This window comes from Enterococcus pseudoavium NBRC 100491 (genome assembly GCF_001544295.1).
Lineage (GTDB): Bacteria > Bacillota > Bacilli > Lactobacillales > Enterococcaceae > Enterococcus_A > Enterococcus_A pseudoavium.
This window is the reverse complement of sequence record NZ_BCQF01000012.1, coordinates 1-57671: the sequence shown is the minus strand read 5'-3', so window position 1 is coordinate 57671 and position 57671 is coordinate 1. Positions and strand designations below refer to the sequence as shown.

Here is a 57671-nt window from a genome sequence, read left to right as displayed (position 1 = left end):
TTATTTTGATGAAACACCATGGCAAAATTTTGAGTCGGGATAAATTACTACGGGCACTTTGGGACGATGAACGCTTTGTTGATGACAATACCTTGACTGTTAACATCAATCGGGTCCGACGCAAGATTGAGCAGGCGGGAATCGAGGATTACATTCAAACAAAAGTTGGACAGGGTTATATTGTCCCGTAAGGAGCGGCTATGACATTTATCAAATATCTAAAAGATCGGTTGCTAGTTTTACTAGGCTGGGGCGTATTAAGTTCTTTATTAGTCTTTATGGTGTGGCTAACCCCTGATTTGCACGGTTTTTGGGACAATCTTAGCTACCTATTGATTTTACAATTATTTTTAATTTTGCTATTTTTTACGATTGATTATTATCGACGCAAGCGCTGGTATCGTTCGTTTGCTCAAGGAGAAGATTCTCAGTTGCAGCATTTTATTGAAACTGCCAGCAACAATGAAGAACATTTACTTCAAGACTATGTAAATCAACAAGTTCGAGAGCATCACTTGATGATGGAACAGCTGTTGGATAGTCAAAAGGATCAGAAGGATTACATGGATTCGTGGATTCATGAAATCAAGGTTCCGTTAGCCGCAGTAGACTTGATTTTAAATTCAATCGAATTCGACATCCCTGATGAAAAATTTGTCTTACTACAAAATGAAATCCAAAAAATTGATGAATACGTTGAGCAAATTCTCTACTATTCTCGTTCTGATGAATTCGTGAATGATTATTTGATTCAAGAATATTCGTTAAAGAAGCTCATCCAACCGATCATTCGTAGTCAAGCCAATTATTTTATTCAAAAAAATCTGCAATTGACGTTAGTGGATGAGGATGCCAAAGTCCTAACCGATGCCAAGTGGATCGAATTTATTTTTCGCCAATTACTAAGCAACGCGATCAAATATACTCCTGATCAAGGTCGGATTGATATTCGGATCGAAGCTAAAAATGGGGGCGTAGCCTTGATTTTGCAAGACAATGGTATCGGTATTCCGCCGGAAGATCTCGGACGGATTTTTGATAAGGGCTTTACCGGTGAAAATGGGCGCAAAGCTCAACAGCATTCGACCGGACTGGGTTTATATCTAGCTAAAGTTTTAGCAGGAAAACTGGGTGTCGATTTAACCGCAGAATCAACGTTGAATGAAGGAACAACAATGACGTTGTTTTTCCCGCGCTTAGATTATTACCATGAAGAACGTTAAGTTTTTAAGTTTTTAATTGCTAAATCCCCTTTTTTTCGCTAAACTATTTCAGTTGCAAATTGAAGGGAGTAAGGTTATGAATATTTTGATTGCCCTAATACCGATGGTAGCATGGGGAAGTATTGCTTTGGTGAGCGGGAAACTTGGCGGCGATGCCAATCAGCAAACTTTAGGGATGACGATGGGGGCTTTTGTTTTTGCATTAGCGACCTACTTTATTGTTCAACCAACTATCAATAGTTGGATTTTATTGATCGGTTTCTTGTCGGGTCTTTTTTGGACTGTTGGTCAGAATGGTCAATTTCATGGAATGAAATTCATGGGAGTTTCGGTCGGGTTACCGATCTCAACCGGCTTTCAATTAATTTTGAATACCGTCGCTGGGGCTATTTTCTTTCATGAGTGGACGAAAACAAAAGACTTTGTATTAGGCTTTATTGCGTTGGCATTGCTAGTCTTAGGAGCCTATCTAACCGCGCGCAAAGATGACGAGAGCGGTGTGGCAACGGATAATGGTCTGTTTGATTTTGGCAAGGGATTTCGTGCGTTGCTTTTTTCAACAGTTGGTTATGGTGTTTATACTATTATTATTACTTGGGCTGGACTCGATCCGTTGGCGATTATTTTACCACAAAGCGTTGGGATGCTAGTTGGTGCTAGTTTCTTCGCGTTTCGTAAAGCGAAAGTCAATCGTTATGTGTGGCGTAACATGCTTTCCGGATTGTTATGGGGGATCGGAAATGTCTGCATGTTATTGTCCGTTCAAAATATTGGCCTAGCAATTGGTTTTTCACTATCCCAGATGGGAATTATTATTTCGACATTGGGGGGAATCTTCCTATTAGGTGAGCGCAAGACTAAAAAAGAGATGTACTATGTAATTATCGGTTGTTTGCTGATTATTGCTGGCGGAGCAGTCTTGGGTTATATGAAAGCATAAAAAATCAGTGGACCATTTTTGGTCCACTGATTTTTTACTTATGAAGGGAGTATTCTGGATTTATTGCCCAGAATTTAATTCCATCAGTTTTTGTTTTAAGTCGTTTTCCATATGTCCAATCTCGATTTCGGCCACTTGGCGGCGTTCCCGCCCTTCTTTTTGGATCCGCAAGGTTTCTTCCAAGGTTTCGACTAAATCGTTTTGGGTTTGTTGCAAGGTTTCAAGATCGACGATGCCACGTTCATTTTCTTTAGCCGTTTCAATCGTTGAGATCTTCAACATCTCTGAATTTTTCTTCAATAAATCATTAGTCGTTTCAGAGACTTGGCGTTGAGCCGTTGAAGCATCCTTTTGCCGTAATAAGGTTAAAGCAATCGCAACTTGGTTTTTCCATAAAGGAATAGCCGTATTGATCGATGCTTGGATTTTTTCAGCCAAAGCTTGGTTCGTATTTTGAATCAAACGAATTTGTGGTGCTTGCTGAATCGTAATTTGGCGGGCCAATTTTAGGTCGTAGGTCCGTTTATCTAAACGATCGAGAAATTGGGTATAGTCATTGACTACTTGCACGTCCATTTGATCACCAGATGCTTGGGCCTTTTGGGTTGCTTCGGGAATCGTGGTCAATTTCAATTCTTCCATCTTTAATTCCGCTGCTGCAATATAGATATTCAAGGCATCAAAGTAGTCCTTATTTTTATTATAAAGAGTTTCAAGCATTTGATTGTCTTTTAATAAGCCATCTTTTTCGATATTTAACTTAGTCGCGATTTTATCGATTTGAGCACCGATTTTTTGGTATTTAGTGGTGATTTCATAAATCGATTGCTTGACTTTGCCAAACATTTTTTGGAAAATATTGCCTTCACCGACCCGTAATTCGTCAGGGTTGGCTTCGTTTAAGCGATACATCAGTTGATTCAATGAATCGCCGATCGGACCGATATCTTGCGAAGAAACGGTGTTTAGCATCGATTGCGAGAATTCGCTTAGTTTGGTTTGTGCCGTTGCACCGTAGCTGATCACTGCTTGTGAGTCATTGACATCGATTTTTTTAGCTAATTCACGGGCTTGGGCTTGCCGTTCTTCCGGTAATTTATCCACTAAACGGTCCGCTTGTTCTTGGGACTGTAAGTGAGAGATTTCTTGTTGTTGAACGGGGGTTAAAGCATCACTACCGAAAGGATTGCTCAGTAGATCGTCTAAAGTACTCTCGACCGCGGGGGTCTGCGTTTGATTTTCTGGTTCCACAGTGGTTCCTCCTGTTCGAAAAAAATCTAGCTTTAGCCAGATTTTTTTGTTTAACTATTTTTTATTTTGTCGTTGGCTTGGGATGTCGCTCTAAATTCTTTTTCGCAATCGAGATTTCAACATCCATATCCTCTAAATCCTCGGCCACGAATTGTTGATAGTCTTTTACGATTAAAGCAGCCATTTGATCAATGATCTGTGCGCTTTCTTCTAGTTTACCATAAACTTCTTTTGACTTAATCTCATGTTCGTTGATTTCAACATAATTATCGGTCAAATCAACGATATTAGGCAAATGAGTATAAAGAAATTGACTACATTCAGGTAGCCGTTTCGGCTCTTTGACTAATTCTTTAAATAGAGCCTTTGCCGCTTTCAAAGTATCATGGCGTAAATCGATGGCTTTCAGTTTGGCGCTTTTTTGCATATTTTGCTGCAAACGTAAAATTTGCTGTTTCGAAAGATTCATCGTTTCGCGGAATATCTCGATCTCACGTTCACTCATGCCTGAATTCCGATAATACGCTTCTTTTTCTTTAGATAAAAACGGTAGATTTTCTTTTTGGGGACGAACTTTTCGGCCCTTAAAGCCACGATAAATTAGCCAAAATCCAACAATCAACATTAAAAAGATGAGAAAATTGCCGAAGTCTCCTTCAAAAAAGCAGAGAATGCCGATTGCTGCGATGATGATTGGAAATATTTTCCTTCGCATAATAATCCTCCTAATCTAGTAAAAAACCTTCACTTTATTTATTCAAAATCCTTGCTTTCTTTACACGCTCATCATAGCATGAAATTCTATAGAAATAGTATGGGACTAAAGATGGATTTTTCAGATTTAGAAAAAACATAAGAATTTTCTATGATACAATAAGGCAGAACCGTCAAGTGTGAGTTATTTGCTAGTCCAACTTTTCAAAGTTACTAGGGCCTGCGGAAAAACTGTTAGAAACGAAAATCTGATTGAATGACTATTTTTTTATGATAGACAGCAACAAGTGCTTCGTTTTTCTCGGTTTTAGACAAATTATTTTCAGTATTTGTCTGATTTAGTGAATGAAGTTTCCAAGGAGAATAGGAGAGGAAGGCTGTAATGTTAGAGTATAAAGATTTTGAAGAGAAGACAATTACTCGTAAAGAATTGTTTAAAGGAAAAATCATCGACGTTTATTTAGACGATGTTGCCTTACCAATGGGGGGCACGGCCAAACGGGAATTAGTTTTTCATCATGGTGGGGTTGGGATTATTCCCATCACAAAAGAAAATAAACTACTCCTGGTCAAACAATTTCGGAAACCTTTAGAAAAAGTTGTACTAGAAATTCCAGCCGGAAAAATCGATCCGGGTGAAGGACAGCACCCAGAAAAAACTGCTTTACGAGAATTAGAAGAAGAGACAGGCTATCATACCGAAGCGTTGACTTACATAAATGAAATGTATTTGTCCCCAGGTTTCTCGAATGAAAAATTGTATATCTATGCTGCAACTGAGCTGGTCAAAGTGGAAAATCCCTTGCCACAAGACGAGGATGAGGTTTTGGAACTATATGAATTAACTCTGGAAGAGGCCAAAGAAGCGATCAAATCTGGGTTGATTTGTGATGCCAAAACGATTTTTGCAGTGAATTATTGGGAACTGCAGCAATGCAAGCAGGCTCAGTAATGGCTTGTTTTGCCAAACACATTTTTCAGATTAGTGAATAGAAGTTAAAAGGAGGGGATCGTGGATGGGCCAATCACCCTTGGTGACCCGCAGTGAATTGCGAAAACGAAAAGAAGAGCAAGCGCGTTTAGCGGAAGAACAAAGCAAAGCCGCTGAGCGAGCCTATGAAAAAAGAGAAAAAGAAATCAGCAACGTGTATCGTAAAGAGCTGAAAAAGCATAAACCCGTGACAAAATCCCGCAGTAGTGAACGAGTGAAGCAAAAAGAACGCAGCAGTTTTTTGAATAAGGCGATTATTGTAGTCTTATTACTGTTAATTATAGTGATGTTGGCGGTATTCTTTATTTAAACAACGATGGAGGAATAACAGATGAAAATTGGTATTATTGGAGCAATGGAACCAGAAGTTAAAGCATTACGTGAAAAATTAGAGCATCCTTTATCTTGGGAGCAATCCGGAGCTTTATTTATTTCCGGTAGTTTAGGCAATCATGAAGTGATCGTCGTCCAATCAGGGATTGGGAAAGTCTTAGCCTCGATTACGACTTCTGTTCTGATTCAGCAATATAAAGTCAACATGGTGATTAATACGGGAACTGCTGGCGGGATTGGGGCCGGTCTAGGAATTGGCGATTTAGTGATTGCGGATAAGGTGGCCTATTTTGATGTGGATGCTACGACTTTTGGCTATCAAATTGGTCAAGTGCCTGGGATGCCGCTTTATTTTGAAAGTTCGACTTATCTAAAAAGCGAAATGCTGGAAGCTAGCAAAAAAATGGAGCAGACGGCGCATGTCGGGTTGGTAGTTTCAGGGGATACTTTTGTCAGCAGCCCTTCAAAAATTTATGAAATCAAAGCAGCCTTTCCCGATGCTTTAGCAGTCGAGATGGAAGGGGCAGCAATTGGGCACACGGCTGCACAATTTGGGATTCCTTTCCTAATTGTCCGGGCGATCAGTGATACCGCAGATAGCGAAGCCACTGAAACCCATGAAGAATTCGTTAACCGGACAGGGACTTTGTCTGCACAGCTAGTAATAGAATTTGTTAACCATTTGAAATAAAAACGGTTTTCTGAACAAGAGCTACTTTGTTGATATAAATTAGGAGGAATTTACGTGCGAGCATTACTTTCGATTGATTATACCAGTGATTTTGTTGCAACGGATGGAAAATTGACCACTGGTGAGGCGGGGCAAGCAATTGAGCAGGAGCTAGTAGCGGTGACAAAGGAATATTTTCAAAAGGGTGATTTTGTCGTCTTTGCGATTGATGGTCATGATCCAAGTGATCACTACCATCCGGAAAATGAACTTTTTCCGCCCCACAATGTCATTGGGACAAGCGGTCGGGATTTATATGGTTCGCTGGCTGATTTTTATCAAGCAAACAAGGCGGAGAAAAATATGTATTGGATGGATAAACGGCATTATTCCGCTTTTAGCGGTACGGATTTGGATATTAGGCTGCGGGAACGCGGAATCAAAGAGCTTTGTTTGACGGGTGTCTGCACGGATATCTGTGTGCTACATACCGCAGTGGATGCTTATAACTTAGGCTATCAGCTGGTGATTCCTGAAAAAGCGGTAGCTAGTTTTGATGCAACGGGACATACTTGGGCATTGAATCATTTCAAACATACTTTAGGAGCGAAACTTATCTAAAAAGGTCGCAACGAAAACTTTCGTTGCGATCTTTTTAGCTTAAATAAGTTGGAATAAACGTAGTGAAGTCTTCAATTACATTTTTTTTGGCAAGCCCTTCTGCTGCAAAGAGAGCCCGATTTTTACCGGCGGGATCAATCGCGACGATCGTGCCAATCTTGGCGTTATGAGCGGCTTGTAGACCAGAGTAAGAATCTTCGATGACTAGACAATTTTCAGGGGCTAGGCCGATTTTTTCGGCTGCAATCAGAAAAATATCCGGTGCTGGTTTACCAGGAAAGGTCCCATCATGATAAACGATTTTATCGTAATCAAACCATTTTCCTAAGTTTAAGTAGCCGAAATAAAAATCCATATTTACTTTAGGTGAAGCAGAAGCAATCGTCATGGGAAAATGATTGGCTTTTAAGTAATCCAATACGTCGACTAATCCTTTAGTAAATTCTTTATGAGCGGGACTGTCTAGAACCAATTTGCGATAATAGGCTTCTTTTTCATCTGATAATTTTTCCACTTCATCAGCGGTTAAGTTTGTCGAAATAAAATAGCGTAAAATCACGTCATTGGTCTTGCCGTGAATATTTTTCAAAATATCCTCATCAGTCAATTCTTTCGTAGAATATTTTTGGAGTAAAGATAGCCATGCTTTTTCATGGAGATCTGAATCCATAAACATTGTTCCGTTAAAATCAAAAATAATACCTTTCATAAATAACCCTCACTTATCCAAGAATATTCTCAGTTTAACATGCTTTGAAAATAATTGATGAAAAAGATGGTATTATTTGCAACTTAAAATCAATCGTTTTATAGTGAAAAAAGAATAAAACAATGGAGATGAAAAGCATGTTGGACTATTTAGTCATTGCCTTTTTCGCATTTATCGGGGGAACTGCTCGCTATTGGTTAGGTCTCTGGATTCCTACCATAGGTGGATTTCCGTTAGGAACACTATTAGTTAATTTATTAGGCTGTTTTATCTTTAGTTGGGTGGTAAAACATATTTTAAGTGATATTGATGTTTCTGCGCGGTTGGTTTTGGGAGTTGGCGTAGGTTTTTGTGGTGCGTTGACCACCTTTTCTTCCTTTGCCCTCGACACGCTGAAATTGGTTCAAACAGGTCAAATTGGGTTGGCCATCATTTATTTAGTGTTATCTTTTGTGGGTGGTTTAGGGATGACTATCCTAGGGGAGATTATTTATCATAGAAAGGCGGCAGCTCAATGATTGAGACCTTGTTAGTCGGAAGTGGAGCGGCGCTGGGTGCGATGTTGCGCTTTGCTTTGAATAATTATTTCGAACCTAAAACTACTCGTTTGCCGAAATCAACTTTCTTTATTAATTTAACCGGCAGTTTGCTGTTAGGTATTTTTTTTGGTATGCATCTTTCTAACCCACTGTATCTATTTTTAGGAACAGGAATTATGGGCGGGTATACGACCTTTTCGACTTATAATTTTGAATTATTTGTTTTATGGAAAAATGATCGCCCGATGTTTTATCGTTACGTTTTCGGGTCCTACGGTCTAGGCCTACTGTTAAGTTTTATCGGGATCGTTATTGGATCAAACTAGAAAAGGAGTTGTGACAAAAATTTTGTCACAACTCCTTTTCTAGTTTTTTAACGAATAAAAATTAATCTTTGTCTTCAGGAAGGTGATTGTCTAAGTCTGTCCGAACGATTAATACATCACAATCGGCATTGCGAATAACATATTCAGAGACTGAACCGATGAATAAACGTTCGACGGCATTCAAGCCAGTTGCTCCAAGCATGATTAAATCGATTTGATTACTCTCAGGGATCTGATTAGCAATCATGACCTTTGGCGCGCCATACTCAATCACTTTACTGATATTTTCGACACCCGCTCGTTTAGCGTCTGCTTCATAATCGGCTAGTGTTTGTTTGGCCATATCGGTCGCTTGTTCGGCCAAGACATTATCAAAAGAAGAAACTGTTTGAAATGCACGAGTATCAATGACATGAGCGAGTAATAATTCAGCTTGATTTCGTTTTGCGACGTTTACCGCTTTTTTGAAAGCCAATTCTGCTTCATCAGAGCCATCGACTGCTACCATAATCTTATTATACTGTTGTTCCATCGTTCTCAACTCCTTTTCCTAATTTTAAATCAATTCGAAAAAAAATGGTACTATTAGCCGTTTTTAGTTTTTGATCCCATCAACAAGGCGAAGATCGCAGCAACGACTAAAAGTAGGATTAAATACATCATTGAATAGGAGCGATGATTAATCACACCAACTAAAATCGCCATGATCCCTAAGACGGTATAAATAATTCCGAATTGACGTAAAAAGCTGCGGGCTTCGTTTTGTGTTTCTTTACTGAAAAGCACAAGCAGTCCTTGTGGCTTTTTGATCAAATAATAGCTGCAGAATAACAAAATAAGTGCTAGTAAAAATAATAGAATGCGGATCATTTTCTTCCTCCTATACAATAAAAAGCAATTTGCAGTACGCAAATTGCTTTTATTCCATAAAAAATGGAAAATTCCGTCGATGCCGTTATTCACCCGATAGTATTGATCCCGCAAAATCTAGCAGGTGGGTTCCATGGTCTAAGCGTCGAACTACCAAATGAAAAGGCATGTTACCAACTTTGACACAAGACGGATCCCAAGATATCAATAAAAATGTTCGGTCAACACTGAAGTAGGCAACGCGCACATCACAGAATTTCCATCTCAATCATAGCACAGTCATTATCGAGAAGCAACGAAGGGGCTTAGATTGACAAACTTGAAATAATCCCAAACATTAATCTCTTCTATACGTATATTGTATAAAAAAGGAGACGCTTATGTCAAAAAAAATTGCTTATTTTTTGATTCATATAGTTATCATTTTATTAAACCCATTCGAAACGCAGGTAGAAGCGGATTCTTTGACCGTAACTCCGGCAATTAATCAGCAAGCAGAATACTCGTTGAACGTGGAAGGCTGGAAAACATTATTGCTGGATCTTAGTCGAGCGGGAACGGCTGATAGTTACACGATCCAACTTGATGGTGCACTCGATTTGAGTCGGACTGCTATTGGAGAGAATGTCATTTACTCCGAGCCTACGCCTGCTACCATTAACTTCGTTAGTGTCTCGCCAGCGTTGACTATAAAAGGAAGCTCTTCGAAAGCGGAGTTAGTTTTACCAGATACGTGTTTCTTTGGTCAAGATCTTCATTTTGAAGACCTCGCTCTCCAAGCCCCGCGAATTTATGGCAACGGTCATCGTTTACTTTTTGAAAAAATTCAGCATAACCAAAGGACACAACTATTTGGTGGGAGCAATCAAAATTTATTTGGGGATCCGCTACTGATTTTTCAGCAGGTAATCGGGGGAAGTTGGGAAATCTACGGGGGCAATGAAACGGGGGTATTAACCGGAAATCCAACGATTCAAATCAAAAATTTGGTTGGAAATATTTCACAATTGTGTGGTGGGTCTCTGGAAGGCCAAGTTGTCGGTGAGATTCGCACTGAAATCAACCATTTGAGTGGAAGCCTCGCCAGCTATTACGGCGGTGGGATCGGTACAGAAGCCGAACCTTGCGAAGTCACAGGTGGAATTACGAATCAATTAGCTTCGACTGCAGCGGATTTTACGCTAGGCAATTTTGTAGGCGGAGTCGCTTACGGTAGGTGTGGACCAATTCAGACAACTATTAACGGAGCGGGTAGTTTTTCTTCAGCAGGAATTTTAATTGGGGGCTCTCAAGTAGGCGAGATCGTAGGAGCGGACCGCGCCATTACGACGCATCTTGATACACGCCAATTTCAGCAAGGTGAGCGTAGCTTTGTCGGCGGAAATCAATATAGCGGCAGAATTATCGGGAGCATCGAAAATTCTATCTATGCTGGAGAAGTAGGAAAGGGTTCTTTTACGCGAATGGATGGCGCCGGGGGCATGGAGATTCAGAAAAAAGCTTTATCGAATTCAAATAATTTAGTACCAGAGGTCAATCTAACCGATCCGCAAAATAAGTCGCCAGAAGAAGCTTTTTACGATCAGCTAACGGCAGCGGAGCGTCTAGGCTTAGCTGAAAGCAAGACTCTTTTTTCCGTTGAGGGTAATGTAACGACCCATTTACTTGGTGGCTGTGTTAGCGGGGGCTTAGGGAATACTCAAAGTGTTCGCGGAGCGGGCTTTGCCGGAGTGATTAAGGGCAACGTTTATCTGATTTTAGGAGAAGAGGATCTGGTTTACAGTAAACGTTGGGGAACCCACGCCCAACAAATGGAAATAGATCCCAATAGCTTGCCAGAGATATCGAATTTAGGTTCAAGTTATGGTTTTAGTGCCTCAGGAGGGGGCGGTGATAGTCAATCAGCTTATGAAAACACACTTTTTATCAATGGCACAACCAACCTAATCATTCGTAAAGCTTTGCTAGGTTTTGCCTATGGAGGCAGCTTCTCTGGCACGATTATTGGGAACAGTAACACCCAGCTACATGGCGGTCAAGTGAATCGAATTTACGGTGCGGGTGGCGGATGTTATCGAATTTATGGAGATAGCCGTCTTGAAGTGACCGGTGGTAAAGTGGAAAGTATCGCAGCCGCCGGGAGCACGCAAGATCGACAAATAGCCAATGTCAGTGCTGTTATTTCTGGTGGCGAATTTTTAGGGGTTTTGGCTGGCTCAGAAGGAACGCGCTCCAATCATCTAGTGGATGGGAATGTGGAATTAGTCGTTCACGGTGGTAGTTTCAAGAAAAAAGGCACGGGTACTCAGATCATGGGCGGAATCCAAAATGAAGGAATGATCCGTGGCGAGGTCATTTTAAAACTGCTTGATTCAGTGAAACTCGCACCGGGAAGCCAAATTTCAGCTGGACGTCCGAAAAATGCGAGTTCAGCCAATAAATTAGGTGCGGTCGGTAAGCAAGTGAAGTTTGAATTGGATACAGAAAATCATTTATCCGATCTCGCGGTCATCGGTGATGGTGGAATAGAGACAAGAGACCTCTTCAGCTCAGAAATCAATTTGCGAATTAATGCCCCAAACAGTACTTTTTCTTTACTTCAAGGGATGATTAAAAATACTTATGCCGGTAAACTAAGGCATGATTTGACGTTAGATATTCAAGCCGCTGCATTGATTGAAACAATTATTGGCAGCGATGCGACAACTTTTTCTAATCGCTTAGTCGAAAATAGTACGGCAGAAGTGGACATCCGTTTAGGTGCTGCAAAGAAAGAACTTTTTATTGAGGAAATCAATAATTTTACCAAAATGATGATTGAAAACAAAGTATCGGTCGCTTCAATCCGTAATGGGAATGAAGCAACGAAAGACAACTTTGACCAAGCGTATCACCAATTTGGGAAGCTTTACTTAGGAGAAAGTGCCAGATTAGCTGTAAAAGAGTTGAAAACGGGTGAGTTAGTAACAGCTGCGAAGGCTGAACTACATTCGCCAGCGGGAGCTGAAAAGATTTTTTTACGAAAACTAACGCCCGATAAAAAATTGACTTGGCGATTGCTGAAGCCTGAAGAGCAAGTGAAAATTGCGGGAACGTATTTTGCTCAGCAGACGGGCTATCCGATTATGACTTTCGCTGGCAGTGAGAGTCATTTAGCTCCAGAAAATTTTATTGGTTTTGACGAGATGGGTCGGACATATACGGGCGATTTTAATGGAAATACAGGTTTGGCAGTAGCCGCAGCGATCATTGAGTATCAGGTGATCAGCCCAATCGGTAGCGTCAAGCATGATTTTTCTTTAAAACCTAATAATCAGCCGTTGCCGTTGGATCTTTGGGGGAAGACAGGCGGGCGCGAAGGGGAAATAATTGTCCCAGCCGAAAAGATAAATACGGCTAGTTTAAGCTTTCCGGAAACAGATGCTTTTTCTTTCCAGCAAGCAGAAATAGTGACTAGTCGTGGAGAGCAAAGCATTTTTACTGAAAATAGCTGGCGGCCAACAGCAAATTATCATTACCAAGTTCGTGTACAATTCCAAGTGCCAAGGGGAGTACTTAAACTGTTGTCCGTTCCCGTATTGCTTGATTTTGGGCAACATCCGGTAGCTAAAGAAACCAATTTTTATCCGAAGATTTCTGGTAGGCTGGAGGTCCAAGATAGCCGGGTAAAACCAGAACAGTGGAGTTTGAGTTTGCAAGCTCAGATGTCGACAGCCGGGGAATTGTATTTTCAAGAGGCGGGCCAAATGCAATCGTTGAAAGAACCACAAATACTCTTTACCCAAAAAGGTTCATGGCTGACTAGCTTCGAAGATTGGGACAAGACCAAGGGAGTTTGTTTAACAATACCCAAAGAACAGCAACAAGCCGGTGTCCATGAATTAACTTTTCATTGGACATTAACAACGAAGGTCGAATGATTTTGTTGAAAAAGAAACAAAAAAAACTTAGAATGAAGGGTGGTATGAAAGATTTTTGGCATGATTCTCGATGAGCTAGAATCAGCTGAAGCAATCATTTGAACTAGGAGGAAAAGCATGGATAAAAAAGAAGCAGCTTTAGCAGGTTTTGCTGAAGTATTCAATAAGCGCGCTTGGCTAAACAAAGTCAAGATGGAACAGGCTCTAGCCGGTTATGCAGCCTCTGAGGTTCACTGCCTTGAGTTTATTGGTAAGAACCAAGATCCGAATGTAACAAAAATGGCAGAGGCTCTCTATATGACGCGTGGTGCTATCAGTAAATTAACTAAAAAAATGTTAAAAAAAAATTATATTGAAAGTTATCAAAAGGCAGATAACAAAAAGGAAATTTATTTTAAACTGACGGCAGAAGGACAAAAAGTCTTTGCTATTCACGAAAAATTGCATAAAGAATTTGAAGAACGTGATCAGGAGGTTTTTGCTCCCATTACGGCGGAACAATACGATGCCTTTCTAACATTTCTGACACGCTACAATCAGCATTTAGACCAGGAAATCAAAAAGCAAGGCTTAACGATCAAATAGTAAGAACAGCAGTCTCCTAGCGAGGCTGCTGTTTTTTCATTTTTTAGTCAGCAATCTAGGAGTTGGGGATGTGATTCTAAAGACGAGCAAAAATTATTTGGGTTTTTGTTGACAAGGAAACAATTTAGTTTTATAGTTTCCTGGGAAACAAAAAGTTTTCTCGGCTGCAGCGAGAAAAAGGACATGAGAAGCAGCCATTATTAATACAATAAGGCGTCGTGCTGTTTCTGAGAAACTAATCCCAATAAACTTATGTAAGGAGTTTTCATTATGACTCAATCAAATAAATTATCTAAAGCAGTTTTATCTGCCGCTTGGGCGATCGCATTGGGTGCAATCGCTCCGATGCTAGATTCGACGATGGTCAATATTGCCATCGATCAATTAACTAAAGACTTTCAGACGACCCTATCAACGATTCAATGGGCGGTCACAGGCTATGTATTAGCCTTGGCAATTGCGGTGCCAATCGCTGGCTGGTTAATGAATCATTTCAACGGCAAGAAAATCTTTATTGGCGCTGTACTACTTTTCGGAGTGACTTCGGTTCTTGCCGGTATTAGTTGGAATGTTACTAGCTTCATCGCTTTTCGTTTGCTGCAAGGTTTTACTGCTGGAATTATTACTCCGTTGATGTCCACACTGTTAGTAAAGACCGCTGGCCCAGAAAATATCGGCCGTGTCATGGCAATTGTCAGTACCCCAATGATCTTTGGTCCGATTTTAGGTCCGGTTCTTGGTGGCTTCATTATTCAAGCGCTATGTTGGCGGTGGATTTTTTTCATCAATGTCTTCATTGTTTTGTTAGCAGTCCCATTAATGCAACGAACTTTACCGAATTTTGAGCCCTTTAATCCTGATAGTAAACTAGATATTTTCGGGATTCTCGATCTATCCGTTATGAGTGCCGCATTGATTTACGGGATTACTAAGGCAGCTGATCATGCTACTTTCAATAATCGTGAATCATTGATTTGGACCGGCCTGGGCTTTTTGTTACTGATTAGTTACATCCTTTATGACCATCAGAAACAACATGCGACTGTTTTGCCATTAACGATTTTTTCCCATAAAAGTTTTCGAGCAGCAAGTATTGGATTATTCTTTGCCAATATTGCAATCATGGGACCGATGCTGATATTACCGTTGTTCTTTCAAAATTTCCGGCATTTTTCGGCGATGGAAGCGGCGATTGCCCTAATTCCTCAAGGTTTAGGTATGCTGATTACTCGACCATTGATTGGAAAATTGATCGATCAGTTGGGCGCAAAGTATGTAGTACTCATTAGTTTAATTATTTCGTTAATCGGTACGATTCCTTTAGTCTTTGTGACTGATCATACGAGTATGTTTTGGATCGCCTTGATTTTATTTGTACGGGGCACCAGCTTTGGTGGAATCAATCTGCCGTTGACGAGTGATGCTTATACAGGCTTGACCGATGAAGAATTACCAGATGCCGGTGTGGGGATCAACATTATTGAAAATCTAGGTTCTAGTTTTGGTTCGGCGATGATTGCTACAGTGGTTGCGAGTGTTTTACAAGCAGGGACCAGCATTGCGAATGAATTGGCTGCGTATCAGGCTGGTTTTCTCGTTTCCGTCATAATGTTAGCTTTGGTTTTCATTCCTGGACTCTTTTTAACGAATAAAACTAAAAAACTGTAGGAACTCTATATAAAAGAGCATTCCTACAGTCGAATTGTTTGGTTGTATCTATTTTTGTTTTTTCCATTCTTCGATCCGCTGATACTGTTGAGCCAAGGCTTGCTCGTATTTCCCAGTAAATTTAGGTTCATAGTAATGAGCATCCTTGATTTTATCAGGTAAGTATTGCTGATCGACCCAAGCGTTATCAAAATTATGAGGATATTGATAGCCGATGCCGCGTTCTAAATCTTTGGCTCCCTTGTAATGACTGTCGCGTAAATGGTCAGGAACTTCTCCGGCATTTCCCATGCGAATATCAGCGATTGCAGCATCTAATGCTACATAGGCTGAATTTGATTTAGGCGAGAGGCACAGATCGACAATAGCAGCCGCTAAGGGAATTCGTGCTTCGGGAAAGCCTAATTTTTCTGCTGCTTGCACCGCTTGGACTGTTCTGGCTGCGGCGGCAGGATTGGCCAAACCGATATCTTCATAGCCCATTACCATTAGGCGTCGACAAATAATCGGCAAATCCCCCGCTTCGACTAGGCGCCCCAAATAGTGCAATGCTGCATTCACATCGCTTCCCCGTACTGATTTTTGCAAGGCAGAGATCACATCGTAATGGGCATCCCCATCTTTATCATGAGTCAATGATTTTCTCTGCACACATTCTTCAATAATCGCTAGGGTTAGATGGATCTTTCCTTCCGTATTTTGCGGGGTTGATTTTGTTGCTAGTTCTAGGCCATTTAACGCACTGCGCAGATCGCCATTTGTGGCCCGTGCTAAATGATTCAACGCTTCTTCGTCTAACTCAACGGGATACGCGCCTAATCCGCGTTCTTTATCTTCTAATGCCGACTTGACGGCTGTGATAATATCATTCTCATCTAGTGGTTTCACTTCAAAAATCTGTGTTCGACTACGAATCGCCGGATTGATGGTGATATAAGGATTTTCCGTAGTCGCGCCAATCATAATGATCCGCCCGCTTTCTAAATGAGGCAGTAGAAAATCTTGTTTCGTTTTATCTAAGCGATGGACTTCATCCAGTAATAAAATGACCGTGCCGCTCATTTTAGCTTCTTCAGCTACTATCTGCAAATCTTTTTTGGTGTCTGTGGCGGCATTCAACAGGCGAAAGGCATAATTGGTGGAGCCGGCAATCGCGCTGGCGATACTCGTTTTCCCGGTGCCGGGAGGTCCATATAAAATCATCGAAGAAAGCATTCTAGCATCTACCATACGGCGAATAATTTTTCCTGGACCGACTAAATGCTGCTGCCCAACAACTTCATCTAAGTTGCGAGGACGCATGCGATAAGCTAAAGGCTGTTGCATAAGAAACCTCCTTAAAAGTTAAAAATAAGGTATTTATGTTCGTAAAGCGCGGGAATCCATTAGGTACAATCAAAGAAAAAAGGGAAGAGAAATTTTTCCAAGTCTACAAAAAAGGATTCTCTTTAGATGATCAGCAGCTTTACTAACTTGTTAAAGCAAGTGAGAAAAATGCCAAATATACGTTCCCATTGTAACATGTTTTCATTGTGTTTGCTGTGTTTTGGTGGCTAGGCATAGCGTGTGGCGAGATTATTGTGTATCATGGAGAAGGTGATAATGATGGAAGATTTGATCGACTATTTTAATACAGAAACGACTGAAAAAATCGCGCAACATCTATTAGGAATGTATTTGGAACATGAGACATCTGCGGGAAAACTCGGTGGGTACATTGTTGACTGTGAGGCCTATTTAGGGCCGGATGACAAAGCCGCTCACAGCTACGGGATGCGGAAGACACCGCGAGTACGGGCGATGTATCAGAAACCGGGAACAATTTATTTATACACGATGCATACTCATCTGATTTTGAATATGATTACTCAGCCGGAGGGCATCCCGCAAGGCGTAATGATCCGGGGAATCGAACCAGCAGAAGGATTGGACCAAATGATTAAAAATCGGCATGGCCGAAAGAATGCAGAAATTTCTAATGGCCCAGGGAAACTAGTTGCAGCGTTAGGGATTGAGCGTGATTTATATGGTGCGTCGATTTTTTCCAGCCCCTTGCATTTAGTGCCGGAAAAACGTCGAATACCAAAGAAGATCGATGCGCTTCCACGGATTGGCATCCCTAATAAAGGAGTCTGGACCGAGCGACCGCTGCGCTATATTGTTCACGGTAATCCATACATAACAAATCAGCGTAAAAATTTGATCGATGAAGACCACGGATGGAGGAAATAGAATGGCGAAAGAGACCATGATTACTTATTTAGACAGTTACTTGAACAAAAAAATTCCGGATTACGAATTAGCTTTAGATTGGGATACAAAAAACCGTAGTTTTGAAATTGCTTTTCGACTTTATGCTGAAAATAAAGGCCAAATTGAAATTGATGATGTTGATGGTGTCGCCTCTGAGGAAGAAATCATTGAATTTGAGGATGCGATTTTATTGGTTGATCCTGCTAAATCTACCTACGATGCGGACGATTTTTTAGCGGTCATTCCTTATGAAGGTAAAAAAGGGATGAAGAAAAATGAATTGACTGCAGTGGTCGATTATTTGAAAGATGTGATTGAAGAAGGCCAAAGCGATCTTTTGGACTTTTTAGCAGATGATAGTGAGGATGCGATTTTTGAAATGAACTGGGACGACGCGGTCTTTAAAGCAACGATCAAGCCTAGCGATAGCAATTACCTGCCTTATCCAAGTTATTAATTCTTTTTAACGTGAGTGGAAAATAATTTAAACAAGGGGAAAAATCATGAAGTGGAATGAAGTCAAAGTAACAACCGAAAGTGAAGCGGTGGAAGCTGTTTCGAATATTTTAATGGAGGCGGGGGCGTCAGGTGTCGCGATTGAAGATGCCTTGGATTTTGAAAATTATCAAGAAGATCAGTATGGCGAGCTTTTAGATAAAGCGACTTTTTTAAGATTAGCTGAAGGCGCAGTCGTCATGGCTTATTTCCCTGAAACGATCTTCCTGCCAGAAATCTTGCCTTTCATCAAAGACAGCATCGCGAAGCTGCCTGAATTTGGGTTGAATATTGGCAAAAATATTGTGGAAGTCAGCGAAGTAGAAGAAAGCGACTGGGCAACTGCTTGGAAAAAGTATTACCATCCGGTTCGTGTGACACGCTATTTGACGATTGTACCTAGCTGGGAAAAATATGAAGCCCAGCACGAAGATGAAAAGATTATTACTTTGGATCCCGGCATGGCATTTGGAACGGGGACGCATCCTACCACCAATCTGACTTTACAGGCATTGGAAACGGTGTTACGTGGTGGCGAAACGGTTTTGGATGTTGGAACAGGCTCAGGGGTACTCAGTATCGCTAGCTCGCTATATGGGGCGAAAGATATTTATGCCTATGACTTAGATGAAGTTGCCGTTCGTTCGGCGCAGGAAAATGTCGATTTAAATGCCAATACCGAAAATATTCATGTTTCTGCCAATGATTTATTGGTCGGTGTGAAGCAAGAAGCCGACGTGATCGTGGCCAATATCTTAGCGGACATCATTGTTTTGATGATCGAAGATGCTTGGCGTTTATTGAAACCAGCTGGTACATTGATCGTCTCAGGTATCATTGAAGATAAGAAGGATATGGTACTGGAAGAAATGTACACGCAAGGATTCGAAGTCGATCGCATCTTCCAGCAAAAAGATTGGTTTGCCATCATTTTGAAGAAGCCAGAGGAAGACTAAGATGCAGCGCTATTTTTTAGATCAAGCTTATCAAGCAACAGTAGAAGTTAGCGGCGAAGCCCATCATCATATGTCACGCGTGATGCGGATGTCTGCAGAGGATCAAGTTTTTCTTGTTTTCAACGATCAAACCGCGATCATAGCCAAAATTATCTCTATTGATGGCGATAAAGTTACTTTAGAAGAAGTCGAAAAAGAGAGCTTGCAACGAGAACTCCCCATTAACATCACAATCGCCAGTGGATTTCCGAAGGGTGAAAAATTGGAATTGGTTGTCCAAAAGGGAACGGAACTGGGCGCATATGCATTTATCGCTTTTCCTGGAGAAAGTTCAGTTGCAAAATGGGACGCGAAAAAGCAGCAGAAGAAGCAGCAGCGTTTGAATAAAATCGCCCAAGAAGCAGCCGAACAATCTCACCGCCAAGCGTTGCCACAGGTGGAGTTTGCTTCAGAGAAAGAATTGATTGCAAGCTTTGTCGCTTACGATGCGGTTTTGATTGCTTATGAAGAATCAGCCAAGCAAGGTGAACAAGCGCAATTGGTTCAAACCTTTCAAAAACTTAATGCCGGTCAAAAGTTATTGGTCGTTTTTGGTCCAGAAGGTGGGCTAACACCAAATGAAATCGAAAAATTCCAAGCAGCCGGAGCACACCTGTGCGGATTAGGTCCGCGGATTTTACGAACGGAAACGGCCCCGTTTTATCTTTTGAGCGCAGCCAGTTTTTATTATGAGCTCTCGCGCTGATTTGATTGAAAAAGCCTGCTAGAGTTTGTATAATGAAAACAATCATTTTCAAAAAGAGGTTGAGACAAAAGCATTTAGCTTTACGAATTAAGAAAAAATTTTCAAAAAATATTTCTCTATTTTTTGTGGAATTTCGGTTTAGTTTAGAAGCAGCAGCTTTTGGTAGATTGTTTACCAAGAATAAAGGGGGAACGTCACATGGCAAAAGAAGTTGAATTGACTGGTCCTGACGTCATTAAGATGGTTAGTACGTACATGGGAAAAGAGCACGTGGCGTTTGTACAAAAAGCATACGACTTTGCCTATGAAGCACATAAGCCTCAGGTCCGCAAATCAGGCGAACCATATATTATCCATCCGATTCAAGTCGCGGGGATTTTGGCTGATCTACATATGGATCCCCATACGGTCGCAACGGGTTTTTTACATGATGTAGTAGAAGATACGCCGGTTACCTTAGAAGATTTAAAGGTTGAATTTGGCGAAGATGTGGCTTCATTAGTTGACGGCGTGACCAAGTTAGGGAAGATAAAGTATAAGTCCCACGAGGAACAGCTAGCGGAGAATCATCGTAAAATGCTGTTGGCAATGGCGCAAGATTTGCGCGTTATTATGGTCAAATTGGCTGACCGTCTGCATAATATGCGGACGCTGAAATATTTACGCGATGACAAACAACGCCGAATTGCTCGTGAAACATTAGAAATTTATGCGCCATTGGCTGATCGTCTAGGGATGAGTCGGATCAAGTGGGAGTTAGAAGATACAGCACTACGCTACTTAAATCCTAAACAGTATTACCGGATCGTTCATTTGATGCGGAGTAAACGGGAAGAGCGGGAAGGTTTTGTTGAAAAATCAGTCAATGAAATCAAAGAAGCGACGAAAGAATTAGGGATCGAAGCAGATATTTATGGTCGTCCCAAACATATTTATTCAATTTATCGCAAGATGCGGGATCAAAAGAAACAATTCGATGAGATCTACGATTTGTTAGCGATTCGTGTAATCGTGGATTCCATCAAAGACTGTTATGCTGTTTTAGGTGCGATTCATACCAAATGGAAACCAATGCCGGGGCGTTTCAAGGATTATATCGCAATGCCTAAGGCCAATATGTACCAGTCTTTGCATACGACGATTATTGGACCAAGCGGCAATCCTGTAGAAGTCCAAATTCGGACCCATGAGATGCATCAAATCGCTGAATTCGGGGTTGCAGCTCACTGGGCTTATAAAGAAGGTAAGACGGAAAAGACCGAGGCAACACAGGATAATAAGCAGTTGGACTGGTTCCGCGAAATCATCGAGCTACAAGATGAGAGCTATGATGCATCTGAGTTTATGGAAAGCGTCAAAGGCGACATTTTCAGTGACAAGGTCTATGTTTTTACACCCAAGGGGGATGTAACAGAATTACCTAAAGGATCAGGCCCGTTAGATTTTGCTTACAGCATTCATACGGATATTGGGAATAAAACGACTGGTGCAAAAGTCAACGGCAAGATGGTGCAGTTGGATTATAAGCTGAAAAATGGTGATATCATCGAGATCATGACTTCAGCCAATTCATTTGGACCAAGTCGCGACTGGCTAAATTTAGTAAAGACCAGTAAAGCTAAAAATAAAATCAAACGCTTTTTCAAAACGCAAGACCGGGAAGAAAATGTCGCAAAAGGTCATGATGCAGTCGTTAAGTGTATCAATGATTTAGGTTTTGTACCAAAAGAGATGCTGACGAAAGACAAACTTTCTGAAGTCTTAGACAAATTCAACTTCCATAGTGAAGAGGATCTGTATGCCGCAATCGGTTTTGGGGAGATCAGTGCGCTAACTTTTGCTAATCGGTTGACGGAAAAAGAACGTCGTGAACAACTGAAACAAAAGCAACGGGATGCGGTTGATGAAATGGTCAACAACCCGAAAGAACCGGAAAAGATCAAGGTCCGCCATGAAGGTGGAATCGTGATTCAGGGGATCGACAATCTGCTGATTCGGATCAGCCACTGTTGTAACCCTGTTCCAGGGGATAACATTGTTGGTTATATCACTAAAGGTCGCGGTATTTCAATCCACCGTGCGGATTGTCCGAATATCACCAAACAAAAGGATATCCAGCAACGTTTGATCGAAGTTGAGTGGGAAGATACTTCGAATTCGGTACAGGAATACAATGCTGATTTAGAAATTTATGGGTTCAATCGTGATGGCCTATTGAATGATGTGTTGAATATCGTTAGCGGAATGACGAAAAAATTAGTAAGCGTTGAAGCGAAACCGACTAAAGATCGGCTGGCGGTTATTAATTTGACTTTCAAGATTCAGAACTTGAATCATTTGTATTCGATCGTTGATAAGGTGAAGACCATCCCAGATGTTTACAGTGTGAAGCGGACGAAGGGATAAAATAATAATTATTTGGAGGAACTTCAATGCGAGCAGTCATTCAACGGGTTAGTCAAGCGAGTGTAACGATCGATCAAAAAATAATCGGTCAAATCGATCGCGGTTTTATGATTCTACTAGGGATTCATGAAGAAGATACACAAGCAGATGCGGATTATTTGATTCGTAAAATTCCTTTGTTACGCGTATTTGAAGACGCAGAGGGAAAAATGAACCAGTCGTTACAAGATGTCGGCGGAAGTGTTTTAAGTGTATCGCAATTTACTTTATATGCAGATACTAAAAAGGGGAATCGGCCCAGTTTTGTCAAAGCTGCCCGACCTGAAACAGCGATTCCTTTATATGAATACTTTAATGAAGGATTGAAAAAAGCCGGTTTAACAGTAGAGACTGGAGAATTTGGTGGCGACATGGATGTCGCGCTGATTAATGATGGTCCGATTACGATTATTTTTGATACTAGAGATAAATAGTATCAAAAAGCGGCTACGTCTGGAATTCCGTTTATTTGGAAAAAGAGGGTGCGACATGAATTTTGTCGTGCCTCTTTTTTTGTTTTGGGAAGATCAGCCGATGCTTCACAGCATGAAAATAAATTTATTTTTCCTGTTTTTATAAAAATGAGTTCCTTTTATTCGTTAAATAAGCGATAATCGAACCAAATAGTTAATTATTTATCAGTATAAGGAGTCGAATGTATGGAAACACGGACGGAACGAGATTCAATGGGGGCGCTTGAAGTCCCTAAGGAAGCCTGGTGGGGAGCACAAACTGAACGAAGCCGCCAAAATTTTAAAATCGGTGGCGAAAAAATGCCGCCTGAATTATTGGAAGCACTAGTCTTGGTCAAGAAAATGGCGGCAATTGCCAATCAACAGACCGGAAAATTAACCGAAGAAAAAGCACAAGCGATTCAAAAGGCGGCGGATCTTTTACTTAAAGGTGCAAACTGGGATGAATTTCCGCTGGTTGTTTGGCAGACGGGAAGTGGTACGCAAAGCAACATGAATACCAATGAGGTGATTGCTCATTTAGCAAGCCAAGAGGGGGTAACGATCCATCCCAACGATGATGTGAATATGTCGCAAAGTTCTAATGATGTTTTTCCAACGGCATTACACTTAGCAGGAACGCTGGCGATTGAACAAAAATTATTGCCGGCCATCCATCAGATGATTGGAGCGTTGGAAGAATTGGAAGCCGCCAATCAAAACGTGATTAAAATTGGTCGAACCCATTTGCAAGATGCGACACCGGTGACTTTTGCTCAAGAAATCAGCGGTTGGCGCTCTGCCTTGGAACATAACGAAACGATGCTACTCAATAGTTTGGCTGAGCTTCGTCAGTTGGCGATTGGTGGAACGGCAGTGGGTACTGGTTTGAATGCTTCGAAAGCTTATGAAGAAGCCTTTATCACAGCGTTGAAAGCAGAAACTGGCGTTCATTTCGTTAGTGAAAGCAATAAATTTCATGCGTTAGCCAATCGTGATGCGGCAATTTTTGTTAGCGGAGCCTTAAAAGCCTTAGCAGCTAATTGTCTGAAGATGGCTAATGATATTCGTTGGTTAGCGAGTGGCCCCCGTAGCGGCTTAGGTGAAATTACATTGCCTGCCAATGAACCAGGTAGCTCGATTATGCCGGGAAAAGTTAATCCAACACAATGTGAAGCCTTAGCGATGGTGGCAGTCCAAGTGATGGGCAATGATGCAGCAATCGGGATTGCAGCTTCGCAAGGAAATTTTGAATTGAATGTCTATCTACCGTTGATCGCATTTGATTTATTGCAAAGTATTCGTTTGCTGACGGATGCGCTTGATTCGTTTCGTGAGAAATGTTTGCAGGGGCTAGTGGTCAATGAAGATCGGATGGCTGAATTGTTGGAACAGTCGCTGATGTTGGTAACGGCGTTGAATCCACATATCGGTTATGATAAAGGAGCCGCGATCGCTAAAAAAGCTTTTAGTGAGGGTTCGACTTTGAAGGAAGCCGCTCTGGCCTTGGACTATGTAACGGAAGAAGAATATGAAGCCTGGGTCAGACCAGAGAAAATGATTGGAGAAAACTAGGATGACGATTTATGAAGAAGCTTTAGCCGCCCATAAAAAATGGCGGGGGAAAATCGAAGTGACCAGCAAAGCCAAAGTGGAAAGCAAAGAAGATTTAGCTTTGGCTTATACACCGGGAGTCGCGGAACCTTGCCTTAAGATTGCGGAAGATAAAAATAAAGCCTATGAATACACGTGGAAAGGCAATAGTGTTGCCGTGGTGACGGATGGTACGGCAGTCTTAGGGTTAGGTGATATTGGACCAGAAGCTGCGTTACCAGTGATGGAAGGCAAAGCACTTTTATTCAAAGAATTTGCGAATATTGATGCCGTGCCGATCTGTTTGGATACAAAAGATCCGCAAGAAATTATTCAGATTGTTAAAGCAATTGCTCCGACATTTGGCGGGATCAACCTAGAAGACATCAGCGCTCCTCGTTGTGTGGAAATCGAACGGGCCTTGATTGAAGCGTTAGATATTCCCGTTTTTCATGATGATCAGCATGGGACGGCGATCGTCGTGACGGCTGCTTTGATCAATGCACTAAAATTAGTGAAAAAAGAACCGCAAGATTTGAAAGTCGTGATCTCAGGAACCGGCGCTGCCGGTAGTGCGATTATCCATATGCTGGTCGATCTGGGAGTGAAACAAATCATCGCCTTTAACAAAGATGGGGCATTAAATGAACAGTTGACCAATGCGACATTTGTGGAAAAAGAAATTATCGAACTGATTGAACCAAAAGATTTTTCTGGTACGATGGCTGAAGCATTCATCGGAGCCGATGTGTTTATTGGGGTATCCGCACCTAATCTAGTGACCAAAGAAATGGTTGCTTCCATGAATGATGGCAATATCGTCTTCCCGATGGCTAATCCGGAACCAGAGATTACTTATGCCGAAGCACTAGCAGGCGGAGCGACTGTCGTGGGCACGGGACGTTCAGATTTTCCTAACCAAATTAATAACGTGTTGGCTTTTCCAGGATTATTCCGCGGAGCATTTGTGGCCGAAGCGAAAAAAATTACTCCGAAGATGAAATTGGCTTGTGCCCATGCGATTGCCGATTCGATTCCTTACTCGGAGTTGACTTCTGACTACATCATTCCATCCGCTTTTGAACAAAATGTGGTGGATTCGATCACGGAAAAAGTTGCCGAAGCCGCTCGTCAAGATGGCGTGACGCGTTAAATTAAAGAACGTTCATTTAAACGAAAAATCTGACATATAAAAATTGGGGAGTAGGTCGGGAGATAGTTATCAGGCTTGTCCTAGCCGTGCCGTATTTTTAGAGAGAGGGGAGTAGAAACGATGAGCAGAGTCTTCAAAATGAGTTTTGCTTCAATTTATCCGATGTATCTGCAAAAAGTAGAGAAAAAGGACCGGACTAAAGAAGAACTGGATCAAGTGCTTTGTTGGCTGACAGGCTATGATCTAGCTGCGCTTCAAAAGCAAATTGATGATGGGGTTGATTTAGAAACCTTTTTTGCGGAAGCTACACAGTTTAATCCAAAGGCTACCTTGATCAAAGGGGTCATCTGTGGTTATCGAGTAGAAGAGATTGAAGATCCTTTGATGCAGAAAATTCGTTACATGGATAAATTAGTTGATGAGTTAGCCAAAGGTAAAAAAATGGAAAAAATTTTACGAAAATAGTAAAGACAGCGGATCTGATGGATTCGCTGTTTCTTTATATCATTGTTAATAGTTAGTACGTTAACCACCATTACTTATGTTAGAAGATCTTGTTAATAATATTTATTATTGTTAAAATATAACTGGTATTATTTTGACTGAAATCGGGGGAATGAAGATGAAAAAGTTAGTAGTGGGGTGCCTTTTGGTAAGCGTTTTAGTATTAGGGGCGTGTCAAAAATCAGCGACGAAGACAACAGTAGCATCAACCGGAGAAGTTAGCTCAACAGTAGCAAGTACTAGCAGTACTAGTGAAGAAAAGAAGAGTACGCTTAGCAGCAGTTCAGCAGCAGAAAGTATTAGTAGCGCAACGTTCGAAAGTGCTGTCAGTAGCAGTTCCGAATTACCAGCCAGTACGATCGCTAGTAGTCAACCGGACAACTTAGCGCTCGCTCAACAGCAACTGGTAGGAAAGAGCTTTTCATTAGCACCCGTGTTATTTGATGGTCAAGCTGTCAATCAAGCGATGGACGAAAACAAAGCTCCGCAAAATTTAGTTCATGATGGAGGGGCGTACATCTCTTTTACATCTGATTCAACAGCCTTTGTTGAACTTGCAGGGAGTTACCGACCTAATTATGAGGATGAGTACACAATGACAAACGAGACGATTACTGTGGCGAACCAGACGATTCCTTATTCTATTACTAATGGCGTTCTTACGTTTGATTCTTGGACCACAGAGTTAGATGGTCATACGATTACTTGGGCATTTGAGTAGACGCAAAATTTTTATTAAAGATACTTCTGCCTCATTTTTTTTAAGAAAATGGGGCAGAAGTTTTTTTACAACTGGCTAAAGTGCTGGATGTCATTATAGAAAACCTATCACTAGAAATCGTGAAGCGAACAGCTTACAAGCAAATTGAAAAAAACAGTTCAGTTGCAAAATATTCATGAATTTTCGCAAATTTTGCGGGTCAGTGCCAGCAAAAACTAGCAGAAAGCATTCAGTGACAGAGCTGGTTTTTGGCGGACTGTAAAAGCTAAAAATGTCTTTTGATTCAGGGAGATTTTCCCGAAAACGGGAGTTGTTTTGTGGTATACTACGAGAGAATCTATTTTTAAAGGAGGAGCCTCATGGCAGAGAAAGAAACATTTTATATTACGACGCCAATTTATTATCCAAGTGGCAAACTGCACATTGGGAATTCTTATACAACGATTGCCTGTGACGCGATTGCTCGCTACAAACGCTTGATGGGTTTTGATGTGTTCTATTTGACGGGAGTTGATGAACACGGCCAAAAAATTGAGAAAAAAGCCGATGAGCTTGGCGTAGAACCCCAAGAATATGTCGATAAGATGGCAGCAGATATCAAAAAATTATGGAAGACACTGGATATCAGCTATGATAAATTTATTCGGACAACGGACGATTATCACCAAGCGGCGGTCAAAAAGATTTTTGATCAGTTGTTAGAACAAGGCGATATCTATTTAGGTGAATACGAAGGTTGGTATTCTGTTTCTGACGAAGAATATTTCACTGAAACACAGTTAGCCGAAGTGTATCATGATGAAGAGGGCAATGTGATCGGCGGAAAAGCGCCAAGCGGTCATGAAGTCGAATTAGTACGTGAAGAATCTTATTTCTTCCGGATGAGTAAATATGCGGATCGTTTATTGGACTATTATGAAACTCACCCTGATTTTATTCAGCCAGAGTCTCGTAAAAATGAAATGATCAATAACTTTATCAAACCTGGTTTGGAAGATTTGGCTGTTTCACGGACAACCTTCAAATGGGGAATCCCGGTCAATGCCAATCCAGAACATGTGGTCTATGTTTGGATCGATGCGTTATCAAACTATATCACGGCTTTAGGCTATGGTTCGGATGATGACAGCTTGTTCAAAAAATATTGGCCAGCTGATGTGCATATGGTGGGTAAAGAAATCGTGCGTTTCCATACGATTTATTGGCCAATCATGTTGATGGCGCTAGACTTGCCACTACCGAAAAAAATCTACGGTCATGGCTGGTTGCTGATGAAAGACGGTAAAATGTCGAAATCAAAAGGCAATGTCGTGTATCCTGAAATGCTAGTTGAGCGTTACGGCTTAGATGCGTTACGTTATTATTTATTGCGGGCTGTGCCGTTTGGTTCAGATGGTGTCTTCACACCGGAAGATTTTGTGGCACGAGTGAATTACGATTTGGCTAATGACTTAGGAAATTTACTGAACCGTACAATTGCTATGATCAATAAATATTGTGATGGCGTTGTTCCTGCGTATAAATCATTAGTTACCGATTTTGATAGTGAACTATCGACTACGGCGGCAAATGTAGTGAGTCGCTACCGTGAAGCAATGGATAAAATGGAATTCAACAATGCTTTAGCAGAAGTTTGGACTCTAGTTTCACGGGCGAATAAATATATCGACGAAACAGAACCTTGGGTTTTAGCGAAAGATGAAGAACGTCAAGCAGAACTAGACAGCGTGATGGTTCATTTAGCAGAAAGTTTACGAATCGTAGCAATTCTTTTACAACCAATCATGACTCAAACACCAAAACGGATTTTTGAGCAATTAGGCTTAAATGAGGACATGATGGATCTAGCGACGATTCACTTTGGGGAGTTCCCAGAAAATACTAAAGTGACACCGAAAGGCACCCCAATCTTCCCACGTTTAGATCTGGACGAGGAAGTTGCTTATATCAAAGGTAAGATGTTTGAAGGTGCGCAACCGGAAGAAGAAAAAATCAAATGGGATCCCGAAGAAACAGAATTAGTTTCAGTCAAGGATAAAGAAATCAAATTTGACGTCTTTGATAAAGTTGAATTAAAAGTCGCTGAAGTCATGGAATGCAAGAAAGTCGAAGGTGCGGATAAATTATTGCAATTCCGTTTGGATGCCGGTGATAAGCAAGACCGCCAAATTTTGTCTGGAATCGCTCAATTTTATCCAGATCCAACCAGTTTAGTGGGCAAGAAATTAATCATTGTGGCTAACTTGAAACCACGCAAGATGCGGGGGGAAATCAGCCAAGGGATGATTCTTTCAGCCGAAGCACCAGATGGTACACTGAAAGTCGTTGAAGCACCCAAAGATATGCCAAATGGCGCGATCGTGGGATAATATAAAAAAAGGCGCTTGAGTCTGACTAGACTTGAGCGTTTTTTGATGGCTATCATTTTTTGCAAATCTCTGGCGTATCGAAATAGAGCGGCAAGTTAAGATTTCACTAACTTTGTCTTTTAATGACGTTCTTTCCGTTTTATTATGCTATAGTAACAATACACGAAAGATATTTTTATGCGACAATTTAACTCATTTTGATGAAATTTAATCAAACTGGCGTAACTATAGGGTTACAAGGATGTATTAGAAGGATTTGGGAATACATCGTTTAAACGAGAAATAGTTAATTTTTAGTAATAGTCAACATCCGCAACTTTAGAATAATAAATATTGATTAGTTAGATAGCCTGCTCATATTTGAGCGGGCTATCGTTCATTTTAAGAGTAAATGCTATTTAGAAAAAGCTCAGAGAATAAAACTTTTTTTGTAAAACTCATTGACAGCGCTTTCTCGATTTGTTAAGCTGAATTTAAATTAAATAGACCAAATGATGGATAGTGATTGTTTCAATACAAGCTAAACCTGATGATGTGTACGACGTTGTTTGTTGTACCCTCATTGGGTTTTTTTGTTGCCATAAGGCAGGAGGTGGATTTATAAAAAAACGTATTTGCGTTTGACAACGGTTACAAAAGTATCTATCATTTTAATTGAAGAAACTTATTGACAGTGATTTTTGCTAGCGAATTCACTGAATGGAGGATCGCTAAATGCAGATTCAAAAAATTTTGAATAACAATGTAGTTATTACGACAGATGAAAAAAATAACGAAATCGTCGTAATGGGGCGAGGTCTGGCCTTTCAAAAAAAAGTCGGGGATGAGATAGCTGAAACAGCAATTGATAAGTCTTATCACCTTGCGAACAACGATTTATTTCACAAGTTTCAAGAGTTGCTTGAAGATATGCCAATTAGTTATGTAGAGATTGCCAATGACATTATCGATGAAGCAAAAGTGACGTTGAAAAATCCATTGAATGATTCGCTGTATATCTCAATCACAGATCATTTATATGCCGCAATTCAACGAGTTCAAGAAGGGGTCCGTGTTCGCAACTTATTATTATGGGATGTCAAACGCTTGTTTCCTGATGAATTTTCAGTTGGTTTAGATGCAGTAAAACGGATCAAAGAAAAATTTAAAATTGATTTAGGCGAAGATGAAGCGGGAAATATCGCTTTACATTTAGTGAATGCACAAACGGAAAGTGATAATGAAGATGCGTATTTGATGGCGGAATTGATGCAGGAGATTATTCAAATTACCAGCTATTATTTTAAAGTTCAATTAGATGAAGAATCGGTCTACTTCTATCGCTTTACGACACATTTGCGCTTCTTTGCTTCGCGAATTATGAATCATCGTCAATTAACAGATGAAACGGATGATGAGTTACTCGTCATCATCCAAAAAAAATATCAAAATGCTTATCAATGTGTAGAACGGATCGCCGAATTTATTCTAAAAAAATACCATTATGAAATGTCAAATGACGAGAAATTGTACTTAACAATCCATATCGCAAGATTGGTTCAAAAAGTAAAGCAATAAAAAGAGAAGACCGTTTAGCGCTGAATGGTTGACGCACTTTTCTAGCAAAAAGAATGTTATACAAATTAGGAGGGAACATCAGTGGGAAAATATCATGATTTAGCAGAGAAGATTGTCGCAAATGTTGGCGGGAAAGAAAATATCAGAAGCTTGACCCATTGTATTACGCGCTTACGCTTTAAACTGAAAGATGAATCAAAAGCCAATGAAGAGGCCTTAAAAAAGATGGATGGTGTAGTAACCATCATGAAAAGTGGTGGACAGTTCCAAGTAGTCATCGGCAATCACGTACCCCTTGTCTATGCAGATGTCTTAGAAGTTGCAGGGATTACAGGAGAGGCCAGTGAAGAGGAAGAAGGAGAAAAAGGCAATCTATTCAATCGCCTGATCGACGTGATTTCTAGCTGTTTCCAACCATTCTTAGGGGCGTTAGCGGCTTGTGGAATGTTGAAGGGGTTCAATGCATTATTCTTGTATTTTCAATTATACCAAGCAGGCAGTGGGACGGATCTATTCTTAACGGCTGCCGGTGATTGTATCTTTTACTTCATGCCGATCGTCATCGGTTTGACAGCTGCCCGTAAATTTAAAGTCAGTGAGTTTACAGGGCTCGCAATTGGAGCAGCCTTGGTTTATCCAACGATTCAAGCAACGGCATTGGGTGCAGGCAAACCAATTATGACCCTTTTTGCACACACGATTTTGGAAAGTCCAGTATTCATTCGGGTCTTCGGATTACCAATCATTGCTAATAATTATACGAGCAGTGTTGTTCCGATTATCTTGGTTATCTGGTTTGCTAGTCATGTTCAAAAATTGGCTAAAAAAATCATTCCTGAATTAGTTCAAACCTTCTTAGTACCCTTGTTTACGATTTTGATCTCTGTCTTTTTTGGTTTCTTGATTATTGGTCCAGTGATTACTTTCTTAACCAATATTCTAGGCAGTGGCTTTACTGCTTTATATGAATTCTCACCAGTCTTGATGAGTGTAGTAGTTGGTTTCTTCTGGCAAGCGTTAGTGATCTTCGGTCTGCATTGGAGCTTGATTCCATTAGCGATGATCAACTTATCGACTTTAGGTTTCGACACGATTTTAGCGGCATCATTCGCAGCAAGTTTTGCACAAACCGCCGTAGTCCTTGCAATGTTCTTCAAACTAAAAGACAAAAAATTAAAAGAATTATGTATCCCAGCCGTTATCTCAGGAATCTTTGGGGTAACAGAGCCTGCGATCTATGGGTTATCACTGCCGAAGAAAAAACCATTCTTTATTTCTATGATTGGTGGAGCAATCGGTGGTTTAATCACAGGGATGTTTGGAGCTCGGAGCTTTATTATGGGTGGTTTAGGCGTCTTTGGTTTTGTTAATCACATCGACACAGCTAATAATGATATCAGCAGTATGGTAACTCAGTTTATCGCCGTCGCTGTAGCAATGGTCTTCAGTTTTGTTGTGACGATGGTTTTCTGGAAAGATGAAGAACCCGTTGAAGTCACAGAAGGACAAAAAGCGATGGAAGTTCGCAAAGAAATCGTGACGGCACCTGTTACAGGTCAAATGATGCCATTATCAACAGCTAAAGATCAAGCATTTGCTCAAGGGGCTTTAGGTAAAGGGGTTGTGATCCATCCAACCGTGGGCGAGGTAGTCGCACCCTTTGATGGAACGATTATGACGATTTTCCCAACCAAGCACGCAATCGGCTTAGTCTCAGATAAAGGTTTAGAGTTATTGATCCACATCGGGCTAGATACGGTTCAATTAAATGGAAAATATTTCGAGTCCTACGTTGAACAAGGAGCGAAAGTAAAACGCGGCGACAAATTGGTGAGCTTTGATATCGAAGCCATTGAAGCGGCAGGCTATAGTGTCGAAACGCCCGTAATTGTAACCAATTCAGCTGATTATCTAGATATTATTGAGTCTGATCAAAAAGAAGACATCGGCAATCAGGACGAATTATTGACAGTCTTAGTTTAATAAATTAAAAAAATGGAATGTGCCGCTTTTGGCACACTCCATTTTTATGGCTTAATTTGGTCGAAAAGACTCGGTAAAACGAATCATCGATTCCGGTGATTCAGCCATGATGGCAGAGCTAGTCTTGCGCTTATCTGCCAATTCACCAATCTCGATGAGGTGATTGAGATTTTTTTGATAATCTTCTGCAAAGACACTGGCGTACAATACATCTAGTAAATAGCAGATCGAAGAATTAATCGTAAAGTTGGCGATCTTTGAATACAAGCGTTCGCGAGTGGTGATTCGTAAAACCGCTTGGCTCATGGAAGCTAGCGTATTATCGCCGATACTCGTCAGGGCGATGATGGGTGTTTTTTGTTTTTGTAAGATTTTAGCAATGTGCAAAATAAAATTATTCTCACCAGTATAGGAAATCAAGACCGCACAAGTATCTGATCGACTATTGAAGGCCTCATAGGCATCCTCGCCTAAGGTTTGACTAGTGACGACATCTTTTTGGATACGTCGCATTTTCAAAGCGAAGTCTTGTGAAATCAATAGATTGGCATTACTGCCAAAGATTTTGATTTGTTGCGCATTCAGCAGTAGCTGCTTCGCCTTTTGTAAAGCGTCATGATTTAACAAACTTAAGGTATCATCAATGGTGGTGCGTTCTAAAGTCGCGATTTTATTTGCAATCGTCATCAAACCATCTGTCGCTTGGAAGGGTAGATTAGCGTCAACATCTTCAAAATAGGTTTGTAGATAAGTCTGTTCTGCCAAAAATTCTGTACGTAGTTCTAACCAGCCTTGATAACCGAGCTTTTTAGCGACACGGATCAATGTTGATGGATGAACAAAATTAACCGCGGCAATTTCTTTGATGGTCAGAGATTCGATCGCGGTGCCTTGGTCTAAAATATAAGCGACTAAAGTCGCCTCAGCGTTCGAAAAATCTGTCTGTTTCATTTTTTCGGTTAACAGCATTTAAGAACCTCCTAGTCATTTACGTTTATTATAAAATATTCGTAAACATTTTTGTGGTGGATTAAAGAAAAAAGCGAAAAAAAACACTGGCATTTACAAAATGAAGCGTTTTCTTAAACGGATTTGTAAATATGCATGGAATAGTTTGTAAATGGATTGTATTGAAGTTTTACGTAATGGATAATTAAAATGTAAATAAAACAGAAGGAGTCGATTGCATGACAGCAGGCGTTAAAATTGCCACGATTGGTGGAGGAAGTAGTTATACCCCCGAATTAATGGAGGGGTTTATCAAACGATTCGATGAATTACCCATTCGAGAAATTTGGTTAGTCGATATTGAAGCAGGTCGGGAAAAATTAGAGATCGTTGGTGCGATGGCTCAACGGATGTGGGATGCTTCTCCTTATGATGTAAAAGTTCATATGACTTTAGATCGTGAAGCAGCGCTAAAAGATGCCGATTTTGTAACAACACAATTTCGTGTGGGTTTATTAGAAGCTCGGATCAAAGATGAACGAATTCCTGCTTATTACGGCATGCTGGGGCAAGAGACCAACGGGGCTGGCGGAATGTTTAAAGCTTTTCGGACTGTTCCGATCATTTTAGAAATCGTGGAAGATATGAAACGTTTATGTCCAGACGCGTGGCTGATCAACTTTGCCAATCCTAGTGGCATGGTGACAGAAGCAGTCGTTCGTTACGGTAAATGGGACAAAGTGATTGGTTTATGCAACGTTCCAGTCATGGCACAAATGATCGAACCGGAATTATTAGGCAAACAGCCAGATGAGTTGATTTATAAATTTGCAGGCTTGAATCATTTCCACTGGCATAAAGTGGCGGATCTTCACGGCAAAGATGTGACGATGGCTATCGTTGAGAAAATGTATTCAGGTGACGAAACTGGGATGCCGAAAAATATTCATGATATTCCTTTTCCAAGAGAGATTTTGGAACAAATGCAAATGATTCCTTGCGGCTACCATCATTATTATTATCAAGAAGAAGAAACGCTCGCGCATGCGTTGGAAGAATACCGTACGATTGGAACGCGTGCACAGCAAGTGAAACAAACAGAAACAGAATTGTTTGAATTATACAAAGATCCAAACTTAGATTACAAACCAGAACAATTAGGTCAGCGTGGTGGGGCGTATTATTCTGATGCAGCTTGCGAATCGATCGCTTCAATTTATGCTAACAAGAATACCCAATTAGTAGTCTCTACAAAAAATGATGGGGCAGTACCAGATCTGCCAGCAGATTGCGTTGTTGAAGTTTCTGCTTATATCGGTGGACAAGGTGCTCGTAACGTGGCTTTTGGTGAATTACCGACAGCAGAACGTGGTTGGCTGCAAGCCATGAAGGCGATGGAATTGTTAACGATCGAAGCCGCAGTCACTGGGGATTACAACACAGCATTACAAGCCTTTACCAACAATCCATTGGTTCGTTCAGGAAAAACAGCTCAACGGATCATGGATGAATTATTTGTCGCACATAAAGCTTATTTGCCAAACTTCAAAGAAACCATCGAACGTTTAGAAAAAGATGGCGTTGAAGTCCAGGATGAAGTGGCACGTGAATTAGATTTAGTAAAAATATAGAAAGTAGGGAATAATAGATGGGATTTAGAAAAGACTTTTTATGGGGCGGCGCAACTGCGGCTAATCAATGTGAAGGTGGGTATAACGAAGGGGGACGCGGCTTAGCGAATGTGGATCTTGCCCCGGTTGGCGAAGATCGTTTTGCAGTCATTGCCGGTAAAAAGAAAATGTTCGATTTTGATGATGAGTATTTTTATCCAGCAAAAGAGGCCATCGACATGTATCATCATTGGAAAGAAGATATCGCACTATTTGCTGAAATGGGCTTTAAAACCTACCGTTTGTCATTAGCGTGGAGCCGTATCTTCCCTAAAGGTGATGAAAAGGAACCAAATGAAGCCGGCTTGAAATTTTACGAAGACATCTTTAAAGAATGTAAAAAATACGGGATTGAGCCCTTAGTTACGATCACTCACTTTGATTGTCCAATGCATTTAGTTGAAAAATATGGTGCATGGCGCAGTCGCGAATTAGTTGGTTTCTATGAAAATCTATGTAAAGTAATCTTCAATCGTTATAAAGGCTTAGTCAAATACTGGTTGACTTTCAATGAGATCAACATGATCTTACATGCACCATTTATGGGTGCTGGGCTGTACTTTGAAGAAGGCGACAATGAAGAACAAATCAAGTATCAGGCAGCGCATCACGAGTTACTAGCTTCAGCGATCGCTACTAAAATTGCCCATGAAGTCGATCCAGAAAATCAAGTTGGCTGTATGTTAGCGGCAGGTTCTTACTATCCCTATACACCAAAACCAGAAGATGTCTGGGCGGGGCGTCAAGAAGAGCGCCAAAACTATTTCTTTATCGATGTGCAATCACGGGGAGAATATCCGGCCTATGCTTTGAAAGAAATGGAACGTAAAGGAATCGAAGTGAAGATGGAAGACGGTGATGAGGAGTTATTGAAAGCTCATACCGTAGATTTTATCTCTTTCTCCTATTATTCATCACGGGTCGCAACGACTGATCCTGAATTATTAGAACAAACAGCGGGCAATATTTTTGCTTCAGTGAAAAATCCTTACTTGGAATCCAGCGAATGGGGATGGCAGATTGATCCACTAGGACTGCGAATCACTATGAATGATCTGTATGATCGTTACCAAAAACCGTTGTTCGTAGTTGAAAATGGCTTAGGTGCTATTGATACACCAGATGAAAATGGTTATGTGGAAGATGATTATCGCATCGACTATTTGGAAAAACACATCCAAGCGATGAAAGATGCAGTTGAATTGGATGGTGTGGACCTATTGGGCTACACCACTTGGGGCTGTATCGATCTAGTTTCAGCAGGAACTGGGGAAATGAAAAAACGTTATGGTTTCATTTATGTCGATCGTGACAATGAAGGGAATGGGACTTTGAAACGCAGCAAGAAAAAATCATTTGATTGGTATAAAAAAGTTATCGCAACCAATGGTGAAGATTTAAGTAATTAATCCAAACAATGAGATGGCTTCACGAACGAACTTTTAAGCAGAAAGCTCGTTCGTGAAGTCTTTATTTATAGAAGAAAAAATGTAGAGTCACCGAATACGGAACAAGCTTCAACAATAAAGCTTGTCCATATAAAGCTGAGAGGCTAGTACACTAGTTTAAAATAAGAAAAGAGTAATATTTTAAAATTTCATGACTCGATAAATAAAAAATCCCCGTGATTAAAAACTCAGAAAGAGTTTTTAATCACGGGGATTTTTTAAATTCTTTTTTAGGTAGATAAGCTCTTTTATCAAGATCAAAATTCTAATCAAAAATTCGCAAATGACTAAAGTTTGAGAACTTTTATTAAATAATGAACCTTAAAAAACCAAATGATTTTTTTTAGATCTCTAAAATGAATACTAATAAAATTTATAATGCTTTAAATAAATGAGTTAAATAACGATAGAATTGATTTTTTTACTGTTTATTAGGCAATATAGTCTGCAAACAATAACGGATATTTAGATATAACCATAAAAACAAATGAGCGTTAAATTAGTTATTATATAGATATAAATTAGAAATAGTTAACAAATAGGCTTTTTTAGTTATGTTAAACAGAATATTAATGTTTATTTCGTGTGTTCTTTTTGTTTATTTTTTTATACATATGTTGTTTTAGGACAGAAAAACTTTATAAATCAGAGGAGGATCAATTTTTTGAAGTTCAGATCTTCACAAAAAAATGAAGCATATAAAAGGCCTTTTACTAGTAATAAGCTGGAAAGCGGTCGGTATGTGAGAAGAGTTGGGGAACTTCTTTATTTGTTGGTAATTTTGTGAAGATGATTTTTTCCAATGGTTAAATTTATGGAAGGGAAGGGGATGAAAAAATGAATTTTAGAGAGGTTTTAGGAACAAGTAGTTTGCGGCGCCTACGTTTTGTCGAATTACTTTATGCAAACCAGGTTGGATTGCCTAGTGACCAGTTACTGGAAGAATTGGAGTGTTCCTTGCCGATCCTGCTAAAAGACGTCAAGCTGATCAATGATGATCAAGATGATTTTCATATTGAAAAATTCAAAGGGCTGTATCAGATTCAAGTGAAACCACATGTTAGCATCAATCGCTTATATGCTGATATTCTTCAACAATCACCTGAGTTTCAGATTATTGAAGAGCTCCTTTATGAAAAGTGTTCAAGTATCAGTGATCTCGCTGATAAGTTGTATCTGAGTGCTTCCAATACTCAACGCTATCTGAAAAAAATTGAAATGGCACTAAAAAAGGCTGAAATCAAATTGGATTATCGACCGCTCCGGATCGAAGGGAAGGAGAGTGTGATCAGACACTTCTATTATCGTTATTTTTTAGAAAAGTCTGATCGTTTGGAATCGCTCTTTGTCGGTCTGAAGGACTATCAAATCAAATCCATCACTAACTTGGTGGATCAGTTTATCCAAGTCAATCATTTAGAAAACCGACATATTTTTAGGAAACGTTTAAGCTATAACATTTACATCAGTTTGTGGCGAATCAAGAACCAACGCTTCTATCCACAAAATGAATTGGCGAGTCCCTTGAGTTTGCCTGATGAAGCTACTTTAGAACCTTTTGAGCGGATGGTTTTGGATGTTTTTCGGGTTCGCCTAACAGAAGAACAAATTAAAGATTGTTTATGGCTTTCTTATGCTGATATGTTGGTCTTTAGTCAAGATCAATGGAAATCAGCGATGAAACAAAGTAGAAGCTACCGCGATCTTTACCAGAAGCATTCCGAATTAGTCGAAGAATTCAATCATTTGATCGGTAATTCATTGAGTGAAGCAGAAGTCAGCGAGTTGACCATCATCTTAGTGAACGATCAACGGATGTACTCGCCTAAAGGTCGTTATTTAGATATTTTGTATCGTCAACGGGGCATATTTTTAGAAAAAATGATGGAAACTCATTACCAAGCGGTGAAAAAGGTATTGAAAATCGCAGAGTCCTTTGTTAAAAAATATCGAATTTATCAAGAGAATGATTTTATTTGGAATTACACCTACTTATTAATCACGATGGTTCCTAAAAGCTTGAATTTGTTGGCAAATGCGGATCAACCTTTGAAAATTTTGTTGCTGTCAGAGCTGTCACCAACCGAGGAGACTTTTTTAGCCGATCAGATTGAAGAACGAATCTACGGCAATTTTAAGATTCATTTTGTTGAGGAACGTTCCCGGGATTCTCGTATCGAGATCCATGAATTGCAAAAATATGATGCGCTAATCACCTCTAGCAGCGTGGAGGAAGTTCCTTACGACTATCCAACGGTAATCATTGATCCGTTCTTGACTAGTCAAAATATTGTTCAATTGCAACAATTAATCAGTTATTTATCAGACTAAGCAAGGAATATAGTTATTAATTTATTAAATGGATAAAAAATGATTCAAATGACTTTTTTATTTTAAAAGAATTGAGTTTTACTATTCGTAAAATAAATTAAAAAAAATGAGTAGAATAACTCTTATTTTAATCAAAAAGCCAGAAATAACGTGCGAATAATAAAAATATAATAACTGAAATTTATAAAAGAGGCAAAAAACACAAAAATATAATATTAGTTACTATGAAGTTAGGTAACGAAACAAAAAAGTCGAAAGGGGGAATAGTTGTGATGTGATGTATTGGAAGATACAACATATCAATACTGATAAGTTGCTTATAAGGGAAAATACTTTTTGCGAACATGGGCAAGTATCAGCAATCTACTAATTCCGTAACAGAAGGGGGGCTGGAAATGAGAAAAAAATTTTCCATCATATTTTGTCTGCTTCTAGGAATATGTTGTTTTGGTATGGAAAGTTTTGCTGCAGATGAGCAAGTGGAGTTATGGATTCATACATGGAAAGAAGATGGAAAAAAAGTTGAGGGAACCGAACAATTAAAGTTTGACGTGTATGATTTGACCACCTGGCGGAGCGAACACGGCGAAGATGAAAAAAAAGATAAGGAATACTTGCTAAATACTTATTCGACCAAAGAAAGTATGAAATCCTTTGTCGAAGAACAGCAATTGAAAAAGTGGAATGAATCAGCTTTAGGGGTCGATGGGAGTGGAAATGTCTCATTTTACGTTCCTCGTTATAGTGATGGAAAGGACGCGGCCTATCTGATTTTGGCAAGCGGCGAAACCGGAAATTATCAAATGTTACCGATCGTATTATATTTGCCGCAAAAACATCCAAAGACAGAGGAAGAAGCTCAACGGCTCTTGATCTATGGGAAATACCAGGATATCAGTGAGCCGCCGATATCATCCTCAGCACCACCAACGGAGAGTGTTCCGCCGTCGCCGGTTCCAGACAGGCCGATTAAAAATTTACCATCTACTAATGATTTGATTCGAAATTTCACAATCTTAGGGTCAGTGTTAGTAATTACCGGAATTTTAGGATTAAAAAAAATACAAAAGAAAAAATAGGAGGAAAAAATATGAAAGCAAGAGGGAAAATTATCAGTTTGTTGACGACGATTTTATGTCTAGTTCCAATGTTCGTTGGCGTACTTGGTATGGGAGAAGAGGCTTCCGCAGCGATTCAAAACATTGATGTTACATTGCATAAAAAGAAAATGGATGAATTTCCAATTGGCGGGATCCTAAATACTGGTGAGGAAATGAACGAGTTTAAGGACTATGAAGCATTGCCAGATGTTGAATTTACGGCTTACGAGATTACAAACGATTTTTATGTGAGACTGGAGGCCGAACTTGCTGGAAAAGATCGGGATTCGGGCACAGTTTATAAAGACGCTGTTCAAGAAGTTATGAGTTCATATCAATCAGCGCCAGGTGGGGCAACTCAAGTTGGCCAAGGCAGCACAGATGTTAATGGGAATGTTACATTCAGCAATCTACCGGACAGAGATAGCAATGGTAGATATCATGTTTACCTATTTATCGAAACAGAAGTACCGGGATTGACTCAATTTAGTCAACCGTTAGTGATGATGTTACCTTTATTGGATAAGGACAAAAATGAACTAACGCATATCCATCTTTATCCAAAAAACAAAGTCCAAAGCGATATCAAGAAAGAATTGCTTGATGCAGATGGAGAAGCTTTAGACAACAAAGATCTTCATAGTTATGATGTTGGCAAAGAGATCAAATACAAAACCACTTTTACAATTCCGAGTCAAATCGGTGAGATCGTTGAAGATGAAAATGAACTTAAACAAACGCGCTACAGCAAGTTGGTCTTCAGAGATGCGATGGATACGGAAGGCATTCTCTTTAAACAAATTGATAAGATCGTGATCGGTGGTACTGAGGTTTCTGTTTCAGAATTTACCGGTTCACCTTATGCAACGACTACGTATACGAACAATGCAGGAAACTATGACAAGGTTAACAAGGCTGGTTTTGAGATTTCGATGAACTTGAATGCGGAAAAATCACCTAGCGCAGGATTCGACAGCTCAGAAGCTGTTGCCAAATATTTGGCTAAATACAGCGGTAAAAAAATAGAAATCTTCTATACTATGGCCTTTACTGAAGATACGCCAGTTGATAAGGGAATCAATAATGATTTCTCAGTTACTCTAAAACAAGTTACTTCGTCTGATGAAGAGACTCGGAAACCAGATGATACACCGAAAGTGATTACTGGCGGGAAGAAATTCATGAAACATGAAGAGGGTAAACCGGAGCAAGGGTTAGCTGGAGCAGAATTCGTAGTGATTAAAAAAGCTGGCGGCAAAGAATACTATCTTGCACCCGGTGAGGGCAATCGTAACTGGGTAGAAGTTGCAACTGGTGAAGATTATAGCGGAGCACGCAAACTTGTTTCTAAGAGTGACGGCTCATTTGAAATCACTGGACTAGAATTCGGAGACTATCAATTACGAGAAATCAAAGCACCAGATGGCTTCCAAAAACTTAATGACGATGTAGACTTTACGATTGCAGAGGGTTCTTACGCTGGACCTTCAGCAGAGGTTCAAAAAGTTATGAATACTTCTAGAGGTGGTTTCTTACCATCAACTGGTGGTAAAGGGATCGTTGCCTTCTTACTAATTGGTTTTGCTTTGATGGCTTTCGCGGTTGTTCGTTACCGTAAAGTTCATGAACAAACAGCATAGTAAATGAAAAAAGATGGATTTATTCCATCTTTTTTTTGTTTAACTGTACTTGTGGTTGTTTTAATGAAGTTTCAACTTTTTTCTTGAATAAATATAAAAAAATACTAATTTAATTTCCATAAAAAGACTCCAAGACCTAGAAAGTTCATTTCTATGGTCTTTTTTTGTGGTTAAATCATTGATTCAAAAGACAAATTTTTTTTACTGAAAACAAACTTTAATATTTTTTATTTCGATTTAAGTAATTGGGTTTAATAACATTGATGGTTATATAAAAACAATAAACAACGTAGATGTGATTTGTATCAATAACAAAAAAATATAAAAAAATATAAAAACGATAAAAAATAATATAAGTTATTATGTTTTTACACAGAAGGGAGAGTGGGTGAAAAAAGGAGTGAAAGGAGGAATTTATGAAATGAAAAAGAAACACTTGCTCATGTTGGTTGTTTTGCTGTTTTCTTTTATCGCAGAGACGCTACCACCGTTAGTTCCCGCTCATGCAGAGACCACGAAAACTGAATTGATTGATGAAAAGTTTTTAAAAGTCTCTTACGAATATGAATCGCAAGAAGATTCAAATCGTTGGCGAGTCAGGTTTAGCAGGCAAAGCGAAGAAAGTGATACGCAACAGCGACTCAAGTTGAAAGTAACAGACGAGAAAGGAAATGTGATAACTTATCCGAATATTAAGGACATGATCGAAAAGGATGAATGGCTGATTGAAACAAACTATTCATCTGCTATGGAAGGGCAACTCAGTTTTGAACTGCCAAAATCGGTTCAAAAACTTTATTTAGATGTTCAAATGGATGAACAAGCCCTTTCTACGAAACAAGACGCTAAGATACAAGAAAATATCTTAGACCTTAAAGAGCCTTTCGTTTTAAAAATTAAGGAGACGAAAGCAGAAACAGCAGCTTCTGAGAGTAAACCAGCACTCAAAACAAGTTCTGCGGAACTGATCGGTCCGCCAGAACCAGATGCAGTGGTGCCGGTTCCCGCTTCTGCGGTACCAGCCAATGGGTTACTTAGGATGGATCCACCGAAATATACCAATAAAATGCCGAGTTATACTTCAAATACTAACGGCGTATATCCGACCAATTCTTGGACGCCGACTGGACAATCCAATGTTAAAAACCATCAAGGTGGTTATGAAGGTGAAAGTGGCTGGGATGGTCTGACGGAATGGAATATTTCACCAGATAATTATACAAACTCTTATATCAAATATGGGGAAAATAAATCCAATCCCAATATTGCTTTAAGGAAATACGCCAGTGAAACATCAAAAAATGATGAATTCGATGTTCGGCTAAATGTTCGTGGAAGTACGATTCCAAAACCTGGGGTAGATGTGTGTTTTGTTTTGGATAATTCGTATTCCATGATTGACCCAAATTTAAATATCAGCGGAATGAACAGAAAGACGCTGGCAGTCAATTCTTTACAAAAATTGATTGATAAATTTAAAGCAGCCAATCCAGATCCGAATAGTTTGAGAATTGGGGGTGTTGTTTACTCAGCAAGTAATAACCCCAACGGCAATCCGACTGTTTCAATGTCCAATAATGCAGCGGGTTGGCAAAATTTAGTGGATACGTATAGAAATACTCGATCAGATGGCGACACTTATACACAAAAAGCATTGATAGATGCACAAACCATGCTGAACAATATAGGGGGAACCAATCGGCGAAAAGTCATTTTTCTTCTAACCGATGGGGCACCTAATATGAGTGCTGTCCCAATCGAATTGAGAAATGATTCAAGTATCTATTACGATGGCGTACGTTTTACACAATATGATGGAGCCTCTTTAAATCGAGGATCTTATATGCAGCCAGATGTTTCTGGTCGAGTTCATACCGTGAAAATTCCAAATGGGTACTATATCTTAAGGCCAAATCGCAGTATTTATAGTCACTTAACACCGGTCAATTCCACTGCCGCGGACATCAAAGAACAGGGAATAGAGATTAATTCGATTGCGATCAACATTAGCAAAAATTATAGCTATGAAGGTCATTCGACCGAAGAATTAATCACAGGCTTGTATCGAATTGCTTCGAAAAAAGCCAATGCAACAGGTGATCTTCAGAGGGATTATCAATTCTATCATGCTAATAGCAGTGGTGATTTTGATATTTCTTTTGATGATTGGTTTGATTCAGTCATTCAAACGGTGGATAAAGGTGTAATTGAGGATCCAATTGGGGAAATGTATGAACTAGTTGGTCAACCAACTGTTAAAGAAATCAGAAAATCGGGAGTACCGGCGATTGAATCTAGTAAATTACCAAATGCTCCGGTTGTCTCGAACAATAAAATCACGGTTAATAATATCAATCTGTAGGGGAATCAAGAGATTCAAGTGGACTATAAACTGCGCTTAAAAACGAATCATGCGAACTATGAAGGAAATAAATGGTATCCGACAAATGGGAAGACGACGTTGATTCCGACACCTGAACGAACTACCGATGTCCTTGATTTCGGTGTACCGTCAGCTCGTGGGAAAGTCGATAAATTTACAATTCCTGTGGAGAAAATTTGGTCGGATACGCAAAGAAGTACAGCTAATTATTGGGGACTTCGTAGTGGCAGTGTTCAAGTTATTTTACAACGAAGAAGTGGCAGTTCATGGGTCGATGTCGAAACAAAGACGTTGTCATCAGCCAATAGTTGGAAGGGGACTTTCCAAGCAGTTGAAGGAGGCACCAATGTTTACAGGGTTGTAGAACCTAGTAGGACGACAGGTTATGCTAAACCAACGTCTAACACGGGGGAATTTACGGCAGCGACATTACCGAGCAAAGGAGTTCAAATCACCAATGCATTGCTGACGGGGACAGCGATTATCAATAAGTACAAGGAAGATGGGAAAACGCCATTTACCACTGATTTACCGAAATTTACGGTTCGACGCAGATCCGATGGCCGGATCTTGGCAACCAATCTCGAACCAAATGCCAATGGGCAAGTAACGATTCCTAATATTCCGCTAGGTGATTTTATCGTTGAAGAAACGTATGTGCCACGAGGCTACAAAAAAATGGACGATATTGAACTGCGAGCGGTCGAAAATAGTGGTGGAACGGGCTTAGTCATCACGCTAAATGGTCAAGCTTCGCCTTATAAAGTGACCAATAAATTAGCAGCCGATCTTGAGATTCCGGTAGAAAAAGTTTGGTCAGACAAGTACCAAGCAACAGATAATTATTGGGGACTGCGAAGTGGATATGTAAGAGTCAATCTACAACAGAAAAACGGCAGTACTTGGCAAACTATTGAAAGTAAAGTTCTGACAACCATCGATAGTTGGAAAGGAGTATTTTCAGCCGTGGAGGGTGGCAGCAATCTTTATCGCGTAGTGGAAGAAACACGGGTACCGGGATATGCCAAACCAACCTATAATTATTCAACTGAGTTTACAGCCGCAACAGTACCAAATGGCGGCGTCAAACTGACCAATAAGTTATTAACTGGAAGCATCACCTTCTACAAATACAAAGATGATGGAAAGACGCCGTTTAGCAGTGACCATCCGAAATTTACCGTGAAGCGTAAATCCGATGGTAAAGTTTTGACGACCAATCTCACTCCGAATGCAAGTGGAGCGGTGATTATCTCTGATATTCCAATGGGTGAATTTATCGTGGAAGAATCCTATGTGCCAAAAGGCTATGAAAAAATGGCGGATATGGAACTGAAAGCGGTCGAAAATAATGCCGGAACGGGTTTGAACATTACCTTGGATGGCCAAAATTCACCGAAAGTAACGAATAAATTAGCAGATTTCGTGTTATGGATTAAAAAAGTCGATCAAGATGGTAAGGATTTACGAGGAGCAAGCTTTAGATTACGCGGTGTTGGGTACGATGAAACGAAAGAAAATGGTCCTTACTTTGAATTTACGAACTTGCGACCAGGCGAATATAGCCTGACGGAAACGGTTGTTCCGAGTGAGTATGAAGGAATGAATGGGACTGTTAGAATCAGTATTTCACAAACAGGTGAGGTAACGATTCAATCGCATCCGAATGTTAGCGGATCGGGTGAGTTAGGGAATCCTAATCGTATTCAATTGACTGTAACGAACAAGAAGAGACGAGCAGGTGCTTTGCCTTCAACAGGGGGCTCAGGTCTTGAAACGATCTTCAAAGTAGCAATTGGAGTTATTTCAACAGCAGGAGGCCTGCTTGGCAGCCTTTACTGGCTTCACACTAAAAGGAGGGGATCGTAATGAAAAAAATGATTCTTCTCTTGGGACTAATTCTGGGGATTTGTAACGTGGGGGTTACTGCTTTTGCAGAGGAAAGTCAGGTGGAAGTAAAGATTAATACACGTTCGGAAGATGGCAAGATTTTGGAAGGAACCGAGTCACTGGCATTAGAAATCTATGATTTGACGGATTGGCGAATGAAACGTGGTGGTACTGAAAAAAGTGATAAGGAGTTCATCTTGAATACTTATCCAACGAAAGAAAAATTAGCCGCCTTCGTCAAAGACGAGCAATTGACTAAATTTAGTCAGGCACCGCTTTTAGTAGATTCCCAAGGACAAGCAGTAGTTACATTGCCGCGTTATCAAAACCAGCGGGATGCGGCCTATCTGATTTTGTCATCGGGCGAACAAGGCAAGTATCAGATGTTGCCAATCGTGGTCTATTTACCACAGAGGTTGGCAAATTCGCAAGAGGAAAGTTCATTATTAATTTTTTACAGTAAATATGATGAAATTCCTAAAATACCATCTGAACCTACACCAATTAAACCGATGAAACCACCGGTATCAGATAGCTCAGAACCAAGGAAAAACGCACCGATAACAATTGGGACACCAGGAGGGGGGGAGCCAAAAAGTTACCCGAAGGAGCTTCCTTCTACGAATGAGCTGATACGAAATTATTGTTTTCTAGGGTTGTTGCTGATGGTCATTGGGTTTATTGGATTGAATAAAAACAAGGGGGAAAAAAATTATGAAAAACAAAAGTAAATGGATTGCGTTGTTAACTACGCTGTTGTGCTTGATTCCGTTACTGGCAGGGGTGCTAGGCGGAGGCGAAAGTGCTCATGCAGCAGACTCAGTGAATGTAACGTTGCACAAGAAAAAAATGGACCAGTTTCCATCGAGTAGTATTGAGAATACTGGTAAGGAAATGAGTGAATTCGATCGGTTTGAAGGGTTATCAGGTGTGACATTCACTGCTTGGGATATTTCGACTGATTTCTACGCAGCTTTAAATGCGGTCTTGACCGGAAATGAAACGGACGCAGAATACAATGCTAAAGCTAAACAAGTGATGGAAAGCTTCACTTTAAATACAGCTACGGCGACTCGCGTGCCTGGTGATCAAACAACTGATGCAAATGGTAATGCGAATTTTGCAAATTTAACTGCTAAAAACGCAGATGGAACTTACAAAGTTTATTACTTTGAAGAACATGCGACACCAGGGGTAGAAATTGGATCATATAAACTAATTTTGATGTTGCCGCTTAAAGACAATGGATCTGAAATCACAAACATCCATTTATATCCTAAAAATAAGGTAGAAGGCGATAATCCTGTAAAGGAATTAGTGGATGAAGATGGTAATCCATTACAACCACGCCCTTCTGGTGCATATGACTTTGAAATCGGACAACAAATTCACTACCGTGCAAGCTTTGTGATTCCTAGCCAAATTGGAGATATCTTAAGTAATGGATCACCACGCTACGGAAAATTAGAATTTGCGGATGCGGTTGACCAAACAGGAGTGAAATTTGAAGGTATCGATCAAATCACCATGAATGGTACGGCAATTAATCAAGCGACTTTCTTGAGCAATGCGACATATACGCCAGTCAATACTGCAGCGCCATTCACGGGTTATGCTGGATTTAACATTGCGATGAACTTGAGCGGGGCAGCAGGTGCTGCGACAGCCAATTACTTAAGCGACTTTGCGGGTCAAACAATTCAAATCTACTATACTGTATCCTTCACAGAAGATACACCAGTCGACTTGGATATCAACAATGAATTCTCAGTAACGATGAATCATGATGGTGGATCAGATGAAGTGAAGAAAAATGATCCAGTTGTTCCTCCAGTTATCACAGGTGGTAAGAAATTCTTCAAATACGAAGATGGTACAACCAAACAAGCATTGGCTGGTGCGGAATTCGTAGTAATCAAAAAAGTTGGTGGGACAGACTACTACTTAAAAGCTGAAGCTGAATCAATGACTTGGACAGCAGTTGCTGCCAACGAAGATTACGCTAATGCAACGAAATATACATCTGGCGCAGATGGAAAATTTGAAGTAACTGGTCTTGAGTACGGAACGTACTACTTACGAGAAACAAAAGCACCAGATGGCTTTGCAAAATTAACTAACGATGTAACATTTACAGTTGCCAGCGGTTCTTATAATAATGCTGCAGACTTAGAAATCGAAAACGTTTCTAAAGGTGGAACATTGCCATCAACAGGTGGTATGGGAATCCTTGCTTTCATCGTAATCGGTCTAGGATTAATGACCGCAGCAATCGTTCGTTACCGTCGCGTACAATTTGACATCTAATTTGCAACAAAATGAGGTTGCTCGGAAAAAGTTCAGCTTCAATAAATAAGAAGAAACTATTTATGGAATACTTAGGAAAAAGGGTTGTGACAAGGAATTTGTCGCAACCCTTTTTTTACGTGTGTTCATAGCCAACTACTTAACGACCCGGTGTCAATGCGAAAAGGATTCGCTTGAGGTTTGATTTCCACCAATTCCTAGGAAGCTGTTGAAAAGAAAGACTAAAGTATTTGGAAATCCGAGTAATTAGTTACAGATATAAAAAAGGAGTCCTCACACGTCCTTGAATTCGCTTTATAATTTGATGAGTTATCAACTATTCAATCCAAATAAAATAAATTAAAAAAAATAATTGCACTTATTGTTAATTTCCATAAAATAAATGAGTTGAATAACGGTAGTTCTGATTATAACATTAAAATAACTGGAGAATAGCTTAGTTTAATAACGTTTAAATAATTTTCAGCGAAAAAACAAAAAAAATAATTTAAGTTAATATGGTTATAGAGCTATGGAATTATAAAAAGAAAATAAGGTGAAAAATAGGATAAGAAGGAGGTAAAAAGGATGAAAAAGTTCATATTATCTGTACTCGTAATGGTATTTTTTTCTTTTATCGCTGAGAACTTAATTGGAATAAGACACGTCTATGCGGAGACAACAAAAACAGAATTAATTAACGAGAACGATCTGAAATTAGACTATGATTATGAAGTCGAAGCGGATGCTACACTTTGGCGGATAAGTTTTAAACGGCAAAGCGTAGATGAGAAGTTTGACCAACGTCTCAAATTGAAAGTAACAGATGAGAAAGATAAAACGATTGACTACCCAGTTGTACATAATATGCAACAAAAAGATGAATGGTTGGTAGAGGAGAATTTTTCACAGGCAATGGAAGGACAAGTTGTCTTAAAATTACCAAAATCAGTGGATAAACTCCGACTTTATGTACAACTTGATCAAAAGAAAGTAGAAGACAGCGAAATCCAAGAGGATATTTTGGCTAACAAGAAACCTTTTGAATTGACGGTAAAACCAAAAAAAGAAGAAAGTAGTAAGCAGACTTCAGAAACAGCGAAAAAAACGGTAAAGAAAAAAGATAAAACCGTATCTATAAGTTCCGAAGAATTTGTGGGTCCGAAAACCCAAAGCCAGCTAGCTCAGACTCAAAATCAATCAGTTACGACACAAGGAACTACGCGGGCAACCACAGCTCAAAAATATGTAAATAAAGAACCTCAGTACACAAGTAATGCTAGCGAAGGGACGTATCCAACAGCGTCATGGCAGCCAACCGGCCAAACGAATGTCATCAACCATCAAGGTGGTGTGGACAATGTGGCTTCTAATGTTTGGGATGGGCTTCAAAGCTGGAATGTCTCACCAGATAACTATGAGAATTCTTATATTCACTATGGAGTAGGTCAGGTGAGGGAAGATATTGCCTTGCGGAAATATGCGACCAAAACGGATAAAGAAGATGAATTCAATATCCGCTTAAATGTACGGGGAGATTCTATTACCAAACCTGGGATTGACATCTTTTTTGTCTTAGATAATTCTGCTTCAATGGAGTTTACTAAAACAGAAAATAAAATTGATGGCAAACTGAGAAAAGATGTTACGGTGGAATCGCTAAAAAAAATTATCAACCAGTTTGAAACTGGAACATCGGGTTTACCGGAAGGTCCAAACTATATCAGAATAGGGGGAACAATTTTTGGTGATCAAGTAATAGCAACCCATGATCTGTCCAGTAGCTCAGCAGATTGGGAGGCGTTGGTGACTGCCTATAAAAATACTCCTACTGGATCGCATAACACCTACACGCAAGGTGGTTTAATCGAGGCGCAAAAAAAATTACAATCTGATCCAAGTCGACGAAAAGTCGTATTTCTTTTAACCGATGGTGCACCGAACCGAAGTAGGAAGATTTTGAAAGGAAAGGTCGATCAGGATATATTTTATGATGGAATAAGAATTACTGAATATGACCAAAATGAGGCAGGACATACCTTAACTGCCACACATAATACTACCTATCTTAGGTCAGTAACGTGGCCAGGAGGTAAACTGACTTATACTGAGCTACCTATGAACATACCGAATGAGGCTGGAGGAACAGTAAAAGTCCAATCCCATTTAGATATGGCTAATTCTCAAGCAGCGGATTTGAGGGATGGGGGAATAGAGATTCAAACAATCGCCATTGGAATATATCCAGGTGACTATGAAAAGCATACAAAAGATGAATTACTTGAAGGCTTGTATCGGATGGCTACTAAAAAAGCGGGTGCCGTAGGAAACGAAGCTAGTGATTACTACTTTTATCATGCAGAGAAACAGTCTGATTTTGATAAGTCATTTAATGAATGGTACGATTCGGTTCTTTCAACCGTTGAAGATGGCGTAATCGAAGACCCGCTTGGCGACATGGTAGAATTAGTCGGTACGCCAACGGTAAAAGACGTGTCTTTAGTTAATGGTAAAGGCGAAAAGGAAATCCGAGTAGATAAGATGGCCAAAGTGGATACTTCTAATCCGAGAAAAGTTAGAATAACAGATATTAACCTTTACGCGAAGCAGGAGATCGAAGTAAATTATACGGTACGTTTGAAGACGAATGATCCAAACTTTTCTCCTGGCAAATGGTATCCGGCAAATGGTAGAACAACTCTGACTCCAATACCAAACCGCTCGGCAGATGTTTTAGACTTTGGGGTTCCTTCTGTCCGACTGAAGAAAGAAGATTTTGTGATCCCTGTTGAAAAAGAATGGGAAGACTCCAAGAATGAGTGGGGACACCGGAAGACAAGTATTACTGTGGTCTTGGAACGAAAAAAAGGAAATACATTTGAAAAAGTTGAAGAAAAAGAGTTGGGCGTAGTAAATGGCTGGAAGACAAGTTTTGCCCCTGTCGAAGGTGGCTCCGCTATCTATCGAATTAGGGAAATCGTTCGGGTACCGGGGTATGCCCCAGCTACGTATAGTTATAATCAAGGGGAGTTTACCCAAGCTAGTTTAGAAGGGGCTACTGTTAAGCTAACGAACAAACTTTTAAAAGGTTCAATCAATTTCCATAAGTACAAAGAAGATGGAAAGACACCATTTACAGATACCAAACCACAATTCACCGTTAAGCGTAAGCGGGACGGTAAAGTGCTAGTAACGGGCCTTGAACCGGAACCATCAGGATTGGTGACGATCTCTGGTATTCCCGTTGGAGAGTATGTTCTTGAAGAAACATCTGTTCCAACAGGATATGTGGAAGGAAAAACTTGGGATCTCATGGCTACGGAATTATCAGATGGCTCAGGAGTGCAGGTAACCATTGATGGACAAAGTTCAAATATCAAAATTATCAATGAACGTAAAAAAGACTTCGTAATCCCTGTTGAGAAGTACTGGGCGGATTACTATAAGACTGAAGATGATTATTGGGGGCTGCGTCAGACAGTTAAGGTAACCCTGCAAATAAAAGAAGGGACAGAGTGGAGAGACCTTGAAACATTAAGTCTGACAAAGGATAAGAAATGGAAAGGAAAATTCCAAGGAGTCGACGGCGGCGATGACAAGATTTATCGCGTGGTGGAACAAACAAAAGTTCCAGGGTATGCGCCACCAGAGTATAATGTCGATGAATTTACCAAGAGTCATTTGGGAACCAATGATGTTGTAGTGATAAATACCCTGCTAAAGGGAAATACTAGTTTCACAAAAGTTAGAGGAAATAGTGACGGGGCTACAACGCCATTCACAGGTGACGACTTACCAAAATTCACAGTGAAGCGTAAGTCCGACGGGAAGCTGCTTGCTGAAAATCTTACTCCTGATGGCTCTGGGAAGGTGTCACTTGCTAATGTACCTATCGGTGAATTTATCATTGAAGAGAGTCACGTCCCTAACGGATATAGCAAGCTCCGAGATATTTCACTAAAAGTAGTTGAGGAAAATGGAAGTTTGTCGTTTACCTTTGATAATAAACCGACAGGTGAAGCGATAAATTTCCTAAAACCATTCAGTCTAATGGTTAACAAAGTGGATCAAGATAATCATCCACTGAAGGGGGCAAAATTCAGATTAACTGGACCTAACGAATATGATGTAACAATTGGTAGTACAAGTAGCGATGGAGCAACCTTCATTTTTGATTTCTTGTTCCCTGGAGAGTATGAATTGACCGAAACAGTTACCCCGACTGACTACGATGGGTTGAAAACACCTTTTAAGTTTACAGTCAGTGAAGATGGTAAGGTAACATTTTCTGAAGATTCAAATGTCAAAGGGAAGTACACTCTTGATGATAGTAATAATGATTCTAAGCTTAATTCGATCCACTTGACTGTAATGAATAAAAAGAAGAATAGACAAGGAGTACTACCTTTTACAGGAGGAATAACTTCCAAATTTTTCTTTAAGCTAGCATCAGGATTTATAACAGTTGGTGGGCTATTAACAGGTCTGTATTGGTTCTATTCTCGAAGAAAAGAGTTATAAAAATGATGGGAATCCGTAAAGCGTGATTGCTATTCACAGAAAGTAAAGCATTTTAAAAGTTGACTGTCGAAAGTTGGCAGTCAACTTTTTTTGAATTTTTGCTGGCAATTATTCTGGTCAGTTTAAATTGATATCGCATAAATGGTATAATAATGATAGTTTCAATAACACTTGTGTGGATATGAGGTTCTGCGAAAGTATTTGGTAGGATTTTCTTCCGATGAGGTGTTAGCTGAGATTTTGTTTTGGATGACTCTGGCTCAAGCAGTCTATTCAAAGTAGTCTGAAAAAGATTGTCCATAACCTGAATCCATTAAGGGACTTAGGTTATTTGGTGCATAGATACTGAGTGATTAGTAAGTTGTGTTAGTCCAACCACATACTTTGAAAATAGGGTTATCAATGTAAAAAAGATGCTAATAATTATTGGAAAAATCAATTCATCAATCAAACTAAGTATTAAAGGATTGATTTTTAGTTAACAAGAGAAAGAACGTTGCTTAAATGGTGGTTAGGAATGCTTTACTGACAACAGTTCAAGGGTTGAGGGGTTCTATTTTTGGAAGGACTATCAGTTGTTTTATAATGATTGAAAAGAGAAATTAGCCATAAGATCATCTTAAAGGGGAAATGATTATGGATTTTCGAGCGGTTTTAGGAACTAGCAATATGCGCCGTTTGTTATTGTTGGAAAAACTATACTATCGACAGGAAGGCTGGTCGAGTGTTCAATTATTGGATGAACTGAATTGTTCGCTACCAATCTTGTTGAATGACATTGAATTGATCAATGCAGAATACCCAAACTTTCAAATTGTTAAAGTGATGGGACTTTACCGGCTCATAATTGACAAATCAGTTAGTTTAGGGACTTTGTATGCTAATTTTCTAAACACTTGTCCTGAATTTCAAATTATTGAAGAGCTACTCTACGAAGAGTGTGAGAACATCACAGCACTAGCTAAAAGACTATTTTTAAGTTCCTCCAATACGCAGCGCTATTTAAAGAAAATTGAGAAAACACTCTTGGAAGCAGGGATGGAACTCTGCTATCGGCCGTTACGGATCGAAGGAAATGAAGGAGAAATTCGTAATTTTTATTACCGTTTTTATAATGAACGGCAAAGCATGTTTGAAAGTACCCTGCCCAAATTGCCTTCGAGCCACTATCATATTCTTGAGCTGTATGTTCATGATTTTGTGCATGAGAATCAGATCCATGAAAAGTATATCTTCCAAAAACGCTTGATTTACAATATGTATATCAGCTTTTGGCGGATAAAGCGCGGGCATGTTTATCCTAAGGAAGAGCTGCGAACGGAAGGAATTACTTTACCACAGGGATTGCCTTACAAGATGCTGAAGCAAGCAGTTAGAGAAGTTATCGGTTTGGAACTAACGTCAGAGATACTGCGAGATGCGCTGTGGCTGACTTTTTCGGATGCGATTGTTTTTAGTATCCCGCACCGCGAACTGGCGATGAAAGATAATCTTAAGTATCAAGAGCTATTTATGAAACACTATGGATTAGTCGAAGAATTCAATCAGCTGTTGGGGGATCGTTTGACAAAACAAAATCGGATTGACTTGGCGACGGTTTTATCGAATGATTTTTATTTCTGTAATCCAAAAGGGAAGTATATCGGGATGCTATGGCGCAATCGAACCACCTTTTTACAGGAAGTCTCTAAGGTATATTGCCGAGGCGTCGAAAAAATCCAATCATTAGTTGAAAATTTTGTAACAAAATATCAAATGTATCAGGAAGCAGATTTCATTCGAAATTATATTTATTTATTAATTACCACTGAAGTCAACAGCTTAGAATGGTTAGCCAGTCAAGATCGGCTGTTGAAAATCTTGCTCTTATCCGATTTAACCCCGACCGAGGAAGGTTTTCTGGCCAAACAAATTTCTAATGAAATCTATGGTAATTTCTTGATTTTTCACTTTGAAAGATTAACTGGTGGAACGCCTAATCTGACCAGGGAATTGCAAAACTACGATGGTTTGATTACGACTGGATCCTCTACCGGTCTGCCTAAAGACTATCCTGTTGTTGTGATTGATCCATTTTTAACGATGCAAAGCAAACGTTGGATTCAAGAAATGGTCACGGAGCTGGAGTCTAAAAAAAGTGCGATTCCGGAACTTGAATGATTGTGACGCTCGCTTGACCGATCAAAAAAATAATATAGCCAAAGGCATAGATTCTAGTAGGAGTCGATGCCTTTTTTTGCGTTGTTTTATTCGGATTATGGTGGATATAATTTGAAAAAATGATACGAATTGGCAAAAAAAGAATGAGGAGATGTCATGGCGAGGTAGTTGAGGCAACCTCTACAACGAAGTATTTGCGCCTATAATTCCGTTATTTGCATGGAGGGTAAATTGTCAATGTTTGCAAAGTGATACTTCATTAGGAATGGATATATTTCTTTTTTTTGTGATAAAAAAATCGTTTTTTTAGCAAATAAAAAAATATTTATTGTGATTTTTATTCGGAAATAGTTTTTATATTCATTTATTTCATCTGTTAATTCAAACAAAACAAAAAAAATTTAGCTATTAGTTTCCGAAAAAATTTATTTTAAATTTAAAAAGTGAATTAAATAACGAAGGGGTTTTAAACTCTTTTTTTACAACAGGGGAAAGAGCTGGTTGGATAACAATATTAGCCTTTTGATAGTAGAACGCAGAGAAAGCTCATATCAGTTACTATGATTATATAGTAAGGGGATAAATCGAAGTAACAATCAGTGCAAGGCGATTCGAGTGTTTGATTTTTTCTATGGTGGAAAGGAGGCGACTAACAAAAAAAGGTTGAGATAAAACAAAAGGGGTTTTGTTTCATCTACAATTAACTGTTGGTGATTTATAGTCATTGTTGGTACAAACGTTTGGAGTTAGTGAAGAGGGTGGAAGTATGAATTTTAGAGAGATTTTAGGGGTGAGCAATCTGCGGCATCTGCGTTTAGTCGAGCTGCTTTATGCGTGTCGGATGGGATTGTCCAGTGATCAGTTGTTGGAAGAACTGGAGTGCTCGCTTTCTGTTTTATTAAAAGATGTTAAATTGATTAACAGCCAGCAAGATGCCTTTCGGATTTTGAAATATAAGGGACTGTATCAGCTGCAGATCAAATCACATATCAGTATCAATCGGCTTTATGCTGATACGATCCAGCAGTCACCGGAATTTCAGATCATTGAGGAGTTACTTTATGAAGAGTGCGAAAATATTATCGATTTGTCGAAGAAATTGTTTTTGAGTCCCTCGAAAACGCAACGGAATCTTAAAAAGATCGAGAGCGTATTGCAAAAAACAGGAATTAGTTTGCAGTATCGACCGCTTCGCTTAGAAGGCAATGAAAGTGTGATTCGACATATGTATTATCGTTATTTCATCGAAAAATCGGATCGGCTAGACTCGCTATATCGAGATTTAAAAGAATTTCAAATCAAGGCAATCACAGAATTAGTGAATCGATTTATTCAAGTAAACAAATTGGAAGAGAATTTTATTTCCCGCAAGCGTTTAGGCTACAATATGTACATCAGTTTGTGGCGCATCAAAAATGGTCATTATTATCCAAAAGCGGAGCTCAGTAGTGATTTAATGCTGCCGGAAAGACAAATTCTAGATGCCTTTAAACGGATGGCGTTGGAAGTATTTCGTGTGAAACTGTCTTCAGATAAAATCAAAGATTGTCTCTGGTTGTCCTATGCAGATGTGGTAGTGGCAAACAAGAGCCAACTCCATCGCGCGCTTAAGCAGGCAGACGAGTACACCGAATACTACTATCGTCATTTGGAGTTAGTGGAGGAGTTTGATAGTCTATTAAACTTTTCGCTAGGAAATGATAAGAAACAGGAGCTGGCGATCGTTTTGATGAATGACCATCAAATCTATCAACCGGATGGTCAACTGATTGATATCCTCTTTCGACAGAGGAAGATCTTTTTAGAGAAATTGTCTGAGACTCATGATCAAGCCGTCAAGAAGGTGAAAAAGATTGTTGATTGCTTTGTCCGGCGCTATCAGATCTATCAAGAGGAGGATTTTGTGTGGAATTATGTCTATATCTTGATCACGATGGTTCCTCAAAGTTTGACGCTATTAGCTAGCTGTGATCGGCCGCTGAAGCTGCTACTGCTGTCTGAGTTGTCGCCGACAGAAGAATTTTTTTTAGGCAATCAAATCGAAAATCAAATCTATGGCAATTTTGAAGTTCACTATGTCGAGAAAGAGCTGAGTAATGAAAATATCAATCGTTCTGAGTTAGAAAAATATGATGCTTTGATCACTTCCAGCAGTGTGGAAGAGGTACCGGAAGAGTACCCAACGGTTGTGATCGATCCATTTTTGACGAATCAAGATGTTTATCAGTTGCAACAGCTGATCAGTAAATTAGCTGGTTGAATAGGACCAGTGCTATCTCATAGAGGGTGTGGTGTAGACAACCATAAATTCCCTAAATAAAAAGGACAGCGAGAAAATCATTCGATTTCCTCGCTGCTTTTTTGTTTGGAGGTAACTGAAGTAATGACTTCGATTTTGCTTGTTTATATTTAAAATTCATCTAGCGTTCCAAAAAAATGGATGCAGGCTAGTATTTTAGAGCTTACAAACGGGGCAACCGGCTATTTTTATTTTCTGTTAAATTATGAAGAATAATGAATGAAATTAGTGGGAATGATGAATGGAACAAATTTTAAAAAAAACAAACTTAATCATTTATAACTAAGGAGAGAGGACTTATTTAAAGACAAGTGATATATCAAATTGGTGGATAACACAAGTTCTATTTAGTGGCTCAGAATGTACTGACTTCTTATTCTAAGAATCGATTTATTTAAGTAAAAAAACT

45 protein-coding genes and 1 other RNA gene (1 of these 46 running past the window's edge) are annotated in these 57671 nt (G+C 39.8%); 38 read left to right on the top strand and 8 right to left on the bottom strand.

Annotation, left to right across the window (positions count from 1 at the left end):
* From sapR to EP1_RS07335, 3 genes are all read left to right on the top strand, one after another.
* On the top strand, window positions 1-191 hold the final stretch of the coding sequence (gene sapR / locus EP1_RS07345; protein ID WP_067625880.1) for a two-component system response regulator SapR. Its footprint begins 481 nt before the window's first position; 191 of the gene's 672 nt are visible here — the last part of the coding sequence; its start codon lies off the left edge, out of view; its stop codon occupies window positions 189-191.
* A gap of 9 nt (window positions 192-200) precedes the next feature.
* Entirely contained in the window at window positions 201-1223 is a 1023-nt protein-coding gene (gene sapS / locus EP1_RS07340; protein WP_067625877.1) for a two-component system sensor histidine kinase SapS, read from the top strand.
* A gap of 76 nt (window positions 1224-1299) precedes the next feature.
* The gene (locus EP1_RS07335) at window positions 1300-2163 is read left to right on the top strand and encodes a GRP family sugar transporter (protein ID WP_067625874.1); all 864 of its coding nucleotides are present in this window, start codon (window positions 1300-1302) and stop codon (window positions 2161-2163) included.
* Window positions 2164-2223: 60 nt separating this feature from the next.
* On the opposite strand, the gene EP1_RS07330 is transcribed toward EP1_RS07335, so the two are convergent.
* Both EP1_RS07330 and EP1_RS07325 read right to left on the bottom strand, forming a co-directional pair.
* Window positions 2224-3414: a toxic anion resistance protein gene (locus tag EP1_RS07330; protein ID WP_067625871.1), complete on the bottom strand. Its 1191-nt coding sequence runs from the start codon at window positions 3412-3414 to the stop codon at window positions 2224-2226.
* Window positions 3415-3475: 61 nt separating this feature from the next.
* Complete coding sequence (locus tag EP1_RS07325) at window positions 3476-4129, bottom strand: 5-bromo-4-chloroindolyl phosphate hydrolysis family protein (RefSeq protein ID WP_067625868.1); 654 nt, start codon at window positions 4127-4129, stop codon at window positions 3476-3478.
* Between the two features lie 381 nt (window positions 4130-4510).
* Here EP1_RS07325 and EP1_RS07320 point away from each other — a divergent pair, with 381 nt between their 5' ends.
* The 4 genes from EP1_RS07320 (at window position 4511) to EP1_RS07305 (ending at window position 6743) form a co-directional block, all read left to right on the top strand.
* The gene (locus EP1_RS07320) at window positions 4511-5080 is read left to right on the top strand and encodes an NUDIX hydrolase (RefSeq protein WP_067625865.1); all 570 of its coding nucleotides are present in this window, start codon (window positions 4511-4513) and stop codon (window positions 5078-5080) included.
* 64 nt (window positions 5081-5144) lie between these two features.
* On the top strand, window positions 5145-5429 hold the full coding sequence (gene macP / locus EP1_RS07315; protein WP_067625861.1) for a cell wall synthase accessory phosphoprotein MacP: 285 nt from the start codon (window positions 5145-5147) through the stop codon (window positions 5427-5429).
* A gap of 21 nt (window positions 5430-5450) precedes the next feature.
* A complete protein-coding gene (locus EP1_RS07310; protein ID WP_067625858.1) occupies window positions 5451-6143 on the top strand; it encodes a 5'-methylthioadenosine/adenosylhomocysteine nucleosidase in 693 nt (230 codons plus the stop codon).
* A 54-nt stretch (window positions 6144-6197) separates the two neighbouring features.
* Window positions 6198-6743 (top strand): cysteine hydrolase family protein, encoded by a 546-nt coding sequence (locus tag EP1_RS07305; protein WP_067625854.1) that lies wholly within the window; start codon window positions 6198-6200, stop codon window positions 6741-6743.
* Window positions 6744-6777: 34 nt separating this feature from the next.
* Here EP1_RS07305 and EP1_RS07300 read toward each other — a convergent pair whose 3' ends face one another.
* The gene (locus EP1_RS07300; protein ID WP_067625851.1) at window positions 6778-7452 is read right to left on the bottom strand and encodes an HAD family hydrolase; all 675 of its coding nucleotides are present in this window, start codon (window positions 7450-7452) and stop codon (window positions 6778-6780) included.
* Between the two features lie 137 nt (window positions 7453-7589).
* Between EP1_RS07300 and crcB the strand changes: the two genes are divergently transcribed.
* Both crcB and EP1_RS07290 read left to right on the top strand, forming a co-directional pair.
* Window positions 7590-7970 carry a fluoride efflux transporter CrcB gene (gene crcB / locus EP1_RS07295; RefSeq protein ID WP_083507515.1) on the top strand — a complete coding sequence of 127 codons (381 nt, stop codon included), beginning with the start codon at window positions 7590-7592 and terminating at the stop codon, window positions 7968-7970.
* Window positions 7967-8317 carry a fluoride efflux transporter FluC gene (locus tag EP1_RS07290; protein WP_067625848.1) on the top strand — a complete coding sequence of 117 codons (351 nt, stop codon included), beginning with the start codon at window positions 7967-7969 and terminating at the stop codon, window positions 8315-8317. The genes crcB and EP1_RS07290 overlap by 4 nt, the downstream gene beginning before the upstream one ends.
* Before the next feature lie 61 nt (window positions 8318-8378).
* Here EP1_RS07290 and EP1_RS07285 read toward each other — a convergent pair whose 3' ends face one another.
* From EP1_RS07285 to ssrS, 3 genes are all read right to left on the bottom strand, one after another.
* The gene (locus EP1_RS07285; RefSeq protein ID WP_067625844.1) at window positions 8379-8849 is read right to left on the bottom strand and encodes a universal stress protein; all 471 of its coding nucleotides are present in this window, start codon (window positions 8847-8849) and stop codon (window positions 8379-8381) included.
* 53 nt (window positions 8850-8902) lie between these two features.
* Complete coding sequence (locus tag EP1_RS07280; RefSeq protein WP_067625841.1) at window positions 8903-9187, bottom strand: hypothetical protein; 285 nt, start codon at window positions 9185-9187, stop codon at window positions 8903-8905.
* Between the two features lie 66 nt (window positions 9188-9253).
* A non-coding RNA gene (gene ssrS, locus EP1_RS07275) (6S RNA) lies at window positions 9254-9447 on the bottom strand.
* 120 nt (window positions 9448-9567) lie between these two features.
* On the opposite strand from ssrS, the gene EP1_RS07270 reads away from it, so the two are divergent.
* The 3 genes from EP1_RS07270 (at window position 9568) to EP1_RS07260 (ending at window position 15360) form a co-directional block, all read left to right on the top strand.
* On the top strand, window positions 9568-13107 hold the full coding sequence (locus EP1_RS07270) for a hypothetical protein (RefSeq protein WP_067625838.1): 3540 nt from the start codon (window positions 9568-9570) through the stop codon (window positions 13105-13107).
* A 117-nt stretch (window positions 13108-13224) separates the two neighbouring features.
* Entirely contained in the window at window positions 13225-13692 is a 468-nt protein-coding gene (locus tag EP1_RS07265; protein ID WP_067625835.1) for a MarR family transcriptional regulator, read from the top strand.
* A gap of 270 nt (window positions 13693-13962) precedes the next feature.
* Entirely contained in the window at window positions 13963-15360 is a 1398-nt protein-coding gene (locus EP1_RS07260) for an MDR family MFS transporter (protein ID WP_067625831.1), read from the top strand.
* Window positions 15361-15408: 48 nt separating this feature from the next.
* On the opposite strand, the gene EP1_RS07255 is transcribed toward EP1_RS07260, so the two are convergent.
* Window positions 15409-16686 carry a replication-associated recombination protein A gene (locus tag EP1_RS07255; RefSeq protein WP_067625826.1) on the bottom strand — a complete coding sequence of 426 codons (1278 nt, stop codon included), beginning with the start codon at window positions 16684-16686 and terminating at the stop codon, window positions 15409-15411.
* 279 nt (window positions 16687-16965) lie between these two features.
* On the opposite strand from EP1_RS07255, the gene EP1_RS07250 reads away from it, so the two are divergent.
* The 14 genes from EP1_RS07250 to EP1_RS07185 all read left to right on the top strand — a co-directional run bounded on the left by EP1_RS07250 (window position 16966) and on the right by EP1_RS07185 (window position 32586).
* Window positions 16966-17592: a DNA-3-methyladenine glycosylase gene (locus EP1_RS07250; RefSeq protein WP_067625956.1), complete on the top strand. Its 627-nt coding sequence runs from the start codon at window positions 16966-16968 to the stop codon at window positions 17590-17592.
* Between the two features lies 1 nt (window position 17593).
* Window positions 17594-18070, top strand: coding sequence for a DUF3013 family protein (locus tag EP1_RS07245; protein WP_067625821.1), 477 nt, complete (start codon window positions 17594-17596; stop codon window positions 18068-18070).
* A gap of 46 nt (window positions 18071-18116) precedes the next feature.
* Entirely contained in the window at window positions 18117-19064 is a 948-nt protein-coding gene (gene prmA, locus EP1_RS07240; protein WP_067625819.1) for a 50S ribosomal protein L11 methyltransferase, read from the top strand.
* A 1-nt stretch (window position 19065) separates the two neighbouring features.
* Window positions 19066-19809: a 16S rRNA (uracil(1498)-N(3))-methyltransferase gene (locus EP1_RS07235; RefSeq protein ID WP_067625816.1), complete on the top strand. Its 744-nt coding sequence runs from the start codon at window positions 19066-19068 to the stop codon at window positions 19807-19809.
* 32 nt (window positions 19810-19841) lie between these two features.
* Entirely contained in the window at window positions 19842-20024 is a 183-nt protein-coding gene (locus EP1_RS07230; protein ID WP_067625813.1) for a hypothetical protein, read from the top strand.
* Complete coding sequence (locus tag EP1_RS07225; protein WP_067625809.1) at window positions 20008-22215, top strand: RelA/SpoT family protein; 2208 nt, start codon at window positions 20008-20010, stop codon at window positions 22213-22215. Before EP1_RS07230 ends, EP1_RS07225 begins: the two co-directional genes overlap by 17 nt.
* A gap of 26 nt (window positions 22216-22241) precedes the next feature.
* Window positions 22242-22688 (top strand): D-aminoacyl-tRNA deacylase, encoded by a 447-nt coding sequence (dtd, locus tag EP1_RS07220; RefSeq protein ID WP_067625807.1) that lies wholly within the window; start codon window positions 22242-22244, stop codon window positions 22686-22688.
* 225 nt (window positions 22689-22913) lie between these two features.
* Window positions 22914-24281, top strand: a complete 1368-nt coding sequence (gene fumC, locus EP1_RS07215; protein ID WP_067625804.1) for a class II fumarate hydratase — start codon at window positions 22914-22916, stop codon at window positions 24279-24281.
* 1 nt (window position 24282) lies between these two features.
* Entirely contained in the window at window positions 24283-25452 is a 1170-nt protein-coding gene (locus tag EP1_RS07210) for an NAD(P)-dependent malic enzyme (protein WP_067625801.1), read from the top strand.
* Between the two features lie 120 nt (window positions 25453-25572).
* A complete protein-coding gene (locus EP1_RS07205; protein ID WP_067625798.1) occupies window positions 25573-25917 on the top strand; it encodes a DUF2200 domain-containing protein in 345 nt (114 codons plus the stop codon).
* A gap of 157 nt (window positions 25918-26074) precedes the next feature.
* A complete protein-coding gene (locus EP1_RS07200) occupies window positions 26075-26677 on the top strand; it encodes a hypothetical protein (protein ID WP_067625795.1) in 603 nt (200 codons plus the stop codon).
* A 359-nt stretch (window positions 26678-27036) separates the two neighbouring features.
* On the top strand, window positions 27037-29046 hold the full coding sequence (metG, locus tag EP1_RS07195; protein ID WP_067625792.1) for a methionine--tRNA ligase: 2010 nt from the start codon (window positions 27037-27039) through the stop codon (window positions 29044-29046).
* A gap of 714 nt (window positions 29047-29760) precedes the next feature.
* On the top strand, window positions 29761-30603 hold the full coding sequence (gene licT / locus EP1_RS07190) for a BglG family transcription antiterminator LicT (RefSeq protein WP_067625788.1): 843 nt from the start codon (window positions 29761-29763) through the stop codon (window positions 30601-30603).
* A gap of 81 nt (window positions 30604-30684) precedes the next feature.
* On the top strand, window positions 30685-32586 hold the full coding sequence (locus EP1_RS07185; protein ID WP_067625785.1) for a beta-glucoside-specific PTS transporter subunit IIABC: 1902 nt from the start codon (window positions 30685-30687) through the stop codon (window positions 32584-32586).
* Window positions 32587-32637: 51 nt separating this feature from the next.
* Here the strand turns inward: EP1_RS07185 and EP1_RS07180 are convergent, their stop codons facing one another.
* Window positions 32638-33555, bottom strand: coding sequence for a MurR/RpiR family transcriptional regulator (locus EP1_RS07180; protein ID WP_067625782.1), 918 nt, complete (start codon window positions 33553-33555; stop codon window positions 32638-32640).
* A gap of 218 nt (window positions 33556-33773) precedes the next feature.
* Here EP1_RS07180 and EP1_RS07175 point away from each other — a divergent pair, with 218 nt between their 5' ends.
* The 12 genes from EP1_RS07175 to EP1_RS07125 all read left to right on the top strand — a co-directional run bounded on the left by EP1_RS07175 (window position 33774) and on the right by EP1_RS07125 (window position 57223).
* Window positions 33774-35165 (top strand): 6-phospho-beta-glucosidase, encoded by a 1392-nt coding sequence (locus EP1_RS07175; RefSeq protein ID WP_067625779.1) that lies wholly within the window; start codon window positions 33774-33776, stop codon window positions 35163-35165.
* 17 nt (window positions 35166-35182) lie between these two features.
* Window positions 35183-36613, top strand: coding sequence for a 6-phospho-beta-glucosidase (locus EP1_RS07170; RefSeq protein WP_067625775.1), 1431 nt, complete (start codon window positions 35183-35185; stop codon window positions 36611-36613).
* A gap of 876 nt (window positions 36614-37489) precedes the next feature.
* Window positions 37490-38983: an AcpB/EbpR/MafR family transcriptional regulator gene (locus EP1_RS07165; RefSeq protein WP_067625772.1), complete on the top strand. Its 1494-nt coding sequence runs from the start codon at window positions 37490-37492 to the stop codon at window positions 38981-38983.
* Between the two features lie 395 nt (window positions 38984-39378).
* The gene (locus EP1_RS07160; protein ID WP_067625770.1) at window positions 39379-40062 is read left to right on the top strand and encodes a pilin N-terminal domain-containing protein; all 684 of its coding nucleotides are present in this window, start codon (window positions 39379-39381) and stop codon (window positions 40060-40062) included.
* Window positions 40063-40073: 11 nt separating this feature from the next.
* The gene (locus EP1_RS07155; protein WP_067625768.1) at window positions 40074-41723 is read left to right on the top strand and encodes a SpaH/EbpB family LPXTG-anchored major pilin; all 1650 of its coding nucleotides are present in this window, start codon (window positions 40074-40076) and stop codon (window positions 41721-41723) included.
* A 421-nt stretch (window positions 41724-42144) separates the two neighbouring features.
* Window positions 42145-44085, top strand: coding sequence for a vWA domain-containing protein (locus EP1_RS13670; protein ID WP_245630593.1), 1941 nt, complete (start codon window positions 42145-42147; stop codon window positions 44083-44085).
* Between the two features lie 12 nt (window positions 44086-44097).
* Window positions 44098-45975 (top strand): SpaA isopeptide-forming pilin-related protein, encoded by a 1878-nt coding sequence (locus EP1_RS13665; RefSeq protein WP_344692785.1) that lies wholly within the window; start codon window positions 44098-44100, stop codon window positions 45973-45975.
* Window positions 45975-46727 carry a hypothetical protein gene (locus EP1_RS07145; RefSeq protein WP_067625765.1) on the top strand — a complete coding sequence of 251 codons (753 nt, stop codon included), beginning with the start codon at window positions 45975-45977 and terminating at the stop codon, window positions 46725-46727. Before EP1_RS13665 ends, EP1_RS07145 begins: the two co-directional genes overlap by 1 nt.
* On the top strand, window positions 46711-48303 hold the full coding sequence (locus EP1_RS07140; RefSeq protein WP_067625761.1) for a SpaH/EbpB family LPXTG-anchored major pilin: 1593 nt from the start codon (window positions 46711-46713) through the stop codon (window positions 48301-48303). Before EP1_RS07145 ends, EP1_RS07140 begins: the two co-directional genes overlap by 17 nt.
* A 567-nt stretch (window positions 48304-48870) precedes the next feature.
* A complete protein-coding gene (locus EP1_RS07135) occupies window positions 48871-52803 on the top strand; it encodes a SpaA isopeptide-forming pilin-related protein (protein ID WP_067625758.1) in 3933 nt (1310 codons plus the stop codon).
* A gap of 636 nt (window positions 52804-53439) precedes the next feature.
* Complete coding sequence (locus tag EP1_RS07130) at window positions 53440-54963, top strand: AcpB/EbpR/MafR family transcriptional regulator (RefSeq protein WP_067625755.1); 1524 nt, start codon at window positions 53440-53442, stop codon at window positions 54961-54963.
* Between the two features lie 766 nt (window positions 54964-55729).
* Window positions 55730-57223 (top strand): AcpB/EbpR/MafR family transcriptional regulator, encoded by a 1494-nt coding sequence (locus EP1_RS07125; RefSeq protein WP_067625753.1) that lies wholly within the window; start codon window positions 55730-55732, stop codon window positions 57221-57223.
* Window positions 57224-57671 lie beyond the last annotated feature (448 nt).

What these genes read in the sequence shown, in the direction of transcription:
- sapS (WP_067625877.1), top strand. Translation starts at nt 201, where the DNA reads ATGACATTTATCAAATATCTAAAAGATCGGTTGCTAGTTTTACTAGGC.
- EP1_RS07335 (WP_067625874.1), top strand. Translation starts at nt 1,300, where the DNA reads ATGAATATTTTGATTGCCCTAATACCGATGGTAGCATGGGGAAGTATT.
- EP1_RS07325 (WP_067625868.1), bottom strand. Translation starts at nt 4,129, where the DNA reads ATGCGAAGGAAAATATTTCCAATCATCATCGCAGCAATCGGCATTCTC.
- EP1_RS07320 (WP_067625865.1), top strand. Translation starts at nt 4,511, where the DNA reads ATGTTAGAGTATAAAGATTTTGAAGAGAAGACAATTACTCGTAAAGAA.
- macP (WP_067625861.1), top strand. Translation starts at nt 5,145, where the DNA reads ATGGGCCAATCACCCTTGGTGACCCGCAGTGAATTGCGAAAACGAAAA.
- EP1_RS07310 (WP_067625858.1), top strand. Translation starts at nt 5,451, where the DNA reads ATGAAAATTGGTATTATTGGAGCAATGGAACCAGAAGTTAAAGCATTA.
- EP1_RS07300 (WP_067625851.1), bottom strand. Translation starts at nt 7,452, where the DNA reads ATGAAAGGTATTATTTTTGATTTTAACGGAACAATGTTTATGGATTCA.
- crcB (WP_083507515.1), top strand. Translation starts at nt 7,590, where the DNA reads ATGTTGGACTATTTAGTCATTGCCTTTTTCGCATTTATCGGGGGAACT.
- EP1_RS07290 (WP_067625848.1), top strand. Translation starts at nt 7,967, where the DNA reads ATGATTGAGACCTTGTTAGTCGGAAGTGGAGCGGCGCTGGGTGCGATG.
- EP1_RS07285 (WP_067625844.1), bottom strand. Translation starts at nt 8,849, where the DNA reads ATGGAACAACAGTATAATAAGATTATGGTAGCAGTCGATGGCTCTGAT.
- EP1_RS07280 (WP_067625841.1), bottom strand. Translation starts at nt 9,187, where the DNA reads ATGATCCGCATTCTATTATTTTTACTAGCACTTATTTTGTTATTCTGC.
- EP1_RS07270 (WP_067625838.1), top strand. Translation starts at nt 9,568, where the DNA reads ATGTCAAAAAAAATTGCTTATTTTTTGATTCATATAGTTATCATTTTA.
- EP1_RS07265 (WP_067625835.1), top strand. Translation starts at nt 13,225, where the DNA reads ATGGATAAAAAAGAAGCAGCTTTAGCAGGTTTTGCTGAAGTATTCAAT.
- EP1_RS07260 (WP_067625831.1), top strand. Translation starts at nt 13,963, where the DNA reads ATGACTCAATCAAATAAATTATCTAAAGCAGTTTTATCTGCCGCTTGG.
- EP1_RS07255 (WP_067625826.1), bottom strand. Translation starts at nt 16,686, where the DNA reads ATGCAACAGCCTTTAGCTTATCGCATGCGTCCTCGCAACTTAGATGAA.
- EP1_RS07250 (WP_067625956.1), top strand. Translation starts at nt 16,966, where the DNA reads ATGGAAGATTTGATCGACTATTTTAATACAGAAACGACTGAAAAAATC.
- EP1_RS07245 (WP_067625821.1), top strand. Translation starts at nt 17,594, where the DNA reads ATGGCGAAAGAGACCATGATTACTTATTTAGACAGTTACTTGAACAAA.
- prmA (WP_067625819.1), top strand. Translation starts at nt 18,117, where the DNA reads ATGAAGTGGAATGAAGTCAAAGTAACAACCGAAAGTGAAGCGGTGGAA.
- EP1_RS07235 (WP_067625816.1), top strand. Translation starts at nt 19,066, where the DNA reads ATGCAGCGCTATTTTTTAGATCAAGCTTATCAAGCAACAGTAGAAGTT.
- EP1_RS07230 (WP_067625813.1), top strand. Translation starts at nt 19,842, where the DNA reads ATGAAAACAATCATTTTCAAAAAGAGGTTGAGACAAAAGCATTTAGCT.
- EP1_RS07225 (WP_067625809.1), top strand. Translation starts at nt 20,008, where the DNA reads ATGGCAAAAGAAGTTGAATTGACTGGTCCTGACGTCATTAAGATGGTT.
- dtd (WP_067625807.1), top strand. Translation starts at nt 22,242, where the DNA reads ATGCGAGCAGTCATTCAACGGGTTAGTCAAGCGAGTGTAACGATCGAT.
- fumC (WP_067625804.1), top strand. Translation starts at nt 22,914, where the DNA reads ATGGAAACACGGACGGAACGAGATTCAATGGGGGCGCTTGAAGTCCCT.
- EP1_RS07210 (WP_067625801.1), top strand. Translation starts at nt 24,283, where the DNA reads ATGACGATTTATGAAGAAGCTTTAGCCGCCCATAAAAAATGGCGGGGG.
- EP1_RS07205 (WP_067625798.1), top strand. Translation starts at nt 25,573, where the DNA reads ATGAGCAGAGTCTTCAAAATGAGTTTTGCTTCAATTTATCCGATGTAT.
- EP1_RS07200 (WP_067625795.1), top strand. Translation starts at nt 26,075, where the DNA reads ATGAAAAAGTTAGTAGTGGGGTGCCTTTTGGTAAGCGTTTTAGTATTA.
- metG (WP_067625792.1), top strand. Translation starts at nt 27,037, where the DNA reads ATGGCAGAGAAAGAAACATTTTATATTACGACGCCAATTTATTATCCA.
- licT (WP_067625788.1), top strand. Translation starts at nt 29,761, where the DNA reads ATGCAGATTCAAAAAATTTTGAATAACAATGTAGTTATTACGACAGAT.
- EP1_RS07180 (WP_067625782.1), bottom strand. Translation starts at nt 33,555, where the DNA reads ATGCTGTTAACCGAAAAAATGAAACAGACAGATTTTTCGAACGCTGAG.
- EP1_RS07175 (WP_067625779.1), top strand. Translation starts at nt 33,774, where the DNA reads ATGACAGCAGGCGTTAAAATTGCCACGATTGGTGGAGGAAGTAGTTAT.
- EP1_RS07170 (WP_067625775.1), top strand. Translation starts at nt 35,183, where the DNA reads ATGGGATTTAGAAAAGACTTTTTATGGGGCGGCGCAACTGCGGCTAAT.
- EP1_RS07165 (WP_067625772.1), top strand. Translation starts at nt 37,490, where the DNA reads ATGAATTTTAGAGAGGTTTTAGGAACAAGTAGTTTGCGGCGCCTACGT.
- EP1_RS07160 (WP_067625770.1), top strand. Translation starts at nt 39,379, where the DNA reads ATGAGAAAAAAATTTTCCATCATATTTTGTCTGCTTCTAGGAATATGT.
- EP1_RS07155 (WP_067625768.1), top strand. Translation starts at nt 40,074, where the DNA reads ATGAAAGCAAGAGGGAAAATTATCAGTTTGTTGACGACGATTTTATGT.
- EP1_RS13670 (WP_245630593.1), top strand. Translation starts at nt 42,145, where the DNA reads ATGAAAAAGAAACACTTGCTCATGTTGGTTGTTTTGCTGTTTTCTTTT.
- EP1_RS07145 (WP_067625765.1), top strand. Translation starts at nt 45,975, where the DNA reads ATGAAAAAAATGATTCTTCTCTTGGGACTAATTCTGGGGATTTGTAAC.
- EP1_RS07140 (WP_067625761.1), top strand. Translation starts at nt 46,711, where the DNA reads ATGAAAAACAAAAGTAAATGGATTGCGTTGTTAACTACGCTGTTGTGC.
- EP1_RS07135 (WP_067625758.1), top strand. Translation starts at nt 48,871, where the DNA reads ATGAAAAAGTTCATATTATCTGTACTCGTAATGGTATTTTTTTCTTTT.
- EP1_RS07130 (WP_067625755.1), top strand. Translation starts at nt 53,440, where the DNA reads ATGGATTTTCGAGCGGTTTTAGGAACTAGCAATATGCGCCGTTTGTTA.
- EP1_RS07125 (WP_067625753.1), top strand. Translation starts at nt 55,730, where the DNA reads ATGAATTTTAGAGAGATTTTAGGGGTGAGCAATCTGCGGCATCTGCGT.